We start from the raw sequence: 57,671 nt of genomic DNA, 5'->3' as shown, positions 1-57,671 counted from the left end.
GGCGCTGGCCGACAAGCAGCGCATCCACCGCGCGCTGCTCGCCAGCGGCGCCGGCATCCACGAGATGAACGCGCTGCGCAAGCACCTCTCGCGCATCAAGGGCGGGCGCCTGGCCGCCGCCTGCGGGCCGGCGCCCGTGGTCACGCTGGCCATCAGCGACGTGCCGGGCGACGACCTGTCGGTGATCGCCAGCGGCCCCACCGTGGCCGACGACACGCGCTGCGCCGACGCGCTGGCCATCGCGCGCCGCCACGGCATCGCCCTGCCGCCGGGCGTGGTGGCCGGCCTCGAAAGCGGCCGCCTGGAGACGCCCAAGCCCGGCGACGCGCTGTTCGCCCGGCACCGGGCGCACCTGATCGCCACGCCCGGGCAGTCGCTGGCCGCCGCGGCCGACGCCGCGCGCGCGGCGGGCCTGGCGGCGCACGTGCTCAGCGACCAGATCGAGGGCGAATCGCGCGAAATCGGCCGCATGCACGCCGCCCTGGCCCGCGCCGCCGCCGCCGGCACGGGCGCCTTCGCGCGGCCCTGCGTGATCCTGAGCGGCGGCGAGACCACCGTGACCCTCGGCCCGGCGGCCCACGGCGCCCGGCCCGGCCGCGGCGGCCGCGCGGGCGAGTTCTGCCTGGGGCTGGCGCGGGCGCTGCGCGGCCACCCCGCGGTGTGGGGCCTGGCGGCCGACACCGACGGCATCGACGGCGTCGAAGACAACGCCGGCGCCCTGGTGGCGCCGGACACCCTGGCGCGCGCGGCGGCCCTGGGGCTGGACCTGCCCGACCACCTGGCGCGCCACGACGCGCACGGCTTCTTCGAGGGCCTGGGCGACCTGGTCGTCACCGGGCCGACGCACACCAACGTCAACGACTTCCGCGCGCTGCTGGTGCTGTAGGCCAGGCCCGGCGGCGAAGTCCGCCGCGGTTGATGTGCATCAATGCCCGGCGCGGCCGGGCGCGGCACAGTGCCCCCATGCTGCCCTTCGCATCGCTCGACCGGACCGGCGACCCCCTCACCCTGCCCGTGGGCGCGGTGCTGCTGCGCCGCGCCTGCGCCGGCGATGCCGTCTACCACGTGGACCGGGGCCGCGTGGCCCTGGGCGTGCTGGGGCGCGAGGGCCTGACGCACCAGACCGGGCTGGTCGAAGGGCCGCTGTGGCTCGACGCCGGCGACGCCGTGCTGGGCCTGGCGCCCGTGGTCGATGCCGTGGCCGACACGCCGATCCAGGTGCGGCGCGTGCCGCTGGCGCAGTTCAAGGCCAGCCTGGAGGCCCTGCCCGCGCCCGCGCTGACGGTGCTGCGCGACGTGGCGCGGGCGCACCGCCAGCAGGCCGAGCTGGCCGTCAGCCGCCTGGCCAAGGACGCCGAGGCGCGCTGCGCCGAATGGCTGCTGCGCCACGCCGAGCCGGCGCACGACCCCGCCGCCGCGCGGGCCGTGCTGCTGCGCCAGCGCAAGCGCACCATCGCCGCGCAACTGGGCATCGCCCCCGAGACCTTGTCGCGCGTGCTGCGCCAATTGCGCGAGCGCCACCTCATCAGCGGCTCGGGCCGCGTGCTGAACCTGCTCGACCCCACCGGGCTGCGGGTACTGGCCGGCGCTTGATTCATTGACCCTGGAAACGGCAGTTGAACGCGCCCGCCAGTGCCGTGATTGGCGTGGCAGGCAAGGGTGAACGCCGCGGCTCCACAGGCGCCTGCGCGCCTGTGGACGGCGTGAACGGGGCCGGCCTCTGGACGGCCCGCGCCCTGCAAGGGAGACGACGCGGCGCACTGTTGTGCGCAAGGAGGAGCAACGCCGCATGGCGCGGCGAGCGCGGTGCTGGCGGGTGCGTAGCGCTCTCACCCGAAAGGTGAAGGTCATCGAAGCCGTCGAGGTCAATGCTCACGCGGCTTCCCCGAGGGTGGCAAGCGGTCAGCTGCCGTTTCCAGGTTGAATCAAATCAGCCTGCAGCCCGCGCCCTTATTGCGCAATCAGCTACGTTTTCAGTAGTCAAGGCCCAAGGCACGGCGCAGCCGGCGCGGGGACACGACAGCCGGATCGACGCCGTGGTGGACCAATTCGGCCGGCAGCGGCGCGCCCTCGATCAGGCTGGCCGCCAGCAGGCTCGCGCCGGCCGCGCTCTGGATGCCGTAGCCGCCCTGCCCCGCCAGCCAGAAGAAGCCGGGGCAGGCGCCGTCGAAGCCGACGACGATCTCGCCGTCGGGCGGCGGATGGCCAGCGTGGTGGCCTCCTCGATGCGGTGGATGCCCAGGGCGATGTCCAGCGCCTCCGGCTGCACGTCGTGCGGCGGCACCGGGTCGGCGTTGGCCGGCGAGCCCAGCAACTGGCCGGCGTCGGGCTTGAAGTACCAGCCCTCCTCCACGTCGGCCACCAGGGGCCAGCCGGACACGTCCACGCCCTCCGGCGGGCGGAAGGTGAAGGCGCCGCGGCGGCGCGGCTCGATGCCGATGGGCCGGGCGCCGAAGAGCGGCGCCACCTCGTCCACCCAGGCGCCAGCGGCGTTGACCACGGTGCGCGCGCGCAATTCGCCGCCGCCCGACAGGCGCACCGTCCAGCCCTCGGCGCCGTGCCCCGCCGCGCCGGCCTGCCGCGCGCCGCGCAGAAAGCCCTGCAGCAGCGCGTGGACGTCGATGTCATGACTGTGCTCGTCCAGCAGTGCGTTCTGAAACAAACCGGGCTTCAGCCCAGGCACCATCCGCGCGATGCGCTCTGAATCCAATAGCACCATGGCCGTGCCGCTGGCCGCCAGCCCGGCCCGCATCCGCGCCAGCGCGTCCTGCTGCGCGGCGGTGGCGACGAACAACGCGCCGCGCGGCCGCGGCAGCGGCGCGTCGGCAAAGCCCGGGGGCGGGTTCAGGTAGAAGGCGCGGCTGGCGCGGGTCAGCGCGCGCACGCCGGGCGGGCCGTAGCTCTCCATGAACATCGCGGCCGAGCGGCCGGTGCTGTGCATGCCGGGCTGCGCCTCGCGCTCCACCACCGCCACGCCCAGGCCGTCCCGGGCCAGCCGCCACGCCAGCGAGGCGCCCGCCATGCCGGCGCCGATGATGAGGACATCGTGGGCCTTCATGCGGCGATTCTTTCACGGGGGCTCCAGCCGATGCACTGCCGTGGGCACGACATGAAGAATGGTCCTCACGCTGCCCCGCTGCCCCCAGGGGGGGGTCATCTTTTCAGCTTGGCGCGATGACGGCCAGCCGCGCGGCCAGCAAGTCGGCCTGCTCGGCAAACTTCTTCGGATTGGTCTTGCGCAACTGCGCCAGATTCCGCAGCTTCCAGCGCACGCCCGGCAGATGTTCAAGATGGGCGATGCCCAGCCGCCCCCACTCGGGCGTGTCGGCGACCAGCGACAGCAGGAAGCGCCGTTCGTCCTCATCCAGCCCACGCTGGATCTCCTGCACCAGCCGCTCGCGCGCAGCAAGCAAAGCCTCCAGTGGCACCGGCTCGGCCGTCATGCCCTGGAAGTTGTGCTCGTAGTCGTGCCGGATGTCCCGCGGCGACGTGAACAGCACTTCGTGGATCGGCCGATTGCTGCTGGCCAGGTAGACCACGAAGGCACGCCGGATGCCGGGCGTGATGCCCTCGTGTGCAAAGAGCTGCATCACGTCGAACAGGTCACGCGGGTGCTGCCGATCCAGTGCCGCCACCAACTTGCCGCCGTACACGTCCTCCAGCGATACCACCGGAATCTCCAGATCAGCCATCAGCACGTCGCGGGCAGCCGGCGTCAGCGAAGCGCGGCGCGCCGGCTGCACGGTCCCGCGCATGACGAAGTTGACTTCGACCTTGACCTGAATCGAACCGCGACGCACCAGCAACTTGGTCTCCCCTGCCGCCACGGCAGGCGCGTGCGTCTGGAATCCTCGCTTCTTCAGCCGCTCGGCGGCCTGTCGGATGGCCTCGTCGATGCGCGCCAGCGCCTCGTCACGCGGCAGCGTGTGGTCGGGAAAGACCAGATCGAGATCCACCGACAAGCGCGGCATGTCGCGCACGAAGAGGTTGATCGCGGTGCCCCCCTTCAGCGCGAAGGTATCGTCCACGAACACCAGCGACGCCACCTGCGCCAGCAGGCGCGCGGTATCGAGATAGGTGGGGTTCATGGCTTGAGCACCAGCAGGCCATCGGCCGATCGGGACACCCAGGCCCGATCGCTGCCGGTCGGCAGCGCGGCCGGGTCGAGCTTGGCCGCCCAGGGCAGCGAGGCTTCGCGGCCGAGCTGAAGGCACAGCCGCACGGTCTTGACGCTCGTGCAGCGTTGAAGCAACTCGCGCAGCACGTCGGCGCGCAGGCTGTAGGCGCTCTCCACCAGTTCACGGGCCTCCTGCAAAGGCTGGCGCACGCCCACGTCGCTCAACACTTCCAGCAGCGCGCGCTCCGGGGCCGACACCCGCGGCGCGCCATCGCGCTTCTCGAAGGGGTCAACATGCAGCAAGGCCCCCGGCTGCTCGTCGAACAGGCGCTTGCGGTGGTATTCGGCCGGAAAACGCTCGGTGAACCACTCCGGCAAACGCCCGGCCGTCCAGCCGTACAGGTGCAGCACCGGCTGCCGCGCCACGTACTGCCGCACGCCATGCCAGTCCAGCGCCGACTTGCCACCGACGCGCAGCCCCTCCAACCGGCGCTGCAACAGCAGCAGGCTGGGATGAAGGGCCATGGTGTCGTTCGGGCGACCATACACCCCACGCGCCAGGCGCATGAGCCAGCCCGCCCGGACATAGTGAACGGCCAGGTCGGCGGAGATGTCCAGCGCCGCCAGGTCCTCCGAGGTCAACGGCATCCCCGGTGCGAGCCGGGTGTAGAGCGCGTTTAGTTTGCTTGCCCCAGTCGTAGTCATACTACGATTTATACATCTTTTCCAAAAGAAAGTGAATTTGAAAAAGCACGAATCATCGTAGCCAGGTTACGACAAACTCAATTTTTCAAAATTCCCCCGCTCTCTCGTCCGGCACTGAGGCGCCGGCAAGCGTGTGACGGCCAACGCCCGAACGAGCCCCCCAGGCGGCGCCGCCAGGGCATGGCACGTGAATATCAAAGTTAATACTTTAATACTCTACATGACACCCCACCACGTTCGGACAATATCGCCGAAACCACGCCATCCTGCATAAAACCCGTTCCGGCACAATTTTTCACGCTCCACGGGCCTTTACACCATTGGTGATTTGGAATTGATTTGATACCATGCGCGCGGCCCAAATACCAAGCGTGACAGCACCGTGACTGAAAAAAGGAGCGCAGCAATGCCCATATCCAGCAACTTGAATGATTCTCCGCCGCTCTACCCCAGCGGGGGGGGGGGTAGACCTCACGCCCGCCTCGCGGCGCCACGGCCCTTGCGGCGGTGGCTGGCGGCCGCCGCCGTTCTGATGGGCGCCAGCCTGCCAGCCCAGGCCGCCATCACCCAGCTCATTTTCGTCAACAGCTACGACGGCACCTCGGGCTGGGACGTGGCCGCCGGCCCTGGTTTTGACACGGATGCCCACAACGGCATCGTGCGCACCAACGACCAGTTCGAATACCTGGCGACCTTCAGCACCAGCGGCGGAGACAACAACCTGACCCTGGTCAGCACGCTCCCGCAGGGCAACGTGGCGCCGCGCGTGGGCCTGCCGGTGGCGCGCTGGACCAACGTGCCGGCCGACTGCACCGGGGCCGGGTCCACCATCTCGGTCGACGGCCAGACGCTGACCTGCAACCTGGGCAACGTCGCCAGTTCGGGCACGCGGTCGGTGTACCTCAACGCCACGGTGCTCAGCACCACGCCCAACGGCACCGCCCTGCCCGCGCCCAGCCTGACGGCCTCGTCCTCGGCCACCCCGTCGTTCACGCCCGGCCAGACGCCGGCCGCGCTGGCGGTCACCGCCGCGCCGTTCTACGACGTCGTGGTGCAGATGAGCCACCAGGGCAACCCGCGCGCCTACGGTTTCATGCCCGCCAACGGCCCTGCTGACGAGGACGGTTTCTTCCACAAGCCGCTGGTGGGCCTGGTGGCCAAGAACCCCAACGGCCACGGCAACAAGGGCGTGGAACAACTCAATCCCGCAGTGCCCGTGCACTACCAGATGGACGTTTCCGGCTATCCGGCCGGGGTACGGCTGGACGACTGGCACCCCGCCGCCGGGGGCACCTTCAGCAGCGGCTGCGGCAGCCCGCACCTCGGCTTGCCCGATGTCGAGTCCGGCGGCGGCTTCAACATGTACAACCTGGTCGCCGACACCGGCGGCACCAACAGCACATCTCCCAGCGCGGTGCCCAACGGCGGCGTCTGTGACCTGGCCGCACAGGTCGGAACCCTCATCGACTTCGACGTCAACAACATCGACACCACCCTGCAGCGCCGGCCCACCATCAACAACGTCACGGCGTCGCCCGTGCCGCCGGCGGAGTGGTGGGTGTCGAACAAGGGGCTGGTGCTGTGGACGCCGCTCACCTCGTACCCGTCGAACGTGCTGATCGGCCACCAGATCAGGCTGGGCAGCGTGACCGGCCAGTCGATCAGCGGCCAGCCGCTCACCGGCGACGACCCCAGCAACAACAGCGCCAGCTACCCAATGCAAAGGCTCGATACGGGCGCTGTGATGAAGAGGTTCCAGGAAGATCTCAGCCTGGACCCTCCCTTCGAAACGCGGTGCGACCCCGCCGTCGTCGTCGATTGCCATGTCAACGACATGACGCCGACGCAGTCCGTGAAGGCCAGCGTGCGCTACTACAACGACGGCACGGCCGCGCACACCGGCGTCTACCTGTGCGAGATCATCGACCGCACGGCGTTCGACATCGGTGACAACTTCTCGGTCACCACGACCTGGAGCGACGTCTCACCGACTCCGCCGACGCCGCCGATCCAGTACGGCACCAAGGCAGGCGGGCCGTACTTCGCGTCCACCGATACCGCAACCGATCCGTACAACGATGGGGCCGCCGGGGCTTCGGCGTACGCCACGGCGCGCTGCAACGACCCGGGCATCACCTGGCACACCAGCGAAGCCGCCGCCCAGGCCGCCGGCGGGCTCGTCTACGTGCGCGCCAATGTGGGCACCATGCCGGGCAGCTCCAGAATTGGCATGCAGGTCCGTGGCCTCATCCTGCGCAACACCTGGGCGGCCACGATCAGCGTGCTCTCGCCGGCTGCCGCCACCCGCACGGCCGGCCAGGCGATCCCGGAAGGCACCATCCTGCGCAACGAGGGTGACATCGGCACCTCGTTCACCTTTCTGGACGGCGCCAACATCCGCGACCACCTGCGCGTGACGCGGATCCGCACCACCTCGCGCGTCGGCAAGAGCATCGTCAACCCGGCCGATGGCGAGATCGCGCCCCAGCCCGTGGGCAGCACGCTGACCTACCGGCTGCAGCCGCGCTATTCCACGACCTTCCCGCCGCTGGCCGCCACCTACACGGTGACCGACGTGCTGCCGCCGAACCTGAACTACGTGTCCGGGTCCGCCACGGTGGGCGGCAACCCGATGGAGCCGGTGGTCTCCACCCCGGCCCCCGGCTACACGCAACTGACCTGGACGCTGCCCGGCCAGATGCCCATCCTGGGCGCGGACAACGCGGGCGCGAACCTGGCCCCGATCGAGTTCAGGGCAAGGGTCGCGCTGATCGCGCCGGACAGCGCGGTGCTGACCAACAGCGTGGCGGTGAGCGGCGGCCCGAACGACTACGAGGCGGACTGCGACTACGTGCCGGCCAGCCACAACTTCGGCACCTGCACCAAGGCCGCCTCGGCGAACGTGGCGGTGCAGACGCCGCCGGGGTTCCAGGTGCAGAAAAGCACGCTGACGCCGGTGATCGATGCTGGCGGGCGGTTCCGCTACAACGTGGACTACGTGTCCTTCGGCTCCGACGTGGTGGCGCCGGACGTGCCGCATTTCATCGACATCCTGCCGTTCGTGGGTGACGGCGCGGCCAATGCGAGCAACAGCTTCACGGCACGCACGCCGGCGTCGGCCTTCGATGCCGGCGCCTACCGGCTGAACGCGGTGACCGTTCCCGCCACCAGCGACCCCACCATGGCGGTGTACTACACCAACGCCGCGCCGAGCTCGATCAACAACGACCCGCGCCACGCGAGCAACGGCCCCCGGCGGCAGCACGCCGTGGTGCCTGGCCGGGCAGATCGGCATCACGCCGGGCTGCCCCGCGGAGGACGTGTTCAACAACGGCATCGGCGGGCGTTCGCCGGACGCCCGCAGCGCGCTGCTGTACGTGCATTCGGCCTCGTCGACGGCCGTGCGGGTGGGCGGCGCCAGCCTGGCGGGCACGGTGTTCCACGACGCTGACGACGACGGCAGCCAGGGTGGCGGCGAGCTGGGCATCGGCGGCGTGTCGATCGCGCTGCAGGGCTGCGTCGCCGGCCTCGATGGGGTGCTGGACACGGCCGCGCTGCCGATGGACGGCAACGCCGTGCCGACGTGCGCGGGCGACGACCAGTACGTGATCCGGACGGCGGTGACCGACGGCAACGGACAGTACGCCTTCAGCGGCCTGCCCGCTGGCCGCTACCGCGTGACCGAGGCGCAGCCGGCCGGCTACGTCGATGGCGCGCGCGCCGTGGGCACCAGCGGCGGCACCGCCAACGCGCGCGGTGTCGTGCCCAGCGTGGTCACGGACATCGTGCTGGTGACGGACGCCGTGGCCACGGGCTACGACTTCGGCGAGATCCGCCAGGCGGTGGTGACGGTGGCCAAGCGGGCCGAGGTGGCCAGCGGCGCCAAGGTGTCGGTCGGACAGACCCTGACCTACACCGTCGAGGTGACGGTGGCCGAGGCGCCGACGCGCGGCGTGGTCACGCTGACGGACACGCTGGGCCAGGGGCTGGAGCTGGTGCCGGGCTCGTTCACCACGCCGGCCGGCGGCACGTGCAACGCGGCGGGCCAGGTGGTGACCTGCGAGCTGGCGGCCGGCGCCGCGGAGGGCACGCATGCGTTCACCTACCAGGCCAAGGTGACGAGGGGCGCGACCACCAGTGTGAACAACCAGGTCGCGCCCGGCGGCACGGACGAGCCGCGCTGCACCAGCGCGCAATCGTGCCGCACCACCCACGTGGTGACCGGCGGCGGCATCACCCCGGTGCCGGTGAACGCGCCCTGGGCCCTGGCGGCGCTGTCGCTGCTGCTGGGCGGCCTGGCCTACAGGCGGCGCCAGCGCTGACGGCGCGGCGCGGGCCGGGAAACCCCCGGCCCGCGGCCATCGGAACCCGGGTTGCAAGGGGATCGAGCCAGCTATTGAATTTGTAGCAACCACCTGAACAACGGCCCCGGCGGGATACCCGCCGGGGCCGTTTTTTCATCGCCGGGCCGCCAAGGAGGTGCGGGCGGCTGTTCCAGGTCGCCGGTGCGGAAGTGGGCCCGCAGGGGGTGCTGGCTGGAAAGACGGCATGCGCCGGACTATAGTGACAGCCCGATACGCGGGACGCATTCCCTCAACCTGGGATGCTGGCCCCGAACATGGCCCACGGCCGGCAAATACCTGTATCTAGACTTTTCAGAGTCCCGCCCGACCTGTCGATGAATCATGAAAGACCTGTACATCCACCTGCCACGCCGCCCCCGCTTCATGGCCGTCCCGCTGGCCTGCGCGCTCCTTCTGGCCGGCTGCGGCGGCGGCTCGGACGAGCCAGAGCCCACCCATACCTCGCGCTATCCCACCCTGGCCGCGCACGCGTCCATGGACGAGGAGGACTTCGACCGCTACCTGCTGACCGCCGGCCGGGGCACCAACATCACGCCGGAGACGATCAAGTCGCTCTCGGTCGGCTCCAGCATCAACGCGGCCGCATCCACCTACAACCTGCGCCCCATCTTCGACCTGGGGCGGCTCAAGGAAGACGGCCGGCTGAACGTGGACACCACCCGCTCGCGGCAGACCACCGCGCTGCGCATCACCAGCAGCAAGGCCGCCAGCACGGCCAGCAGCCAGACGACCCTCGACGGATCGCTCTCCGGCTCCGCCGGCGGCTTCAAGGCCGCCGCCGCCTACCACCATGCCGAAGCCTTGCGCAACACCCAGTCCGACGGCACCGTCAGCGTGCAACTGGTGTCGGCCAACACCAACAACATCGTCTCCATCCTCGGCAGCGGCTTCAGCGGCAGCGAGAACTTCACCGGCTACCTCATCGGCACCAAGCTGGGCGACGAGCTGCTGCGCGGCTACGTCAGCACCACCCAAAGCCCGCCCACCGACCTCTGCGGCGGCAAGCCCTACACCACCCGCGTCACCGTCGGCCGCTACAAGCTGGCCGACGCCGAGCCCTACGCCAACATCCAGATCCTCTCGCGCATGGAAAGCGTCTTCGCCGACCTGAAGGCGCAGTACGCGCTGTGCGCCGACGCCGCCATCCAGACCGCGCTGGTGCGCCAGATGACCGCGCTGCGCGGCAAGATCGAGAGCGCCATCGCCGACTTCTACGCCGTCAACGGCGACGCCTTCGTCTCGCAGACCACCTCGATGAACCAGGCCATCGGCAGCGGCCAGCTCAGTTTCAGCAGCGCCGACGGCAACGCCGAGTCGCAAAACGGCGCCTCGCTGGCGGTCAAGTACCAGACGCTGACCGCCGGCGCGGGCGGCAGCGCCTCCGTGCAGTTCTACAAGCAAAACGGCTGGGCCAAGGCGCTGCAGAACGTGCAAGTCTCGGCCGAGGCCAAGCCCGCCGGCGTGGCCGACACCACGGCCTGGGTCGGCAGCATCCAGACCATGCTCAAGGACCAGGGCAGCTCCCTGGTGCCGCCCATGGGCAGCCTGCCCAAGGACCCCGGCGTGAAGCTGCCCGACCCGGTCGGCCCCCACTACGACGAGGAAGCCCCGCCAGACACGGCCTTTACCTCCTACGATCAGTGGAAGGCGTACCTGGCCGACAAGAAGAAAGCCGCCCAGGACGCGGAAGAACTGGCGCGCGCGAAAAAGCGGGTGGAAGAGCAGCCGCTGATCGTCAACGACGACAAGGCGATGCTGCAAGCCGGGCAGGGCGACGCCTACGAGCAGCTCATCGCCGAGCTGGACGAGCTCAAGGAGCGCGCCCGGCAGATTCAGACTCCGCCGCGGGCCGGGGCGGGCGACGGCAACCTGGTGCGCTTCGACAAGATGTTCGTCAGCGGCTTCGAGACGCTGCCCTACGACGCCGTCATCCCCCAGCTGCGCCCCGACCTGGACATTCCCGGCATGGACAAAGCCATTGGCAGCTTCCCCAACCTGATGGAAATCATGCTGGTGAGCGAAAAGCTCGGCCGGCTCGACGCGTACCTGGCCTTCCTCGCCAACATCTCGGTCAGCAACGTCACGCCCCAGATGAGCGAGCGCTACCACCAGTTCTTCCAGAAGGCATCGGCGCGCGCCTACGACCTGGTGAACCTGGCCCTCGGCCAGGGCGCCGACCTGACGCCCGCCGTGCTGGCCGGCTACAAGAAAGCCATGCTCGGCACCGCCGCCGACCAGGGGCACAGCGAGCTGTACAAAAGCCTGCAGGACATCGATTACTACAACTACGTGGTGGGCACCCTGCTCGACCCCGCCAGGGGCAAGGCGTGGACCGTGGCACCCGGCGGCTACATCCCCATGCGCTGGAACAAAGACGGCCAAGGCGGCGCGGAACTGGTCACCTGGACCGGGCTGGCGCATGTGAACCACGGAAAGCCCAACAAAGAAGGCGTGGCGGCGGTCGATTTCAGCAACCCCAACGCCGACCCGCTGGCGCTCTACCGCAACGGCATGAAGGCCCTGCAGACGCCCTGGTACCCGGTCTATGTCTTCAACCTGGGCCAGGCACCGGCGCTGGTGTTCGTGCAGCACTTCGGGTCCTACCAGGCCATCTACGGTTCCCGGTGGGTGACGCGGCCCTTCGACGGCGACACGCCCGTGACGCCGAGCCTCATCCCCAAGTGGCAGGACTACCAGCCGCTGGGCGGCAGTGACATGCGCACGGTCATGACGAACGCCAAGAACTCCTTTCTGGAGTTCATGAGCTGGGATTACTCGGTGTACTTCCCCAACTCCGGCAACGACCCCACACGCTTGCAAAAGTACAACGCGCTCCTGATCGATCTGCCTGCTGACTACCGGGACAGCGACGGACAGACCATCCGTTCGGCCGCGCACTCGGCGACCGTGCGCGATTTCATGATTAACGAATACGAGATCAACCACAGGACTGACGCCACCTACAACGCCTTCCGGCCGCCCTATCACGGCCGCATGCTGCGGCGCATGAGCGACGGCGCGGTGGTGGACATCACGACCACGCTGAGGCATGCGGACGGCCTGCACACGAACATCATGCTGCTGCCCCTGAACGCCACCACCACCGGCGAGAGCCTGACGCAGACGCTCAACTACGCGCCCGAGCGCGCGCCCATGGACGTCGTCACCCCCACCAGCCTCGACCTCGTCAACAAGCTGGCCGTGCTGCTGGAGTGAACCGGCGCGGAGCGCACGGTGCCTTCACTGGCCAGCCGATCGTCGAGGCAGGAACCGGGCTCACGGCCTTGTCGGCCCTTGTTCCCCGCGCCATGCCCCATGGCGTCCAAAAAAAAGCGCGGCTGTTGCCGCGCATTCTTTTCGGGGTCATCGCGCGAGAAAGCGCCAGCCCGCTGTGTTCGTTGAACCTAGAAACGGCAGTTGAACGCGCCCGCCAGTGCCGTGATCGGCGTGGCAGGCAAGGGTGAGCGCCGCGGCTCCAAAGGCGCCTGCGCGCCTTTGGACGGCGCGAACAGGCCCAGCCTCTGGCTGGGCCGCGCCCTGCAAGGGAGACGACGCGGCGCACTGTTGTGCGCAAGGAGGAGCAACGCCGCATGGCGCGGCGAGCGCGGTGCTGGCGGGCGCGTAGCGCGCTCACCCGAAAGGTGAGGTCATCGAAGCCGTCGAGGTCAATGCTCACGCGGCTTTCCCGAGGGTGGCAAGCGGTCAACTGCCGTTTCTAGGTTGGAGTTTCAAGCCACGCGCACGGCGCGCAGCTTCATCGAGAACTCGTGCAGCGCGGCGATGCCGCTGTCCTCGGCACGCTTGCACCAGGCCTGCAGGTCGGCCACCAGTTGCTCGCGCGAGCGGCCGGTGTTGAGCCAGAGCTGGCGCAGCTCCTCGCGCATGGTGACCATCTTGTCGAGCGCCGGATAGGCGGCGCGCGCCTCGGCCAGCTGGGGCACGGCGGCGGCGGGCACCTTGTCGGCGTCGCGGTGCAGCCAGCGGCGCGCCGAGCGGATGGCGCCGGCGCTGGCGGCGCCGGCCGAGGCGGTCTGCTGGTGCAGCACTTCGCGCATCTGGCGCGCGTAGCCGGCCATGACTTCGTAGCGGTGGGCGATCAGCGCCTCCAGCGTCTGGGCGTCGGCCACGGGGCGCACGTCGCCGTAGGCCAGGCGGGGCGGGGTTTTCTTGGCGCGCGCCAGGCCCACGCTGGACAGGACGGTGATGTAGACCCAGCCGATGTCGAACTCGTAGGGCTTGACCGAGAACTTGGCCGAGGTCGGGTAGGTGTGGTGGTTGTTGTGCAGCTCCTCGCCGCCGATGATGAGGCCCCAGGGGGTGAGGTTGGTGGAGGCGTCCTGCGCCTCGAAGTTGCGGTAGCCCCAGAAGTGGCCGACGCCGTTGACCACGCCGGCGGCCCAGAACGGGATCCACGCCATCTGCATGGCCCACAGCGCGGCGCCCAGGCCGCCGAACAGCAGCACGTCGATGATCAGCATCAGGCTGACGCCCAGCACGGAGTGGCGGTTGTAGACGTTGCGCTCAAGCCAGTCGTTGGGCGTGCCGTGGCCGTAGCGGGCCAGGGTGTCGTCGTTCTCGGCCTCGGCGCGGTACAGCTCGGCGCCCTGCCACATGACTTTTTTCAGGCCGTGGATTTGCGGGCTGTGCGGGTCTTCGGCCTGCTCGCACTTGGCGTGGTGCTTGCGGTGGATGGCGGTCCACGCCTTGGTGGTCATGCCGGTGGTCATCCACAGCCAGAAGCGGAAGAAGTGCCGCACGGCCGGATGCAGGTCGAGCGCGCGGTGGGCCGAGTGGCGGTGCAGGTACAGCGTGACGCTGACGATGGTGATGTGCGTCATCAGCAGGCCGAGCAGCAGCACCTGCCACCAGGCCCAGCCCAGCACGCCGTGGGCCAGCCAGTCCAGCATGGCGCTCAGCATGGGAGAGTCGAGAAACGTCGTCATGGAGTCTTTCAAGGGAGGGGGCCTGCCGGCCAGGGGGCCGGCATCCGTGCCTGTTTGGACGCGCGGCGGCGCCAATGGTTCTGATTGTAGGCGGGGTGTCTAAAAAAAGGGCACTTCCACGGCCAATCAAGGGCATGGACTCTAATTTGCGTCAGGTTTGAGCGACGTCAGCCGGCCCGATTTCAGCGCTTGCGCTGCCAGATGGCGGCAAAGAAGCCGTCGGTGGCGTGCCGGTGCGGCCACAGGCGCAGATGGGCGCCGCCGGGCGTGCAGAGGGTGTCGGCCTGGGGCACTTTCAGCGCCCGCAGCAGCTCGGCGGCGTTCAGCGGCGCGAAATCGGGGTGCGCGGCGCCGAAGGCCCGGGCCACGTCCTCGTTCTCGGCGGGCAGCAGGCTGCAGGTGGCGTACACCAGCCGCCCGCCGGGCTTGAGCAGGCGCGCGGCGCCAGCCAGGATGGCGCGCTGCGCGGCGGCCAGCGCCTGCACGGCCTCGGGCGACTGGCGCCACTTCAGGTCGGGGTTGCGGCGCAGCGTGCCAAGGCCGGAGCACGGCGCATCGACGAGCACGCGGTCGAGCTTGGCCGCCAGGCGCTGGAGGCGCTGGTCGCGCTCGTGCGCGATGGCCACGGGGTGGACGTTGGCCAGGCCGCTGCGCGCCAGCCGGGGCTGGAGCGCCTCCAGCCGGTGGGCGGACACGTCGAAGGCGTACAGCCGCCCGGTGCCGCGCATGGCGGCGCCGATGGCCAGGGTCTTGCCGCCGGCGCCGGCGCAGAAGTCGGCCACCATCTCGCCGCGCTGAGCCTGGAGCAGCAGCGCCAGCAGTTGCGAGCCCTCGTCCTGCACCTCGATGGCGCCGCGGGTGAAGGCGTCCAGCTTCCGCAGCGACGGCTTGGCCGCCAGGCGCAGGCCCCAGGGCGAGTACGGGGTGAGGGTCGATTCGATGCCCAGCCCGCGCAGATCCTTCGCTACCAGCTCTCTTTTTTGAAGCATGGTGTTGACGCGCAGGTCGAGCGGCGCGGGCGCCAGCAGCGCCTCGGCGAGGGCGTCGAACTGCTCGCCCCACTGGGTCTGAAGCGGCTCGGCCAGCCAGGCGGGCAGGTTGTGGCGGCAGGCGGGGGGCAGTTCGCCGGGCGCGACGGCGTCGCAGGCGGCGAGCCAGGCTTTCTCGGGTTCGATCAGGGCCGGCATGAGGACGTCGCGCGGCGCGGCGAAGCCCAGGATGGCCAGCCGGCGCTGGCGCGGGCCGCTGCCGGCGCGGGCGAGGTGCTCGTACAGCAGCTTGCGGCGCAGCACGGCGTAGACGGTCTCGGCCAGGGTGGCGCGCTCGCGCGGGCCGAGCTGGCGCTGCTCGCGGAAGAAGCGCGACACCACGGCGTCGGCCGGGTGGTCGAGGCGCAGCACGCGCGGCAGCAGGTCGCTGGCGGTGTCGAGCAGGGCTTGGGGATGCATGGCGCGGATTGTCCCATCGCGTGCCACGCCGGATGGATTTGGAGCCAAATCCGGCCCAATCCAGCGTGGATATTGAGCCAGAAGCTATTGTTTCTGCAGCAATTCGGCGACGGCGCGGGGATAGATCAGGTGCTCTTGCGTCAGCACCCGCGCCGCCAGCGTGTCGGCGGTGTCGTCGGGCAGCACGGGGACGGCCGCCTGGGCCAGGATTTCACCGTGGTCCAGCTCGGCCGTCACGCGGTGCACGGTGGCGCCGGCCAGCTTGCAGCCCTCGTCGAGCGCGCGCTGGTGCGTGTGCAGGCCCGGAAAGGCCGGCAGCAGGCTGGGGTGGATGTTGACGATGCGCCCCTCGTAGTGCGCCACGAAGCCGGGCGTGAGGATGCGCATGAAGCCGGCCAGCACCACCAGCGCGGGCTGGTGCGCGTCGATGGCCTGCATCAGGGCGGCGTCGAAGGTGTCGCGGCTGGCGTGGGCCTTGTGGTCCACCACGGCGGTGGCGATGCCGGCGGCTTGCGCCGTGTCCAGGCCCCTGGCGCCCGGCCGGTTGCTGACGACCGCCGCCACGCGCGCGCCCAGGCGCTCGGCCCAGCGCTGCTGCTCGGCCGCGCGCACGATGGCGGCCATGTTGGAGCCGGTGCCAGAGATCAGGATCACGATGTTCTTCATGCGGGGCGGATTATCCCCATGGCGGGCACGCGCCCCGCGGGTTGGGCACGAATGCGCGCGGCGGCCCGCTATGCTTGCGCGCATGACCACGACACCGCGCGCCCTCACCCCCGTCGAAGCCCGCGTGCTGGGCACGCTGATGGAAAAGGCCCGCACCGTGCCCGACACCTACCCGCTGTCGCTCAACCTGGTCGTCGCCGGCTGCAACCAGAAGACCAGCCGCGAGCCGGTGATGAACGTGACCGAGGCCGAGGCGCAGCGGGCGCTGGCGGACCTGCGGGCGCTCAGCCTGGTGATCGAGTCGCACGGCAGCCGCGTGGCCCGCTACGAGCACAACCTGCAGCGCTGCCTGGGCGTGCCCGAGCAGTCGGCCGCGCTGCTGGGCCTGCTGATGCTGCGCGGGCCTCAGACGGCGGGCGAGCTGCGGCTGAACGCCGAGCGCTGGCACCGCTTCGCCGACATCTCGTCGGTGGACGGCTTCCTGGACGAGCTGGCCGGGCGGCCCGAAGGCAAGGGCGGCCCGCTGGTGGTGCGCCTGCCGCGCGCGCCCGGCACGCGCGAGGACCGCTGGGCGCAGTTGCTGTGCGGGCCGGTCGAGGGCGCGCAGTATGCTCCTGATTCAATAGCTGATGGCGTAGACCCAGAGCGGGCCAGAAGCCAAAACGACCGGATTTCCGCGCTGGAGGCCGAGGTCGCCGCCCTGCGCGCCAGCGTGGCCCGGCTGTGCGCCGAGCTGGGTGTGTCGCCTGCCGGACCGACAGAAGTGAACGACCATGCTAAAAACAAGGGTTAACTGGAGAACCACGGACATGGAACTGGCATTCACCCCCGAAGAACAGCAATTCCGCGAGGAAGTCCGCGCCTGGGTCGCGGCGAACCTGCCCAAGGACCTGGCGCGGAAGGTGCATGACGATCTGGACCTGACCCGCGACGATCTGCAGGGCTGGGCCAGGATCCTGGGCAAGAAGGGCTGGCTGGCCTACGGCTGGCCGGTGGAGTTCGGCGGCCCCGGCTGGACGGCGGTGCAGCGGCACATCTTCGAGGAAGAGACCACGCGCGCCGGCGCGCCCGGCATCGTCCCCTTCGGCCCGGTGATGGTGGCGCCCGTCATCCAGGCCTTCGGCACGCCCGAGCAACACCAGCGCTTCCTGCCCGGCATCGCCAGCGGCGAGGTGTGGTGGAGCCAGGGCTACAGCGAGCCGGGCGCCGGCTCCGACCTGGCCTCGCTCAAGACCCGCGCCGAGCGCCAAGGCGACAAGTACATCATCAACGGCCAGAAGACCTGGACCACCCTGGGCCAGCACGGCGACTGGATGTTCAACCTGGTGCGCACCAGCAACGAGGGCAAGCCGCAGACTGGCATCAGCTTCATCGTGCTGGACATGAAGTCGCCCGGCGTCACCGTGCGCCCCATCAAGATGCTGGAAGGCGGCCACGAGGTCAACGACGTGTTCTTCGACAACGTCGAGGTGCCGGCCGAGAACCTGATCGGCGAGGAGAACAAGGGCTGGACCTACGCCAAGCACCTGCTCAGCCACGAGCGCACCAACATCGCCGGCGTGGCCCGGTCCAAGCGCGAGCTGGCGCGCCTCAAGCGCATCGCCAAGGCCGAGGGCGTGTGGGACGACCCGCGCTTCCGCGACCAGATCGCGCTGCTGGAGGTGGACGTCGTGGCGCTGGAAATGCTGGTGCTGCGCGTGCTCTCGGCCGAGAAGTCGGGCAAGAACTCGCTGGACATCGCCGGCCTGCTGAAGATCAAGGGCAGCGAGATCCAGCAGCGCTACGCCGAGTTGATGATGCTGGCCGCCGGCCCCTACAGCCTGCCCTTCATCGAGGAGGCCATGGCCGCCGGCTGGCAGGGCGACCAGGCCGTGGCCGCCGCGCTGCGGGGCTTCCCGGGCGGCAGCACGGGCAACGCCGTGCTGGCCCCCAGCTACTTCAACATGCGCAAGACCACCATCTACGGCGGCAGCAACGAGGTGCAGCGGACGATCGTCGCCCAAACCGTTCTCGGATAAGCCAACGCCTCGCTAGGAACACAAGATCATGGACTTCAATTTTTCGGACGACCAGCAGCAGTTGCGCGACGCCGTCGCCAAGTGGGTGGACAAGGGCTACGACTTCGAGCGCCGCAAGAAGATCGTGGCGGCCGGCGGCTTCGACCGCGCGGCCTACGACGAACTGGCCGACCTCGGCCTGGCCGGCCTGTACGTGAGCGAGGAGCACGGCGGCCTGGGGCTGGGCCCCATCGAGGCCATGGTGGTCATGGAAGAGCTGGGCCGCGGCATCGTGCTGGAGCCGCTGGCGCAGACCCTCGTCACCAGCGCCGCCATCGGCGCCTTCGGCACGCCCGAGGTGCAGGCCGCCTGGCTGCCGCGCATCGCCAGCGGCGAGGCCCTGGTGGTGCTGGCGCAGCAGGAGCGCAAGGCGCGCTACCGGCTGGACGTGTGCGCGGCCCAGGCCAGCGCCGCGCCGGGCGGCGCCTACGCCCTCACCGGCCTGAAGAACGTGGTGCCCGCCGGCGACCAGGCCGACGCCTTCGTCGTGCCCGCGCAGCTGGACGGCAAGCTGGCGCTGTTCCTGGTCGAGCGCGGCGCCGCCGGCGTGGCCACGCGCGGCTACCCGACGCAGGACGAATCGCGCGCCGCCGACGTGCAGTTCGACAGCGCGCCCGCCGCGCTCGTCACCACCGACGGCCTGGCCGCCCTCCGCTACGCGGTGGACGTGGGCATCGCCTGCGCCTGCGCCACGGGCACCGGCGCCATGGACAAGACCCTGGCGCTCACCACCGAGTACATGAACCAGCGCAAGCAGTTCGGCGTCACCATCGCCAGCTTCCAGGCGCTGCGCCACCGCGTCGCCGACATGAAGATGCAGCTCGAACTGGCGCGCAGCATGAGCTACTACGCCAGCCTCAAGCTGGGCACGCCCGAGGCCGAGCGCCGCCTGGCGCTGTCCAGCGCCAAGGTGCAGCTCGGCCAGTCGCTGCGCTACGTCGGCCAGCAGTCGGTGCAGTTGCACGGCGGCATCGGCGTGACGGACGAGTACGCCGGCAGCCACTACTTCAAGGTCCTCACGCAGTTGGAGATGACCTGGGGCGACACCCTGCACCACCTGGGCGAAGTGTCCGACCACATGCAGGACACGGCGGGCGTGTTCGTCTGACGGCGCCCCGCGTCCTGCCCGCGAGCCCCGGCCTGCCGGGGCTTTTTCTTTTTCCGCGCGTGCCGGTTACTTCGTTTTTGATAGCTGTTGGCGCAATATCCACGGGGGCTGCGGCCTGATTTCGCCATGAAACCGTCCATGCCGCCCCAGCCCGCCGCCATCGACGCCCTGCAGCACACGCTGCGCTCGCTGCTGCACGACGCGCGCCTGCTCGCCACCCCGCTGCCGGGCACCGACCTGCGGCTGTGGCTGCTGGACGCGGCCCGCATGCACCGCCCCTTCACGCCCGACGAGATCCGGCGGGTGATGGACGAGCCGCCTTACTGGTGCTTCTGCTGGGCCAGCGGCCTGGTGCTGGCGCGCTGGCTGGCCGAGCACCCGCAATGGGTGCGCGGCAAGACCGTGCTGGACTTCGGCGCCGGCTCCGGCGTGGCCGCCATCGCCGCCGCCAGGGCCGGCGCGGCCGAGGTGGTGGCCTGCGACCTGGACCCGCTGGCGCTGCAGGCCAGCCGGGCCAACGCCGCGCTCAACGGCGTCGCGCTGGAAGTCAGCGCGGACTTCTTCGCCGAGGCCGACCGCTTCGACGTGATCCTGGTGGCCGACGTGCTGTACGACCGCGCCAACCTGCCGCTGCTGGACGCGTTCCTCACGCGCGGCCGCCAGGTGCTGGTGGCCGACTCGCGCGTGCGCGACTTCAGCCACCCGCCCTACCGGCGCATCGCGGCGATGGAAGCCAGCACCTGGCCGGACCTCGATGAATCGCCGGAATTCCGGCGCGTGAGCCTGTACCACGCCCGGCGGCCGGCGCCTCACCCCATCGATGAGCCCGAATGACTTCGCCCTTGCAACGCCAACCCGTGCACCCCCGCGAAGTCGAACCGCTCCAGCAGGTCATGCAGCAGGGCAACGAACGGCGCATGGGCGGCCTCCTGGGCGTGGCGTTCGATCCAGCGCTCGATGTCGGTGAGGCGGCCATCGAGCGCCAGGCGGGCGAGTTCATCCAGGGCCTGATCCTCCGGCAGGGCATTCCGGGGCAAAACGGGCTCCGGTGACGGCCCGCCGGGTTCCGTCTCCCGTTGCAGGGCGACGGACCAGTCCGAACCGGACGCATCGATGATCGGCGCGGAAAGCACGAAGGAAAACGTCGTGCCCTGGCCGGGCCTGCTGGCCACGCTCAGCGACCCACCCATGGCCGTGACGATGCGCTGCGCGATGAACAGGCCCAACCCAGTGCCGCCGCTCGCCGCCTGTATGTGCCGGAAGGCGCCGAAAATATCCGTGCCCTGGTTCAGGTCGATCCCTATTCCCGTGTCGCTGACCTCGAAGCGCAGGGCGCAGGCCTCCCCCTCGGGCTTGGCCGTGACCGACAGCGTCACCACGCCGCCGCGCGTGAACTTGGCGGCGTTGGAGAGCAGGTTCAGCAGCACCTGCTGCAAGCGCTTGCCGTCCAGGCCGACCTGCCGCGGCATGCGTTCAGAGGGGTGATGGCGAAAGCGGTTGTTCTGCTGCGCGCACAGGACGATGGCGTATTCGGAAATGTCGTCCAGCAGGAGGCCGAGGTCGGTGGCGACGGGCTGGACAGCCAGGGGCTGCAGTTCGGCCTTGGCGTATTCCAGCAGTTCGTCGATCAGGCCGAGCTGGTATTTCACGCTGCGCTGGATGGTCAGCAGCCGCTTGTGCTGCTTTTCGTGCGCATCGGCCAGCAGGAGCGCCGAATACCCGCTGATCGTCGCCAGCGGCGCGCGCAAGTCATGGCCGATGTAGCCCAGGATTTCGACCTTCTGCCGGTCCTTTGCCTTGGCGTCGGTGAGCGCGGCGCTCAGCTCGGCATTCAGGGCGGATATTTGCATCGCCGCATGCCGTTCATCCTGGCGGCGCATGAGCATCTGCCCCACCACCTGGCTGGCGAACACGATCAGGGCCATGCCGAACAGCGCCACCAGCATGGCCGTCAGAAAGTGCTGCTGGCGCATGGGCGCCAACTGATCCAGCGAGGCCAGCGTGAGCAACTGGTATTGCGTATTGGTCAGCGCCTGGCGCCGCAGCAGATAGGGCCTGCCGTCGATGAGCCACTGACCGGCCTGCCCTTGACCGGCCATCGCATGGATGGCCATGGGCTCCCCCGGCTCTTCGTCACCGTCCGCGGGCCGTACCGAGCCTGGCGGGAGCAGCGCCCCCACGTTGCGCAGCATGAACGGCGCGGACGAGCTGGTGGTCACGCGCCCCTCGCTGTTCACGACCAGGGCGATATGCTCGCCCGTCAGGTAGAGCGCCATGTCTGGCGCGTCGAATTTCACCGTGACGGAGCCCAGCGGCACGTTGTCCGCGCCCTCGATGCGGCTGCTCACGAAGTACGAGGGACTTCTGTTCAGGCGCGCGATGCCGAACATATGGCTGCTGCCATGGCGCAATGCATCGGTCAGGTAGGCGCGGCCCGTGTAGATCATCCCCACGATGCTGCCGGGCTCGTCCCAGTTGCTGGCCGTCACCGTGTTGCTCGACAGATTGTTCATGTAGATGCGGGCATAGTTCAGATCGCTGCACAGCGCATCCATGAAATCGCCCACCTTGCGCACCAGCGGATCGCCCGTGAACTGCACCGCGCGCTGCTCCCGCGTCAACCCGGCGGCGCCGGGCGGATCGGTGCGGTAACGGGTGGCCAGCTCGATCACCGAAGCCTGGTGCGACACCATGTTGGCCACGCTGGCCATCTCGGCGAACAGCCGGTCCATGACACGCACGGTGGCCTGGGATTCGTATGCGGCGCTGGCCTCCACGCGGGCCAGCCACTCGGCCACGGTCCGCTGCGACATCCACCAACCCAGGCCAGCCACCAGCGCCAGCCAGGCCACGGCCACCCGCAACGTCACCCGGCGCACGAGCGGCGGCATCCGCCGCCGGCTGCGGCTGCCGTGTGGCGGCAGGCCGGCCGCACCGTTCTCACGGCTTCCTGGGGTGTCCACCGGGTGGTGCCGCATGCTCGGTCACTTGAATTTCGATGCAATGAGCTGTTGCAATGTCTCGGAATTCGACTGCGATTCGTTCCGCAGTTGCATTGGCGATTTTCCCCAGAATTTTCTGAACTCGGTTGAAAAGTTCGCCGGATTCGCATAGCCGACTTCCGTGGCGACATCCGCCACCGCCAATTCGCTTTGCCCGAGCATCAGTGCCGCCCTGCGCATGCGCTCCTGCCGGATGAATTCGAAGACCGACATGCCATCGCAGGCTTCGAATACGGCATTCAAGCGCCGCATCGGCACCTCCAGATTGGAGGCCACATCCGAACTCTTCAGGGAAGATTCATGGATATGATTCAGGATGAATTCCATCGCCACTCGCTTCAACATCAAATCGGCGGGCAGGGAATTCAACGGGGTGTTGCCACCGGAGGGTGGTGGATCACTGCCAGCGCCCGCCACGATGGGAAAGGTTTTTCCTTGAGAAAGCGCCAGATGGATGCGGGTCCGCTCCAGGACCTCATCGACATGGAAGGGCTTGTCGATATAGTCCACGGCACCAGCCCGCAGGCCGGCCAATCGCTCATGCTTGTCGGTCAGGGCGGAAATGATCAGAATCGGAATATGCTGGGTCGCGGGATTCGATTTCAGCAGGCGGGCGATCGTGATGCCGTTGCGCCCAGGCATGCGCACATCCAGAAAAATCAGGTCCGGCAGCAATACCGTCGCTCGTGCATAGCCTTGGTCACCATCGAGCGCCACGCTGACGCGATACGCTGCATTGCGCAGGGCAGCCACCAAGAGACGAAGCTGATCTGGATCGTCATCAATGATCAATACATGCGGAGACTGTATTTCACTGTTGATCATGTGGTCATGAGGCTTTCATCGCATGTCTGACGGTTGTGAATTTTCACACATCCGCGCCGTGGATTGTTTGTTTTTTCTTCTTTTTCTTTGTTTTTTCACTATCCATGGACGGGTCTCGGCCGGGCTGGGCAGCCTCTTGCCTGAGCGGGTCGAGTGTGTATGTTTTTGCATGAACACGCCTCGATTGTTTGTTGTTTTGCGTGCCTGCATCCTGGAGAGTTGAGGGCAATTTGTATAAATTCAAATGAACAAGCAAAAAACCAAATCATTTGGATTTACAAATTCTATATAACCCATCCTGGAAAATTTCCTTTCTTAGTTCTGCGCGCCGACTTGGGAGCAAGGTGGCGGGCCGGACCGCAACCCGAGGCTTTATATGGCAAATCTGTTCAAATTGAAGGCAAAGACCCATGGTCGTGGTACGCGCGGCCGCCAGGTCATCCGGAGGGCCGCGCCCTCCGCATTGCTGGCCTGGGCCTGCACCCTGGGGCTGGCGAACGCAGCCGTGTACGCACCCGACGACTTCGCCATTGGCGGCGGCACCAACCTCGAAACCATGGTCATGGTCAAGGACGGCAGCAACCGCCTGGTGGTCGGCGGCCTGTTCAACACCGTGGAAGGCCAGCTGGGCTACCAGGGCGTGGCACGCTACAACGCCGACGACTCGCACGACACGGCGTTCAAGGTCAAGACCGACGAATTCGTCAAGGCCATCGCCATTCAGCCGAACGGCAAGATCCTGATCGGTGGCCAGTTCCACTGGGTCACGCCGTCGAACAGCGCCACGGCCACCTCGATATGGGGCATTGCTCGTCTCAACGCCGATGGCACGCTGGACTCCGGCTTCATCAACGCGCCCGCCGGCAAGGTCAAGTCCAACCACAACGTGCGCGGCATCGCCGTGCAGCCCGCCGACGGCAAGATCGTCATCGGCGGCTACTTCACCTACATCGACGGCGTGGCCCGCAACCGCATCGCGCGGCTGAACGCCAACGGCACGCTGGACAACAGCTTCAACGTGGGCACGGGCGCCAACGGCAACATCGAAGACGTGAAGCTGCAAGCGGACGGCAAGATCCTGATCTCGGGCAGCTTCACCAACGTGCAGGGCACGGCCATCTATGGTGTGGCGCGCTTGAACGCCAATGGCTCGCTCGATACCAGCTTCGTCCCGAACGCCGGCAATCCGGCCGCCGTGAACGGCGCCTGGACAGGCACCTTCCCCGTCTATCAGATGGCGCTGCAAAGCGACGGAAAAATCCTGATCAACGGCGGCACCTTGCAATATGCCGGCAAATACCATGCAGGCGTGGCGCGCCTCAACAGCAACGGCACGCCAGACAACGACTTCAAGTCCTTCATCAACTGGTGGGGCTCGTCCGTGGCGCTGCAGCCCGACGGCAAGATCGTCGTGGGTGGCGATTTCGGCATGGTGGGAGAGCGCAACCCGGACACCAACGCCGTGATCGGCGCCGACGTCCCACGGCGGCGCATCGCGCGCTTCAACACCGACGGCACGCCGGACACCACGTTCGACACCTCCAACGGCGCCGACGCCTGGGTGTGGGCCGTGCTGCCCGATGGCAACGACAGGCTCTACATCGGCGGCAAGTTCAACCTGGTCGGCGGCATCGTGCGCCACGGCATCGCCCGCCTGGCGGAACTGGACCCGACCAAGCAAATCATCAACTTCCCGGTGCCCGATCCGGCTGTGTACAACGCGGGCGGCGCCTTCAACTGGACGGCGGGCGCCACCAGCAGCGCCGGCATCCCGGTGGCCTATACCAGCCTGAATACGGCGGTGTGCACGGTGGACGAGGCAACGGGTGTGGTGACACCGGCGAGCCCCGTCGTCACGGGCGAATGCACGATCGTGGCCAATGCACCCGCCGGAACACAGACCATCGATGGAACCCCCTACGACGTCGCTGCCGCGGCACCCGTACAGCAAACCATGCAGATCTATGCGGCGGGCGACCAGGCCATCACCTTCCCGCCGCAAACGCCCTCGCGCCTGCTGGGAGACGGTGGCTTCCCCATCGAGCCCGTGGCCACGGCCAGCTCCGGCCTGCCGGTGACCTACACCAGCCTGACGCCCGACAAATGCACGGTAGGCGGCACCCCGGTCATGGTCACACCGCTGGCGGCGGGCCCCTGCATCATCGCGGCCGACCAGTCTGGCGGCACGAATAACCAAGGAACCTTCACCGCCGCGGCGCAGGTGACGCGCACTGTGAACGTGACTGATCCGCAGCCGCCCGTGGCAACGCCGGTTCAGCCCGTGCCCACGCTGGAAGCCGCCGGCCTGGGCCTGCTGAGCCTGCTGAGCGCGGGCCTGGGCGGCCTGGCACTGCGCCGCCGCCAGCGCGCCAAGTAAGGGCATGAAAAACCCGCCCCCCTGGGATTTTTCCCAGGGGGGCGGTTTCTTTCAGTCATACGGGACATCGCGGGAAACAGGGTCGGATGAAATTTCCCGCCATACATCCGTGATGTGATTGGTTTTTTGCTTATTCATTTGTTTTTCTACATCCAGGTCAAGCCGTAGAGGCAGGGGTTTCGGCGGCCCTGTTGTTTCTTGCCTGTGCAGGTCAGGCCTGCCCGTCCTGGCAAGAACATCGCTGGACTGTTTGTTGTTTTTGCGCACCCCTTGCTTGGAAATTTGGTCGCGATAGAAAGAAGTTCAAATGAATTGAAGAAAAACCAAAAGATAAGATTTGCAACTTCTGCCTAAATCATTCAGTCAGGCAGATGGACCGTCTACCACTCACGCGGACAACCTGGCCGCGTGAGATGGCATGAGACGCAATCATCACCATCGCTGTGGCGTTCTGGAGCGCACCACAGGCAGGGCCAGGCATCCAGCACGCTGTTCGTGCATTGGCCTGCGTGACGGCAAAGACATGCAAGGCATCTCTGTAACTTTGTTTTTTGAAGGATATTGAACATGAGTACATTCAACAGGCACAAGCTGTCGCTGCTGGCCGCGGCCGTCGCGGGCCTCGGCGCCATGAGCGGCGCGCAGGCGGCAACGCTGACCTGCGGCCCCAATGCCCCCGGAGTGCGCATCAACACCGCCAACAAGGCTGACTGGTCCACCGATGCACGCTATGTCGCGGCTCCGAACGGCATTGCCACCATCGTCGACGACTACCGGTGGGGGGGCACTACATGGTTTAACCCTGCGGACCAAACGCATGGCGCCGGCGCCGGCAGCCTGGCGACTACGCTCCTCCAGGGCAAGTGGCTGTCGTTCGGCGCGACCGCGGACGAAACCACCCCCGGCCAATATCCGGCCGTGAACACCGTCGGCGTGGTTGCCGATGGCGCCTGGGTGGCCGGCCGCGCCACCTTCATTTACAACGAGCCCATCACCATCGGCACCGACGTCGATCTGTCCACCATCAAGATCAGGGGCACGGGCGGATTCGACAATGGTGCACTGCTGGCCGTCAAACCCACCATCCTGCCCGGGGGCGTTGCCAACAACGCGCCCTGGATCAAGAGCACCACGATCTCGGGAGGCTCCTGGACGTCGCCAGCGGCCATCAGCCTGGATGGCACCAGCGGTCTGGGCTTTTATTACGGTGCCAACACCATCGGGCTGGCTCTCGACAGCGAAAACACCACTGCAACCTGGCCCGTTGGGGTGGTGGCGGATTTCGAAATCACCGCCGACTGCCTGACGCCTGTGGCCGAGCAGCCCACCACCCCCCTCCTCTGCCCCATGGGCAACAGGGCCGGCGACACGATCAGGATTGGCCCGTTCACGACGAATGCCCGCGACTGGAAGTGGACGTGGCGCACCAACAGCAGCACGGCGCCCCAGGCGCTCGAGAACGTCGAGCAGCCCTTGTTCGACGACTTCATCTGGCACGGCTACTTCAAGCCGGCCGCCTTGCCCTCCGGAGAGGAAACCGCCGCCCGCTGGATCAGCCCCGGCACGACGGATCCCTCAGGCGCCGACATTCCCGGCGTGCCCTATCCGCTGGCGACCGGGCAGAGCAAGTCGGGCTTCAACGCCGCCATATTCGCGCTGAACCAGCCCATCACGGTGGGCAACAACGTCGATCTGGCCACCATCAAGCTCGATGGCCGGTTCGGGTTCGATGACTACGGCAACTCCGTGTTCGTGCAGCCCGCAGGCGCCGTAGAGAGCACCGATCTGTATTTGCCCAATGGTTTTGGCGCATTCACGCCAGCGGTCACGCCAAACATTCCCGGTTTCAGGCGTGGGCAGAACACCATTGGCTTGAGGCTGGATGGCGGGCAATTCAGGAACGATTGCACTGGTGGCGCATGCGCATTGGGCGCCATCGCCGATTTCTACGTGACGGCCACCTGCACGGGCGTGCCGCCCATTTTGCCTCCGCCTCCGCCCGGCCCCGCCGTCACCCCTGTTCCGACGCTGGATGTCGCCGGCTTGGGCCTGCTGGGCTTGCTGAGTGCCGGTGCCGGCGCCCTGGCCCTGCGTCGCCGCAAGCGCGCGCAGCAACCGTAAAGCATGCGCCGCATGCCGGCTGCTGGCCGGCGTGCGGTCTCGTGCACAGGAAAACCGCCTCGGGTGTACCGGGCGGTTTTTCGTCATCTGGGCCGCTCCGCTTTGCGGGTCTCCAGTGATGCGTCGGCATCCGCACCTCCTGGTGTCCAGCAGACGCTCGCCGGATGCCGCCCGTTGCGCCCACGCTTGCATCGATCCGTCAAGCCAGGATGTGATCGACCGGTTTGATCATCGCTCTCAACAACAAGGACAAGAAGCCGTGAAACTGTCGAAATCTCGAGTGGCCTTGGCACTCATCTTTCTGGCGCATTCTGGCCATGGCATGGCTGCGAATTGCATCAGCGGCGTCAACGCGGCGGGCACATGCACGGTGCCAACGGGCGTCACCCGCATCACGATTGAAGTTTGGGGCGGTGGCGGCGGCGGCGGCTTTGGCGGCGGCTCTTTCAGCGGCGGCGGCGGCGGTGGCGGCGGGTATTGCAAGGCCACCGTGGCTGTCGCAGCCGGGGCTTCGCTGGTCGTGCACGCAGGGGCGGCCGGAGCGGCTGCCACGGGGGCTGCTTCCGCCGGCGGCGGCGGCATCTCGTCGGTCACGGGGCTCGGCCTGTCGGGAATCACCGCCAATGGTGGCGGTGGCGGTGGCAACGCCGGCGGGGGTGGAGCAGGCGGCGTCGGCATGGGCGCGAGTGCCACGCACGGTGGCGTTGGCGGAGCGGGTGGCGCGGGTGCGAACGGCACCGCGGGAACGAACGGTGCTCAAGGTGCAACCGGGCCGCTCGCCACCAATGACCCGAACAACCCATCGCGCGGTGGCACGGGGGAACCTGGAGGCAACGGGGGAACGGGTGGCGCTGGCGCCCTGGGCGGCGCCGGGGGCAGCGGCATCACGGGGGGCACGGGCGGTGCTGGTGGTGCGGGCGGTATAGGCACCAACGGCGCGGCGGGCGGGCCGGGAGGCGCGATGGGAGGGGGAGATCCGCCAACGTTGATCTATCGGACCGGTGGAGATGGCGGCGGTGGCGGCGGAGGTGGCAATGGCGGCTTCGGGGGCAATGGAGGCCCGGGCGGAAGCGGCGTGACGGCCGGTTTGGGGGGTGCGGGAGGGATGGGTGGTCTCAGCGGAAAAGCTGGTGCAAGTGGCGCGGCGGGCGAAACGGGCAACCCTGGCAACGCAAGGGAGCCCCAGGCTGGCGAGGGGGGTGGAAAGGATGGTTTGCCGGGTGGGCGTGGTAAAGCCGGCGACCCTGGGGCCGTGCTCACGGACCTGGTGGCTTGTGCGGGCGGTGCCAGCGGCAGCAACGGCAACGGCGCCAGCGGTGGCGCCGCGGGCGGTCCGCCGGTTGGCGCGGGCGGTGGTGGTGCGGCCGGCGGGCCCGGCTTGCCCGGTGAGGTGCGCATGAGCTTTACCGTGCCGGCGCCGTCGATCGCCCCCGTTCCCACGCTTGGCGAATGGGCGCTGATGCTGCTTTCCGTCGCGCTGGCAGGCCTTGCCGGAAAGGGCTTGCGCCGTACTCGCGTGAGTTGACGAGGCGTGGAAGACAGGATCATCGGGACATGGAGCCGGATGAAGATTTCCCCATGAGAGATCCCGCGCACCAAGTTGCGCGGCTGGTTCACCGGGTGGCTAGCAGCGCAGCAGGTTGACCAAGGGGCGGCCGCGCGCGTCGCGGTAGACGCCCGAGTCGGCATCGATGCTGAGGATGCGGCGCAGGCCCAGGCGCTCGGCGGCCTCGGCGATGGAGGCGTCGGCCAGGTCCAGCGGCAGGTCGGCAAAGCGCTGCGCGATGCGGCGCATCCGCGCCAGGCTGGCCTCGGCGGGCGCGTCGACGTGCAGCGCGCCGCGCTCCACCCACAGCAGGAAGTCCAGCGCCGCCTGGTTGTGCACGCGCCGCGCCAGCAGGGCGCAGACCTCGGTCAGCACGGGCCAGGTGCTGACCAGGGCGACGTCGGGGTGCGTCTTGAGCCAGGCCGCGACCGGAGCGTGCCAGCCGTCGGCGGCGTTGAACAGGGCCAGCAGCGGGCCGCTGTCCACCAGCACCTGGCCGCGCGGCGCGACGACCCAGCGCGCGGGCGGCTCGGCCACGTGCGGCGGCGGGGTGGCGGGGCCTTCGCTCATGAAGCGGAGCGGCGCGCGTGCTTCCGCGCCCAAGCGTCACCCGCGTGGCCGCGGCGCGCGGCGGCCAGGTCGGCCGGGCCGGCATGGCGGCCGAACAGGTCGGCCCCCAGCGACCAGGCCGAGGCGGGCGCGGCCGGCGTGCTGGCCAGGTAGGCGGCCAGCGCATCGCGCATGACTTCGCTGATGCCACGGCCGGCGGCGGCGCAGTGCTGGCGCAGCGATTGCTCCAGCTCGGGCGGAAGTTTGACGGTGGTGGTCATGGCTCGGACCGGGCTTTGCAAGTACAGGGAAAACAGGGAGGACACCGAGCCGGATGAAGATTTCCCCAACCCGGCACCGAGTCACCGGGCCGGCCGGTGAAGCGCGACACCCGTCAGCCAGCCGCTGGCATCAGCCCGTCCACCAGGCGGTCGAAGTCCCCGTCCGCGGGCGCGGTGTTGTCGAACAGCAGCAGCTCGGGGTAGTCGGCCGCCGTGGGCAGGAACAGGCGGGTGCGGTAGTCGTCCCAGTGCGCCAGCTTCCAGGCGTCGTTGGGGTTGCCGCGCGCCTGGATGCGGCGGCGCGCCTCGGCCTCGTCCAGGTGCACCCAGACGATGCGCACCCGCACGCCGTCCTCCACGCCCAGCCAGGCGCGGTCGGCCAGGCGGTGGTCGCGCACCTCGCGCGACAGGGGGCCGACGACGATGGCGCCGACGCCCAGGGACAGGTTCTCGCGCGCGGTCTTCAGCAGGCCGCCGTACTCGGGGTCGCGCAGGTGCCGCAGGTACAGCGGGCTGTCGCGGTCGTTGGGGTCGCCGGTGAGCACGCCCATGACGGCGGCGCTGTAGTCGCCGTACAGGGTGTCCTTGTCCAGCAGGCAGGGCGCGTCGGCGCCGCGCGCGCGCAGGGCGGCCAGCGCGCGCTTCGCCAGGGTGGTCTTGCCGGTGCCGGCGTGGCCGCAGAAGAAGATCAGGGAAGGCATGGGCATCAGCGGGGCGCCTTGCGATCCCGCGGCTCGGCCTCGGCTTCGGGCACCGAGGCCAGCGCGGCATCGAAGCGCGCGCGGCTGCCACGCGCGGCGCGCTGCTCCAGATAGTCCACGGCGGCCAGTGCCGACAGCTTCTCGGCCAGCGCGGTGCTGATGAGCTGGTTGACAGAGATGCCTTCCTGGCTCGCATACACCTTGGCGTTCTTGTGCAGCGACTCGGGCAAGCGGATGGACAGGGTGCTCATGGCGTTTCCTCCAGGGGCGAGTTCAGGAAAGTGGGCGGATCGACGACCGCGATCCCGAGCGTGGACGCCGCCGCCGCGAAATCCCGCACGTTCCAGGTGACGATGAACTGGCATTGGCCGTTCACGGCGGCTTCCAGCACCATGTCGTCCCTCACGTCGGCCAGTCGCGGGCGCCACAGGAAATGCACGGGCTGGCGCAGGGCCGTGGCGCACAGGTAGTCCAGCACGTCGTGCACGGCCGATGCCGAAACCCGCACCATGCCGGGCCGCGACAGCACGTCTTCGTATTCCATGGCCAGCGGCACCGTGACCACGTGCTGGAAGCGCCCCTGATCGAGCAGCGACAACAACTCGAACGACCAGCCTGAACGCGAGCGCAGCGCGGCCACCACCACGTTGGTGTCGATGACGATGCGTGGCAGCGCTGGCATGGTATTGCCGATGATACCCAACAACCCGTCGCAAGGACATACCCGAATTCATTTCAGTTGCTCCACCGCGCTGCGCGCCGCCCGCAGTCGATGAAACGGTGCAGGCATTGCCCCCTCTCCCCTCGCGGGAGAGGGCTGGGGAGAGGGGGGCAACGCTTGCTTTCAGCGCAGTGCCGATCGCCCGCGCCCCCTCTCCCGCGAGGAGGAAGAGGCTGCCAGCGTGTGGCGCGTGGCCGGTGGTTTCATCTCAGGCCGCGCGGGGCCGAGTGCAAGGGCGCGATGCCCTTCAGCCATGCAGGCGCGAAGACCTGGGCAGGTGCGCCATCAAAAACTCCATCTGGTCCGCCAGGATGCGGCGGTTGCGCAGGATGAAGTCCTCCCACAGGCTGGGCACGTAGGGGGCGTACAGCAGGGGCATGCGCGCCTGTTCGGGGGTGCGGTTGCTCTTGCGGTGGTTGCAGGCGCGGCAGGCGGTGACGACGTTCATCCAGGCGTCGCGCCCGTTCTGGGCCAGGGGCACGATGTGCTCGCGCGTCAGGTCGGGCTCGTGGAAATGGCCGCCGCAGTAGGCGCAGACGTTGCGGTCGCGGGCGAACAGCTTGGCGTTGGTGAGGCCGGGGCGCAGGTCGAACGGGTTGATGCCGGGCACGCCGCGCGTGCCGATGATGCTGTTGACGGTGATGATGGACTGCGCGCCGGTGACGGCGTTGTGCCCGCCGCGGAAGACCGCGACCTGGCCGCCGGCCTCCCACCGCACCTCTTCGGCGGCGTAGTGGATCACCGCCTGCTCCAGCGAGATCCACGATTGCGGCAGCCCTTGGGCCGACAGCTTGAGCACCTTCACAAAACGACTCCTTTTGCAGGACACCATCCGTGTTGAGGGCCGGCGTTGCCAGTGCCGGTGACACCAACGCAATATACTCGCTTTTCGTGACACTTTCGCGGCTGGGCCGCGATCTGGCTTGCGCCTGGCGCTATCAAAAACATACTCCATGAAGATCTTCCGCGGCCTGCGCCACCCTGGCATCGCGCCCGGCTGCGCCCTCACCATCGGCAATTTCGACGGCGTGCACCGCGGCCACCAGGCCATGCTGGCGCTGCTGCGCGCCGAGGCCGCGCACCGCGGCGTGCCGAGCTGCGTGATGACCTTCGAGCCGCACCCGCGCGACTACTTCGCCGCCGTGCTGGGCAAGCCCGAGCTGGCGCCGGCGCGCATCGCCACGCTGCGCGACAAGCTGGGCGAGCTGGCGCGCTGCGGCATCGACCAGGCGCTGGTGCTGCCCTTCAACGCCCGCCTCGCCAGCCAGCCGCCCGAGGCCTTCATCGACGACATGCTGGTGCGCGGCCTGGGGGTGCGCTACGTGCTGGTGGGCGACGACTTCCGCTTCGGCGCCAAACGCGCGGGCGACTACGCCATGCTCGACGCCGCCGGGCAGCGGCACGGCTTCGACGTGGCGCGCATGCAGTCCTACCGCATTGACGACCCCGGTGCCACGCTGCACGGCCAGCGCGTGTCGTCGTCGGCCGTGCGCGAGGCGCTGGCCGCGGCCGCATGGACGAGGCGGCGGCGCTGCTGGGCCGGCCCTATGCCATCAGCGGCCACGTGGTGCACGGGCGCAAGCTGGGCCGCGCGCTGGCCGAATCCCACGCCGGCGCGGGCGATGGCTTTCGCACGCTCAACCTGCGCTTTTCGCGCCGCGCGCACTGGAAGCCGGCCGCCAGCGGCATCTTCGTGGTGCGGGTGCACGGCCTGGCCGACCAGCCCCTGCCCGGCGTGGCCAACCTGGGCGTGCGGCCGTCGCTGGACCCGCACGACGTCAACGGCGGCCGCGTGCTGCTGGAGACGCACTGCCTGCAATGGCCCGCGCACCTGGGCGCCGAGGGGGCTACGGTAAAATCATCCGCGTGGAACTGCTGCACAAACTGCACGACGAGCTGCGCTATCACAGCCTGGCGGCGCTGACCGAGGGCATCGCGCGCGACTGCCTCGATGCGCGCGCCTGGTTCGCGGCCCCGCGAAACCCGCCGGGCGGCCACGCGCGACCGAATTCCGACGGCGTTCGGCCCGCACCCTGCCCCCCTCCTGTTTCCATAGCTCCCGGCGCAAGCTGGGCCCCGCCGGCACGCTTTCATTCAAATTTCAGCCCCTCAGCGACATGAGCACCGACACCAAGACCGACTACCGCAGCACGCTCAACCTGCCCGACACGCCCTTCCCCATGCGCGGCGACCTGCCCAAGCGCGAGCCGGGCTGGGCCAAGGCGTGGAACGACGAGGGCCTGTACAAGCGCCTGCGCGACGCCCGCGCCGGCCGGCCCAAGTTCATCCTGCACGACGGCCCGCCGTATGCCAACGGCCAGATCCACATGGGCCACGCGGTGAACAAGATCCTCAAGGACATGATCACCAAGGCGCGCCAGCTGGAGGGCTTCGACGCGCTGTACGTGCCCGGCTGGGACTGCCACGGCCTGCCGATCGAGAACGCGATCGAGAAGAAGCACGGCCGCAACCTCGGCCGCGACGACATGCAGGCCAAAAGCCGCGCCTACGCCACCGGGCAGATCGCCCAGCAGATGGCCGACTTCCAGCGCCTGGGCGTGCTGGGCGAGTGGACGCACCCCTACAAGACGATGGACTTCGCCAACGAGGCGGGCGAGATCCGCGCGTTCAAGAAGGTGATCGAGCGCGGCTTCGTCTACCGGGGCCTGAAGCCGGTGTACTGGTGCTTCGACTGCGGCTCGTCGCTGGCCGAGTTCGAGATCGAGTACCAGGACAAGAAGAGCCAGACGCTGGACGTGGCCTTCAGGGCGCACGCGCCGGACCGGGTGGCGGCCGCCTTCGGCCTGCCCGCGCCGGCCAGGGACATCTTCGCCGTCATCTGGACCACCACCGCCTGGACCATCCCGGCCAACCAGGCGCTCAACCTCAACCCCGAGCTGGTGTACGCGCTGGTCGATACCGGGCGCGGCCTGCTGATCGTGGCCGAGTCGCTGGTGGAAAGCTGCCTGGGGCGCTGGGGCCTGCAGGGCCGGGTGCTCGCCACGGCCCGGGCGAGAAGCTGGGCGGCCTCGAATTCGAACACCCGCTGTACGGCGTGGACGCGGGCTACCGGCGCCTCTCGCCCGTGTACCTGGCCGACTACGCCACCGCCACCGACGGCACCGGCGTGGTCCACTCCTCGCCCGCCTACGGCCTGGACGACTTCAACTCCTGCGTGGCGCACGGGCTGGCCTACGACGACATCCTCAACCCGGTGCAGGGCAACGGCAGCTACGCCGCCGACTTCCCCCTGTTCGGCGGCCAGAACATCTGGAAGGCCGTGCCGGTCATCATCGACGCGCTGCGGGCGGCCGGCCGGCTGCTGGCCACGTCCGCCCTCGGCCACAGCTACCCGCACTGCTGGCGCCACAAGACGCCGGTGATCTACCGCGCCGCGGCGCAGTGGTTCATCCGCATGGACGAGGGCGAGGGCGTGTTCACCCAGCCGGGCGAGAAGCCCGCCAAGACGCTGCGCCAGACCGCGCTGGAGGCCATCGAGCACACCCACTTCTACCCCCAGAACGGCCAGGCGCGCCTGCGCGACATGATCGCGGGCCGGCCCGACTGGTGCATCTCGCGCCAGCGCAGCTGGGGCGTGCCGATCCCCTTCTTCCTGCACAAGGACACGGGCGAGCTGCACCCGCGCACGATGGAGATCCTGGACCAGGCCGCCGACATCGTCGAGAAGGGTGGCATCGAGGCCTGGAGCCGCGTGACGGCCGAGGAGATCCTCGGCGCCGAGGACGCGCCGCACTACACCAAGAGCAGCGACATCCTGGAGGTGTGGTTCGACTCCGGCTCCACCTTCTTCCACGTGCTGCGCGGCACGCACCCCGACAACCACCACGACAGCGGCCCCGAGGCCGACCTGTACCTGGAAGGCCACGACCAGCACCGCGGCTGGTTCCACAGCTCGCTGCTGCTGGCCTGCGCGCTGGAAGGCCGCGCACCCTACCGGGGCCTGCTGACGCACGGCTTCACGGTGGACAGCCAGGGCCGCAAGATGAGCAAGTCGCTGGGCAACGGCATCGATCCTCAAGAGATCAACAAGAAGCTGGGCGCCGAGATCATCCGCCTGTGGGTGGCCGCCAGCGACTACTCGGGCGACATCGCCGGCGACGACAAGATCCTGGCGCGCGTGGTCGACGCCTACCGCCGCATCCGCAACACGCTGCGCTTCCTGCTGGCCAACACCAGCGACTTCGACATCGCGAAGGACGCGGTGCCGCTCGCGGAGCTGTTCGAGATCGACCGCTGGGCGCTGTCGCGCGCGGCCGAGTTCCAGCAGGAGGTGCTGGCGCACTACAAGGTCTACGAGTTCCACCCGGTGGTGGCCAAGCTGCAGGTCTTCTGCTCCGAGGATCTGGGCGCCTTCTACCTGGACGTGCTGAAGGACCGGCTCTACACCACGGCGCCCGGCTCGCGCGCGCGACGCAGCGCGCAGACCGCGCTGTGGCAGATCACCCAGGCCATGCTGCGCTGGATGGCGCCCTTCCTCAGCTTCACGGCCGAGGAGGCGTGGAAGCTGGCCGGCCGGTCCGAGTCGATCTTCATGGAGACCTTCAGCGACCTGGGGACGCCCGACGAGGGGCTGCTGGCCAAGTGGGCGCGCATCGGCGAGATCCGCGATGCGGTGAACAAGGAGATCGAGGCGGTGCGCGCGCAAGGCGCCGTGGGCTCGTCGCTGCAGGCCAGCGTGCGCCTCACCGTGGCGCCGGAGGACCACGCGCTGCTGGCCTCGCTGGGCGACGACCTGAAGTTCGTGTTCATCACGTCCGCTATCGAACTGATCGCTGAAGGCGCTTTGTCCGTGCAGGCCGAAGCCTCGAAAGACCCCAAATGCGAGCGCTGCTGGCACTACCGCGCCGACGTCGGCGCCGAGCCCGCGCACCCCACCCTCTGCGGACGCTGCGTCAGCAACCTGCACGGCCCGGGCGAGCCGAGGACGGTCGCCTGATGCCCCGCTCCAACGCCTCGGGCGCGCGTCTGGGCCTGTGGCTGGCGCTGGCCGCGCTGGTGGTGGTGCTGGACCAGTTCACCAAGTGGCTGATCCTGGGCCACTACCGGCTGGGCGACGCGACCCATGTCACCGGCTTCTTCAACATCGTGCGCGCCCACAACACCGGCGCGGCGTTCTCGTTCCTGGCCGGCGCCGGCGGCTGGCAGCGCTGGTTCTTCGTCGCCCTGGCGGCGGCGGCCTCGGGCTTCATCGTCTGGCTGCTGCGCTCGCATCCGGGGCAGAAGCTGTTCGCCTTCTCGCTCAGCATGATCCTGGGCGGCGCGGTGGGCAACGTGCTCGACCGGCTGATGCACGGCTACGTGGTGGACTTCCTGGACTTCCACTGGTCCTTTCTGAGCCCGCTGTTCTACCGCGGCCACTTCCCCGCCTTCAACCTGGCCGACGCCGCCATCACCGCCGGCGCCATCGGCCTGATCCTGGACGAGCTGCGCCGCGTGCGGCGCGGCAAGTAGTACGCTTTCAGCCCGCGCCAGTCCAGCGCGAACAGCTATCAAATAGATAGTTACCGCGCACCGTCCGTCAGATAGAGCAGCGCCAGCCGCGCGCGCTCGGGCGCGCCCACGCCCAGCTCGCGCGCGAGGTAGGCATCGACGCCGCCGAAGTCCTCGTCCACCGCGTGCAGCGCGGCGTCGAGAAACTCCTCCTGCACGCGCCAGAGCACGTTCATCACCTCGGCCGGGGCGTACCCGCCGTCCGCCGCCGGCATGCGGAAGAGGTCGTTGGTCAGCAGGTAGTCCTGCATCACCACGCCGCGCGGCACGCCCAGGGCCAGCAGGATCATGGCGGCGGCGAAGCCGGTGCGGTCCTTGCCGGCGGTGCAATGGAAGACCAGCGGCGCGTCGCTGGCCAGCAGGTGCGCGAACAGCTCGCCGAAGCGCGGCGCGTTGTGGTGCACGAAGTTGCGGTAGGTCTGCTGCATCAGGACCACGGTGCGCTCGGCGGTGAGCGTCTCGCCGGCCTCGACGAGGCTGCGCAGGCCCTGCACCACCGTGGGTTCGATGGGCAGCGGGTGCTGTGCCACGCCGGGCAGGTCGTAGGGCACGGCGGCGCGCTCGGACACGCCGCGGAAGTCGAACACGCGCGCCACGCCCAGCGACTGCAGCGCCTCGCCGTCCTGGGGGGTGAGCGCCGCCAGGTGGTCGGAGCGGAACAGGCGCCGCCAGCGCACCGGGCGCCCGCCCAGGCCGGCGTAGCCGCCGAGGTCGCGGAAGTTGCTGGCGCCGGACAGGCGCAGGGATCGGTCGGGAGGCAAGGTCATGGCGGCGATCGGGTCAACACGAAAAACCGTTCATTGTCCGGCAAACGCCTCGACCGGCACCCGCCCGCGCAGCGAATGCGGCAGCGCCTGCGTCACCTGCACATCGATCATGCGGCCCACCAGCCGCTGCGACAGCGGCCCGCCGTCGAAGTTGACGATGCGGTTGCATTCGGTGCGGCCCATCAGCTCGCTCGGGTCCTTGCGCGACGGCCCCTCGACCAGGATGCGCTGCACCGTGCCGACGCGGCTGGCGCCGATGGCGCGCACGTTCCGCTCGATGGCGGCCTGGAGCCGCTGCAGGCGCCCCAGCTTGACGCCGTGCGGCGTGTCGTCGTGCAGGTTGGCGGCCGGCGTGCCGGGGCGCGGACTGAAGATGAAGCTGAAGGAGGCGTCGTAGCCCACGTCGTCGATCAGCTTCATCATCTTGGCGAAGTCGTCCTCGGTCTCGCCCGGAAAGCCGACGATGAAGTCGCTCGACAGGCTGATGCCGGGGCGCACGGCGCGCAGGCGGCGGATGATGCTCTTGTATTCCATGGCGGTGTAGCCGCGCTTCATCGCCATCAGGATGCGGTCGCTGCCGTGCTGCACGGGCAGGTGCAGGTGGCTGGCCAGCTTGTCCACCTTGCCGTACACCTCGATCAGGGCGGGCGTGAACTCGTTGGGGTGGCTGGTGGTGTAGCGGATGCGCTCGATGCCGGGGATCTCGGCGACGTACTCGATCAGCGTGGCGAAGTCGGCGATCTCGCCGGAATCGCCCATCGGACCGCGGTAGGCGTTGACGTTTTGGCCCAGCAGCGTCACTTCCTTCACGCCCTGGTCGGCCAGGCCGGCGACTTCGGTCAGCACGTCCTCGAAGGGGCGGCTGAACTCCTCGCCGCGCGTGTAGGGCACGACGCAGTAGCTGCAGTACTTGGAGCAGCCTTCCATGATCGAGACGAAGGCGCTGGCGCCCTCGACCCGCGCCGGCGGCAGGTGGTCGAACTTCTCGATCTCGGGAAAACGGATGTCCACCTGCGGCGCGTCGAGCCGCCGCCGCTCGGCCAGCAGCTCGGGCAGGCGGTGCAGGGTCTGCGGGCCGAACACCACGTCCACGTAGGGGGCGCGGGCGATGATGGCCTCGCCCTCCTGGCTGGCCACGCAGCCGCCCACGCCGATCAGCACGCCCTTCTTCTTGAGATGCTTGACGCGGCCCAGGTCGCTGAACACCTTCTCCTGCGCCTTCTCGCGCACCGAGCAGGTGTTGAACAGGATCAGGTCGGCGGCCTCGGGGTCGTCGGTGGGCTCGTAGCCCTCGGCGGCGGCCATCACGTCGGCCATCTTGTCCGAGTCGTACTCGTTCATCTGGCAGCCGAAGGTCTTGATGAATACTTTGCGGGACATGGCGGTCCTCAGGGGTGGGCAAAAAAAGAGGGGATGCGCCGGCGCGCGGCCGGCCGCGCGCTCAGTGGACGTACCGCGGCGTGGCGCGCTCGGTCGGCGCGCCGGCGACGGCGGGGTCGCGCAGCGCTTCCTCGGGCGTCAGGATCCACACCTCGCGGATCGCGCCGGCCGCATCGCGCAGGTAGTTGACGACGAAGGTCTTGCCGCGCAGCGCGCCCGACAGCGCCACCATGTTGCGCGCGTCGCGCACGCGCACGCCGGGGCCCAGGCGCTCGGGCCGGCCGTCCAGCAGCACCCGAGGCGGCGCGGTGAAGGTGAGGCTGCCGCGCTGCGTCTTGTGCGGGAACAGGTGCTGCGTCCGTGCCTCGGATTTCGAATGAAAAAGCGTTCCAGCCAGCGCCAATATTTCGGAGATAGCTATGAAAAACGCAGCATTCAAGGGTTTCGAGCAGCGGTTCATGGTGTCTGTCCAGAGGCTGTTGAAAGCGGGGGCGAAGCCGGTGATTCTAAGGCGACACCCCCTGGCCGGGCGCGGGCGCCGCGCTTAGACTGGGCCCACGCCCTTCCACGCCGCCACCGCCATGACCATCAGCGCGCTCGACCTGTTCAAGATCGGCATCGGCCCCTCCAGCTCGCACACCGTGGGGCCGATGCGGGCGGCGTGCCTGTTCGCGCGCCACCTGCGGGATGGCGCCGGGCTCGGCGCCGTGCGGCGGGTCGAGGCCCGGCTCTACGGCTCGCTCGCCGCCACCGGCATCGGCCACGGCACCGACCGCGCGGTCGTCGCCGGCCTGATGGGCAGCGAGCCGGACCGCGTCGAGCCCGACGCCATGGCCCGGGCCGTGGACGCGGTGCGGCTGGATGGCCGCCTGCCGCTGGCGGGCACGCACGACATCCCCTTCGACTGGCCGCGCGACCTGCGCCTGCTGCCCGTCGCCCTGCCCCGCCACCCCAACGCCCTGCGGCTGGCGGCGCACGGCGCGGGCGGCGTGCTGCACGAGGCCACCTACTACTCCATCGGCGGCGGCTTCGTCGTGGACGAGGCCCAGGCCGCCGCGGGCGAGACCGGCGCGCCCGCGGTGGCCGTGCCCCTGCCCTACGCCAGCGCCGAGGAGCTGCTGGCCCTGTGCCGGCGCCACGGCCTGCGCGTGGCCGACCTGGTGCTGCGCAACGAGGCCGCCTGGCGCCCCGAGGCCGACACGCGCGCGGCCCTGCTGGCCGTGTGGCAGGCCATGAAAGGCTGCGTGGCGCGCGGCCTGCGGCACGAGGGCGTGCTGCCCGGCGGGCTGGACGTGGTGCGGCGCGCGCCGGCCATGCACCGCCGGCTGAACGCGCGGGACGGTCAGCCCAACCTGATCACCCAGACCTTCGCCGCCATGGACTGGGTCAACCTGTACGCCCTGGCCGTGAACGAGGAGAACGCCGCCGGCGGCCGCGTGGTGACCGCGCCCACCAACGGCGCGGCCGGCGTGGTGCCGGCGGTGCTGCACTACTTCATGGACTTCCAGCGCGGCGCGGGCGACGCCGACGTGGTGGACTTCCTGCTGGCGGCCGCGGCCGTCGGCGGCTGATCAAGACCAACGCCTCCATCTCCGGCGCCGAGGTCGGCTGCCAGGGCGAGGTCGGCTCCGCCTGCGCCATGGCGGCGGCCGGGCTGGCGCAGGTGCTGGGCGGCACGCCAGCGCAGGTGGAGAACGCCGCCGAGATCGGCCTGGAGCACAACCTGGGCCTGACCTGCGACCCCGTGGGCGGCCTGGTGCAGGTGCCGTGCATCGAGCGCAACGCCATGGCGGCGGTCAAGGCCATCAACGCCGCGCAGCTGGCCCTGGGCGGCGACGGCACGCACAAGGTCAGCCTGGACGCCGCCATCCGAACCCTGCGCGACACCGGCCGCGACATGCACGACAAGTACAAGGAAACCTCGCGCGGCGGGCTGGCGGTGGCCTACACCGAGTGCTGACGGCGTTTTATTGATGAAAACTCCGTTAATCCAGCGCCGGTATTACATCACGAGCTATATATTCAGTAGCAAACGAAGGCACGTGGACGGCGTGCGCGGCACCGCCCTTTGACCTGCGGCAAGACCCTGGCGGCGGCGTGCCGATAGGCTGGGCGGGGTTCATTTCCACCGCCACAGCGCCCGACCATGCCGACCACGCCCGCTTCCATTTCCCCATCCCGCACGCCCGAATCCCTGCATGAATTGATGCAGGCCTCCGGCCTGGCCCCGCTGGTGCTGCGCGGCCGCCATCTGCTGCCCGTGGTGCAGGGCGGCATGGGCGTGGGCGTCTCGGCCGGCGGCCTGGCCGGCGCGGTGGCGCGGCTGGGCGCGCTGGGCACGCTGTCGTCGGTGGACCTGCGCCGCCTGCACCCCGACCTGATGGCCGCCACCGCCCGCCTGGACCACAAGACGCCCGACGCCGCCGCGCGCATCAACGCCGCCAACCTGCGGGCGCTGCGGCGCGAGGTGCGGCGCGCGCGCGAACTGGCCCAGGGCCGCGGCGCCATCGCCGTCAACGTGATGAAGGCGCTGAGCGAATACGAAGCCTACGTGCGCTGCGCGCTGGAGGCCGGCGTGGACGCGGTGGTCGTCGGCGCCGGCCTGCCGCTGGACCTGCCCGACCTGGCGCGGGACCACCCGGCGGTGGCGCTGATCCCCATCCTGTCGGACGCGCGCGGCGTGCAGCTCGTGGTGCGCAAGTGGGAGAAGAAGGGGCGCCTGCCGGACGCCATCGTCATCGAGCACCCGCGCTTGGCCGGCGGGCACCTGGGCGCGGCGCGGCTGGGCGACCTGAACGATGCGCGCTTCGACTTCGAGAACGTGGTGCCGCAGGTGCTGGCGTTCTTCAAGGCCGCGGGGATCGAGCGCGACATCCCGCTGATCTGCGCCGGCGGCATCGAAAGCCGCGACGACATCCAGCGCCTGCAGGCCCTGGGCGCGGCGGCCGTGCAGCTGGGCACGGCCTTCGCCGTCACGCGGGAATGCGACGCCGCGCCCGAGTTCAAGCGCATCCTGGCCGAGGCCCGGCCCGAGGACATCGTCGAGTTCATCAGCGTCGCCGGCCTGCCGGCGCGCGGCGTGCGCACGCACTGGCTCGACAAGTACCTGCGCGTGGAGCCCAGGCTGAAGGCCGTGGCCCACGCCAAGAAGGCGTGCAACATGGCCTTCGACTGCCTGGCGCGCTGCGGCCTGCGCGACGGCCACGCGGACATGGGCCAGTTCTGCATCGACCAGCAGCTGGGCCATGCCCACGCAGGCGAAACGGACAAGGGCCTGTTCTTCAGGGGGGCCGGGCGCCTGCCTTTCGGATCGCGGATCGCGCCGGTGCAAGAATTGATGGTTTGGCTGCTGGGTGCGATCATGCCGGCAGCCCAGCCCCTGGAGTTGTCCCCATGAAAAGCGATCCGCGGCCGAGCCCGCAGGCCCGGCTGGCCCCCCAGTCCATCAGCGACGACGTGCTGGCCGAGAAGTACTACAAGACCGGCGAAACCTCGCCGGACCAGCTCCATGGCCGCGTGGCCCGCGCGCTGGCCTCGGCCGAGAAGCCCGGGCTGCGCGCCGAATGGGAGGGCAGGTTCCTCGACAACCTGCGGGCGGGCGCCATCGGCGCCGGGCGCATCATGAGCGCGGCCGGCACGGACATCCAGGCCACGCTGATCAACTGCTTCGTGCAGCCCGTGGGCGACGCCATCCAGGGCCGCGACGACGACGGCTACCCGGGCATCTACGAGGCCCTGCGCGAGGCCGCCGAGACCATGCGCCGCGGCGGCGGCGTGGGCTACGACTTCAGCCGCATCCGGCCCAAGGGCGCGCGCGTCAAGGCCACGGCCAGCATGGCCTCGGGGCCGTGCAGCTACATGAACGTGTTCGACCAGTCGTGCGCCACCGTCGAGAGCGCGGGCGCGCGCCGCGGCGCGCAGATGGGCGTGCTGCGCATCGACCACCCGGACGTGCTGGAGTTCATCACCGCCAAGCGCACGCCGGGGCGCTGGAACAACTTCAACGTCTCGGTGGCCGTGTCCGATGCCTTCATGCAGGCCGTCATCGACGGCGCCGACTGGGCGCTGGTGCACAAGGCCGAACCCGGCCCCAAGCTCAGGCAGGCCGGCGCCCACCAGCGCGCCGACGGCCTGTGGGTGTACCGCACGCTGCCCGCGCGCGAGCTGTGGGACACCATCATGAAGTCCGCCTACGACTTCGCCGAGCCGGGCATCCTGTTCCTCGACCAGATCGGCCGCGACAACAACCTGCACTACGCGGAGAAGATCGAGGCGACGAACCCGTGCGGCGAGCAACCATTGCCACCCTACGGCTGCTGCGACCTGGGCCCCATCATCCTGACCCGCTTCGTGCGCCACCCCTTCGGCGTGGGCGGCGAGGCGGCGTTCGACTGGGACGCCTTCGAGCAGGTCGTCGCCACCCAGGTGCGCGCGCTGGACAACGTGCTGGACGTCACCTTCTGGCCGCTGCCGCAGCAGCGCGAGGAAAGCGCGGCCAAGCGGCGCATCGGCGTGGGCTTCACCGGGCTGGGCAACACGCTGACGATGCTCAAGCTGCGCTACGACCGGGCCGAGGGCCGCGACATGGCCGCGCGGATCGCCCGCCGCATGCGCGACGCGGCCTACCGCGCGTCGGTCGAGCTGGCCCGGGAGAAAGGAGCCTTCCCCAAGTTCAAGGCCCAGGACTACCTGGCCCCCGGCACCTTCGCCAGCCGCCTGCCGGACGACCTGCAGGACGCCATCCGCCAGCATGGCATCCGCAACAGCCACCTGCTGTCCATCGCGCCGACGGGCACCGTGAGCCTGGCCTTCGCCGACAACGCCAGCAACGGCATCGAGCCCGCCTTCAGCTGGAGCTACCGGCGCCACAAGCGCGAGGCCGACGGCACGCGCAGCGAGTACACCGTGGAAGACCACGCCTTCCGCCTGTATCGCTCCTTGTTCCATAGCGACAAGCCCAATATCGGCGCCGGCGATCTGCCCGAATACTTCGTGAACGCGCTGCAGATGAGCGCCCAGGAGCACGTGGCGATGATGCAGGCGGTGCAGCCGTACGTGGACACCAGCATCAGCAAGACCGTCAACATCCCCGAGGACTACCCCTACGAGGACTTCAAGACCCTGTACCGCCAGGCCTGGGAAGCCGGCCTGAAGGGCCTGGCCACCTACCGGCCCAACAGCATCCTGGGCGCCGTGCTGGAGACCGCGCCGGCCAGCAAGGACAAGGCTGCCGCGTCGCCCGCGCCGCCGGCCTACGACCCGCTGCGCACGGTGATCGAGAAACGCCCACCCGGCGGCCTGCCCGCCGTGGCCGAGAAGATCGAGTACTGGACCAGCGAGGGACAGCAGCGCCTGTACCTCATCGTCACCTTCCTGCCCGTGCCCACCGCGGACGGCAAGGGCACGGTCGAGCGCGCGATCGAGTTCTTCATGCCCGTGGGGCAAAGCGGCGAGTCGCAGCAGTGGATCACCGCCACCATGCGCATGCTGAGCCTGGCCGCGCGCGGCGGCTTCCTGGACCGCGCGCTGTCCGACATGCGCAAGGTGACGTGGGACCGCGGCCCGGTGCGGCTGGGCACGCACGAGAAGGCCGACGGCACGCACGTCCCCCGCTGGCACGACAGCGAGGTGGCCGCCATCGCCTACGCCATCCAGAACCTCATCGCCCAGCGCCAGCAGGCCGCCCAGGGCTCGCTCTTCGACCCCGAGGAACTGCCCGCCCTGCCCTCGCCCGAGGTCGCGCCGATGGCCGTGCCGCCCAACGTCATGGCCGGCAAGAAATGCCCCGACTGCGGCGCCCACGCGATGATCCGCAAGGACGGATGCGATTACTGCACGCAGTGCGGGTACGTGGGGAGTTGCGGATAGGGCGCTGGTCCCGCCACGCCGAGGAGCGTTTCTCGTCGTGCCTAAGCTGCCTGCGCGGCAGCGAACCAGGCGCTCTTCCTCGGTGTAGTAGTGCTGCATTTCTAAGCTGCCTGCGCGGCAGCGAACTGTCGGGTTCGCGCTGCTCGGGCGGGTCGGTTTTTCTAAGCTGCCTGCGCGGCAGCGAACCAGGAGGTCTGGGGCCTCCGGGCCGCCATCGCTTTCTAAGCTGCCTGCGCGGCAGCGAACCGTTTCTCCGGCGTCTGGCCCTGGCGGGGCATTTTCTAAGCTGCCTGCGCGGCAGCGAACAGCACGATGTAGTGCAGGTGCTTCATGTCCGTTTTCTAAGCTGCCTGCGCGGCAGCGAACGCGCGGCTGGCGGGCAAGGGGCGGCGCGCCGATTTCTAAGCTGCCTGCGCGGCAGCGAACGAGTCACCGTCCTGGTCTCGCTCGACCAGGGCTTTCTAAGCTGCCTGCGCGGCAGCGAACCGTTTCTCCGGCGGCTGGCCCTGGCCGGGCATTTTCTAAGCTGCCTGCGCGGCAGCGAACGGCCGTCCGCTTGCAGCCCGCGCTCGTGCACGTTTCTAAGCTGCCTGCGCGGCAGCGAACGTCTGGCTCAATGGCCAGCCCTGCCTGGGGTCTTTCTAAGCTGCCTGCGCGGCAGCGAACGTCCGGCTCGCCGTCGCTAATGACGAGGACCCTTTCTAAGCTGCCTGCGCGGCAGCGAACGATCCACTCGCAGGACAAGGCGGCCCTCGATTTTTCTAAGCTGCCTGCGCGGCAGCGAACGCCTTGTGTTTGGCGTTGCCCTCGGCATCGCTTTTCTAAGCTGCCTGCGCGGCAGCGAACCGCTTCACGCTGCGCGTTGGCCTGTTCGAGCGTTTCTAAGCTGCCTGCGCGGCAGCGAACCCACCGCAATACCTGCACCTCGTACCCAGTCATTTCTAAGCTGCCTGCGCGGCAGCGAACGTGGCGCGCCGCCTCGCCCCGACCATAGGGCATTTCTAAGCTGCCTGCGCGGCAGCGAACACAGTACCCGCGCCGCCCTTGATGGGCGGGCGTTTCTAAGCTGCCTGCTCGGCAGCGAACGGGCGGGGGAGCAAGCCGCCTGATGGCGCATATTTCTAAGCTGCCTGCGCGGCAGCGAACCCCCCCTGCGCGCCTGCGCCCTGTGCGTGCACTTTCTAAGCTGCCTGCGCGGCAGCGAACTCGGTATCAGGGCAGCGACATTGCGCGTGCCGTTTCTAAGCTGCCTGCGCGGCAGCGAACTCAGGCGGCTGGTGGCGTGCCGGCGAGCTGCTTTTCTAAGCTGCCTGCGCGGCAGCGAACGGGTCTAGGTCTCCACTACAGGGCGGCGGCGTTTTCTAAGCTGCCTGCGCGGCAGCGAACTGCAGTTAGGCGCGGCAAATACCGAATTAAAAATTTCTAAGCTGCCTGCGCGGCAGCGAACGGGTGCGGGACCGGCTGGAGAACTGGGCGCGGTTTTCTAAGCTGCCTGCGCGGCAGCGAACGGCGAGCCCGACGACGAAGCCGCCGCGCTAGCTTTCTAAGCTGCCTGCGCGGCAGCGAACGACTGGGCCGTGTTTCACTTCCTGGAAGGACTTTTCTAAGCTGCCTGCGCGGCAGCGAACCGGTCACGCAGCGCGGCCACAGTGATGATCGTTTTCTAAGCTGCCTGCGCGGCAGCGAACGTGTGGCCGCCCGAGGTGCCCGACGACGAGGATTTCTAAGCTGCCTGCGCGGCAGCGAACGGGCTGCCTGGGCACCAACCTGATGTTCGACGTTTCTAAGCTGCCTGCGCGGCAGCGAACACCAGCCAGCGGCGGTTCTGGCCGGCGTGGGTTTTCTAAGCTGCCTGCGCGGCAGCGAACCTTCGGCCGAAGCCGTGGCTCAATCGGGCTATTTTCTAAGCTGCCTGCGCGGCAGCGAACTCACATTGCCAGCGCCGAGCTGGCTAGGCGCATTTTCTAAGCTGCCTGCGCGGCAGCGAACACGTCCCCTTCGCCATCGCGAGCGCCTTCATATTTCTAAGCTGCCTGCGCGGCAGCGAACCCGACGCCGCCCTGGTCGAGCGAGACCAGGACTTTCTAAGCTGCCTGCGCGGCAGCGAACTGGACTCTAGATCCAGTAACTCCTTGACTATCAATGGATAGTAAGCGCTGGGCACGAGATATCCCAATTGCTGGAACACTCGCTAACCCATTGATTCAACAGGGCATCTGGCAATCGCCGGAAAAAGGGTCAAAACCAGGGAACGCTGGCGCCCTGACTCAAGCCGTAGGTGCTAAAGCCGCCTTGCAGAGCAGTGGCTTGCGTTGGACCGTGCGCCACGAACAGGCAGAACGATTGCCCAGTGCTGGCACTGCGCAGTTGCACAAAGGGCAATTCGGGACGACGTTCCACGCTGTCGGGGATGGCGGCGGCAGCCTGCTCCAGGGTTTCACCCTTGCGCTGCATGCGGCGGCGGCGCAGGCGCTCGGCGCTGGTTTTGAATTGGCGCCGGACTACCTGCCGATGCGGCGCGCTGGGCGGCACCGGTGCCAGATCGGCAATCTGCACATGGTCGCGCATGCCTTGCAGCCAGGGCTGGGCGATCAGGCGCTGCAGGGCGGCTTCGCTGCCATGCAGGCGCAGCACGGCGCCCAGCGTGCGCGGACGCAGGCTGTGGCGTGGAAAGCTGATTCCGATATCGCTCGACTGCAACTGCGCCAGAGCGCGATGCAGCTTGGAAACCAGCGCGCCCAGCAGGTGGGCGTGGCTGAACTCCGGGTCGGGCAGCAGCGTGATGTCGATGTAATGCGTGGTCATGGTCATCAACCCGCATCGCCAAACACGCCGCCGCGGATCAGCACGGCCATCACGAAGTGCTGTTGCTCCACCGCAGGCACCTTGTCCTTGAGCAGCCAGTCGTCGAGCAATGTGTAGAAGTCCAATTTCTGCTTGGGCTGGCGGTAGGCCTTGCCCTGCGTGGTAACCGATCCGTAGGGCTCCACGGCGATGGGGCCCAGGTCTTGCGCGCCTTCGTACCAGGTGTCGATGGTGCGTAGGGCGTTGCCGATTTTCTGGGAGTGGATGGCGGCGACTTCCTGGCCTCTCTCGCCGATGTGATAAAGCGTCTTGCTCTTGTCGCCGCGCCCGCGATCCAGGATCAGCTCTTGCGAGGGGAAGACTTCCTGGCCCGCGCCCACACGGGCAAATGCGGTGATCTGCAGCAGCACATGGGCCCGGCCCTCCAAGCCTTCGGCGATCACGGCGCCCAGCGATTGCACTTCATCATTGATGGCATCCAGCGCGCGCAGGTTGTGCGCCAGCGCGTCAAAAGTCCATTCCCTGGCGGCCGCGCCAGCCTGCAGCCGCGCCACGTGCACTTGCACGCTTTCCGCGCCCACGCGGTTGCGCCACAGAAAGCGGCCGCTGGCCAGGTTGGCGGCGTAGCGACTGGCCAGTTCAGCAAAGCCATGGGTGGCTACATAGGTCTGCACGGTCTGCGTCAGCTTCGCCTGGTAGTCGGCACTGTTGCAAGCCGATGGCGTGCCCGCGCCAGCCAGCACACGCAACGTGAATTGCACCTTGAGCGTGTCGGCATCGGCGGGCAACGCGGCCACGTCCACGGTTTGCAGGTTGGGATTTTCAATGGCGGCGTCGAGCTTGGCGGGGTCTTGATCCTTGGCCTTGAGGCGGTTGGAGATGGTGCCGCGCACGGATTTTTCGCGTAGCTTCACGGGCGCCCATGCGGCGGCGTTGTTGCGCTCGTCCCAGCGGCCTGCGTGGAAGATGGCGTCGGACGGGTCGAGCTTGCGTTCGAAGGCGAGGACGGAGGCGGTCTTGAGGTTGTTCGACATGGTGATTCAATCCTTTGGCAATGCGTTGGCGTGGCACGGAATATCAAAAATGAGAGCATTCAGCGCTTTATCCACGCTGGCTACAAGCCAATTTGGCTTGAAATGAGCGGCATCAGGTATAGGCATAGGTGTCTTCGTCGTCATCCCATTCCTCGTCCAGTGCAGCGTCAGTCGCGGGCTGGTAACCATTGCGGCAGCGGTACAGGCCCTTGGCTTCATCGGCCTCGGCCTGCCACAGCAACTGTTCCAGATGCGTGAGGCGATGCGGACTGATCCATTCGCCCATGGAGTAGATCGATTCCACAAAGCGCAGCGGCGCGGCGGCATCGCGGGCATTGAGAACACTGCCCGCCGCGTGCCGGGCAGATAGCGCCGCATAGCCGACAGGAATCGGTACGAGCCAGCCACTGCCACGCTTGCGCAATGGGTCTTCCCAAAGCACCTTGCCATCGGCGGGCTGCGCCTTGCCCTCCTCCGGCTTGACGGGTTGATGGTTGAAGCGCGCGGCATGCAGCCAGGCATCGAGCAGCGTGGCTTGGCGGTCGGTGGCTTGCAGCGTGCGCAGGCGCTCGGCCAGCAGATCGTCGCGTCCCACCAGCGCAAAGCCGGGCAGCCATTGGCGGCGCCATGCGCGGAAATGCTCGGCGCGCTTTTGTGCATCGTCTGGCAGCAGCTCCATCCACGGCCGCACACGCCGGCCAGGCCCCGCGCGCGAGGGAAGCAGGCTGCCGCCCGCCACACGCATCTGCGAGAGCACGCGGCCCGCCGCGTCGGCCCATTGCTGCCTATGCTCCTGGGCGCCTTGCACCAGCGTGGGCGCGACGCCAGTGGCAGATTTTTCCGAGACAGTGAAGACCAGCGTGATTTCCAGATGGATGCGGCCTTCTTCCACGATGGCGGCTGTGCTGCCGTCCTTGTCCACCGGATTGCGAGTGAGGTTGAAACTGCGCACATAGCCCTGCGTGACCTGTTCCTGGTGGTGGTGGCAGACCACGCCCACCGCGTGCAGGTGCAGCGGAACATCGGCCTGCGCCAGCTTGCGCTCCAGCGCCCACATCAACCCGGTAAAGGCAGTGACGGACGGAAAGCCGTGCGTGAGAGGGCTGGAGATGGCATTGGCGTTCTGCACACGCAGGCGGGGAAGGACGAGGAGAGCCTGGGGGATGTTGGCATGGCTCATGGCATGCCCCCCTCACGGACGGCGATGTAGCGTGGCGCGTCCAGTTGTTTGCGCTGTTCGCTCAATTGCTGCGCGAATCCATCTTCATCGGTGAGCAAGGCTTTTTTCCATTCGCGGGCCTCGACATCGCCCACAGGCAGCTTGCCTTTGAGCTGCGCATTCAGCCAGTTGGCGAAGCGTTGGCCAATCTCGGCGGGCCAGTCCATCCATAGCCATTCCCGCGCGAAGTCGGCCTCTTGAGGCAGCTCGGCGCGCAAAGGGTCAAGCCACAACTGCTCGGCACGCGCCAGCTTCTGGAAACGCTTTTCCTCGTCCGTGCTGGCGCACGTCCAACCGGCGGGCATGACTTGCTGCAACTCGCCGGACAGGGTTACCAGCTCATCGAGCAGCGTGTCGATATAGGCCTCGCGGCGCTGGCGTGTTTCCAGATTCGGCTCGGGGTCGGACTCCAGGAATTGGCGCAGGCTGCGCACCGCCCGGCGCACTTCGGGGCGGGCGATGAACAGCTTGTCGAACACTGAATGGGCATCAACGGGCAAGCGTGCCGGGCTGACCGTCCACACGGGCGGCAGCGAAGCCAGCAGATAGTTCACGCCGCCGCGCTCGCTATTAAGCTGCGAAATGTTTTGAGGTTTGGTACCACCCATTCGCTGCACGGCCAGACCAGGGTAGTCATGGAACACACCGTCATGCGCCTTGCGCTCGCGCCGCGCCGCACGGGCTGCCTTGTTGACGTCGCCAAAGCGGTCTTCCTGAATCTGCGCATGTACCGCATGGGACAGCGATGTGGCAAACAGCGGCGCCAGCAGTTCATAGTCGCCATCGGCACAGGGGTCACTGCCCGTCAGCCAATACAACTGCTTGGCCCGCGTGTGCGAACTGGAACCGCCCGCACGCGGCTGCATGAGGCCCACCAAGGCATCGCGCCAGGCTTTGGCCTGCTCGGGGTCGTCATGCAGGGCCTGCACGGCCGCTTCATCGTCCGCCAGCAATGCGGCCAGCAGGCTGACTCCATCCACTTCCAGCTTCAAAAACTTGTAGACATCGAGCGCGGCGGCACTGCCCACGACATCGCCAGCAAAGGTCTGGCCCAAAGCATGGCTGCCCAGTTCATTGAGAGACGGCAGGCGGCCCGGCTCCACATAGAGATTGGTGCCGCGCGCGTCGGGGTGGATGGGTTTGAGGGAGTGGGTGACGGCCTGGATTTGAGTCACGCGCCGGGCGGCATCTTCAATCCACACGCCATGCTGGTGCTGCGCCAGCAATTCCTCGCGCCTGGCCTCGCGCTTTGGGTCGTCATCCTTGAGCTTGTCGAGCTTGGCGTGCAGGCGCTCTTGGATGAATGCGATGAACGTCTCATGCCAACGTACTTTGCGTTGCTGGGATATTGGCATTGCTCCTCCTTGGCTATGAGGAAAATACAATACCATGATATGCGTAGCATGCTGAAAAGCAGTTCAGAAAATGATGTGCGTGGCCGTTCTCGCATCTCACCCCTTCTCTGCCGCACAGGCAGCATACCGAATATCGGTAAACGGTATAGAATTGAATCCATCGTATGGCGATCCTCTCCTTCAAGTGCCCGGAAACGCAGCGCCTGTTCACCAGCGGCAAGACTCGCCGCTTCGCCAACATCCAGAGCGTGGCGGAACGCAAGCTGGCGCAACTGGACGCGGCGCAAACGCTGGAGTTCTTGCGCAGTCCACCGGGCAACCGGCTGGAGATGCTGAGCGGGGATCGCCAGGGCCAGCACAGCATCCGCATCAACGACCAGTGGCGCGTGTGCTTTGTCTGGACGGAGAAAGGGGTGGCCGACGTGGAAATCGTGGATTACCACTGATGCCGAACAGCATTCATCGCTGCCGCATAGACAGCTTAAAAACCGGCGCCTCCCGGCAATGAGGGGCACAGGAGAAAACATGTTCAAGGACGGCATGCGCCCTGTCCACCCGGGCGAAGTTCTGCGCGAGGACTACCTCAAGCCCACGGACATGAGCGCCAACGCGCTGGCGAAGCAATTGCATGTGCCAGCTTCACGCATCAATGACATCGTTCTGGAGCGGCGTGGCGTGACTGCCGACACCGCCCTGCGACTGAGCCGCTTTTTTGGTGGCGATGCGCAGTCTTGGCTGAACCTGCAAACCGCCTACGACCTGCGCACGGCGGAGCTGGACGAGGAGTTGCAGGCGGCGGTGATGGCGGTGCATCCCATGCAGTTGCATCCCGCATGACACCCTCACCTGCGGGCCGTGAACCCCAGCCACTCATGAAACCGCCACCCCTGCTGGCGATCCGGCAGGCTGGCGGTGGCGTATCGCGCCGCGCACGCGGACAGTGACAGCCCCTTGTCCTGCGCCAGCGCGGCCAGTTGCTCCAATAGATCGACCTGCGCCCACGGCGTCACACCAGCCTTCGCATCGGGCGCCAATGGCAAGCGGTGCAGCAGGCTTTCTTCCACCGGCACATAGAGCTTGTCGCCGCGCCGCTCGCCGTCGGCCACGCGGTGCAGGCGCAGGTGCTCGTCTTCATCGTCAGGCAAAAAGGCCACATCCACGCGCGGCACCGGATCGTGGCGAAAGCGCTGGAACTGGGGCAGCAGGCCGATGAGCCACAGGTGTTCGCCGCTGGCCCAATGCAGGCTGGCGGCGCGGGCCACGGGTGTGGTGTCGGCGCTGGCGGCATCGCGCGGCAGCATGGTGTCGTGCATGCGGGCGTGTTCCAGATCGACGAGGTGCTTGGCCGGCTGAAAGTTCGCCTTGGCGACCGCGATGCGCGCCCGCGCATCCACAGGCCAGACGGGCGCGCCTTCCGTGTGCTTGGCCAGCAGGGTCTGCAATTGATGTGAGCGCAGATGAAAGTGCCGCGCCGCATCGGTCGTGCCCTGCCCCTTGTCCACCTCAAAACCCGGCTTGCAAAATGCCGCCTCGCCCGAATGCTCGAAAGCGCGCAGATTGCTGTCCAGCACCAGCAGGTTCTCCCCGTCCACGGCACCCGGCCGATGGCGGCGCACGCGGCCGGCCAGTTGGATCAGCGAACGCATGGATGAAGGCTCGACCACGGCCCAGTCATAGTCGTGATCCCGGCCCACTTCGGTGACGGGGCTGCCGAGCACGATGAACAGTTGATCCTGCTCCGGGCTGGCGTCGATCAGTGCACGGATCGCGGGCTGCTGGAACACCGGGTCGGCACCATCGGCCGCCGGGCGCCGGTTGAGCACGGTGTCCAGTTGCCGCTCGATGGCCGAGCGCGCCAGCAGTGGAAACTGCGAGTGGTAAACGCACAAATGCACGCGCACGCCGGGCGCGGGAGCCCCTTGTCGAACCATGGCCAGCGCCACATCGAACAGCGGGTCGATGTTCGCCATGCGGATCAGGCCCAGGCTCACGCGCTTGCCGCTGACGGGGTCGATGCCATGGTTTTGCGGCTGCTGATGCAGGTCCCATGCGCGCTCCAGCACGAAACGGGCGAAATCGCTGCGGCGCTCGGCCGTGTCCATACCGCTCCATGTTTCGGGCAAGGGCGCAATCCGGGCGCGGCGGCGCACTTCGGCCTTGGCGAGCTGGGCCGCGCGCTTGTGCACATAGCTTTCATGGCTGGCGCGAAAAGCCGCCCCATCGGGGCAATCCAGCGCGACCTGGTGGAATTCGTCGATCCACAGGCAACAGATATGGGCCGGCTCGCCAGGCCGCTCGCCGCGGTGGCGCTGATACACCACGCGCCCCGCACGATAGGCCAGGAACAGCCCCTCCACCAAGGCGGGCGGCAAGGTGGCCGACGACAGCAGCACGCGCGAGCCCAGCAACCCGGCCCAGTGCACCAGCCGCGTGAGCGCGGGCAGGTCGGCCATGTCGAAATCGTCGGGCTCGTCGAGCACCAGATCGCCCGTCATAAGGCGCAGCATGGGCGCGATCTGGCGACCGCCGCGCAGGCTTTCCGTCGCGGGGGTGAGGTGATCCACGGTGCAGGCCAGCAACGGCGCGGCGATCAGCGCGCGCACGCGTGCATCGTCGGTCAGGCGCTGCAGCAGCGGGTGCTGGTCGTTGCCCTCGAACAGCACTTGGCCGCCCTCGTCGAACAGCGCCTGACTGGAAGCCGAACCGCTGGCCTCGGCCTGCTGCTCCCAGTATTCGAACAGTGCACGGCTGGCCGCGCCGCCGACCTGGATGGCCAATTGGTCGTCGCCCAGGCCCAGATCGTGCTGGAACACGCGCCCCGTCTGCAGCGTGAGCGTGCGCAGGCCAATGGCAAAGGCGCAGCGCAAGCCCACCGCCGGATCGGCCAGCGCGTTCATGATGCGGGCGTTGCCCAGCGTCTTGCCGCAGCCGGTGGAGGCCATGTTGACGATGAATGCGCCTTGGCTGGACGCGCGGTGGCGCACGCTGGCGGCGAGGTCGGCCGCCTTGTCCTGCCATTGAAAGCGTGCGTTGCTGTTGCGCTTCTTGAGGCCCTTGTGGTTTTGCAGCGCGGGCAGGCTGCGCGCCAGCGTGGGCAGCGAGCGCGCCACCAACGTGGCATGGGCCTGGACGCCAAGCAGGTGTTCGTCCAGGGTTTGATTGAAAATCGGCCGTTTCCCCGCGTCCGTATTGCGCAAGTAGCTATCATTTTTGATGGTATTGGCACCCAGCGGATAGCCGTCGTTGAGATAAGGCTGGCGGCGTGCCTCATCCGTGATGCTGGAGTAATGGTGGTCGGCCAGCATCAGGCACAGGCGCGAGACGTGCATGGCGAACGGGTCGTGCAGCGCGAGGCCGTTGGCGGGTTGGGCCGCCGACTCCAGCAGCTTGCGCGCATAGCGGGCGGCCTGTTTGCGCCAAAGCGGCTGCGTGACGGGCAAGCCATGCGGAAACGCCCAATGCGCGCGCACCGTGGCGGCAGGGGTGACTTCGCGGGGTTCATTCCAGTCGGCGCTGATGCGCTGCAGCAGCCCTTGCAGATCGGCCGCGTTCACAAAGCTGGGGTGGGCGCCAAAACGGCACCAGCGATATTGCGGCTGGTCGATGTCGTCGTCGCTGCTGCCGTCCTTTTGCCGTACCGGCATGCAGGGCAGGCGGTGGTGGGTCAACACCAGCCAGGCCACGGCTTGCGCCAGCGGCGGCATGGCGGCGAATGGCAGAAGGTTCTGCGCCTGCGGTTCATCCATGCCGTCACGCAGCAAGCGCCCCAGCCAGTGCGCCTCGAACGCCTTGGCATCCAAACCGTCATCGGCCAGCCGTCGCAGCCAGCCCGCATCGTCATCGCCGCCCACGAACGCCTGAAACAGCCGCACCGACACCCATTCATGCCGATAGTGGTTGCGCTCGCGCAGGCCGGGGTTTTTCAGGCGATCCTGGAACGCCTGCGTGGCCTTGCCCAGGTCATGCATCAGGGCGGCGAGCGCGGTCAGCGCCGTCATCAGCGGCAGGTGATGCCAGGCGCTTTCGTCCTCGGCGCGCAGCACATTGCTGGTTGTCGTGTTGGTCGGCACCGCGCCTTCGGCATTGAACTGTCGCCCATCGCCCACCACCCACAGCAGTTCGCTGTGGTCGCGCCCGCGAATCCAGTGGCAAGCCACGGCGGTGTTCTTGCGTGCGCTCTGGCGCAGCAGCTTGCGCACGGTATCGAGGCCCGCCTGGGTGATGGGCGTTTGCCAGGTGCGGTCGCCGCGCCGCTCGGCAAACTGGTCGAGGATGCGGCGCGTCTCGGTCAGCGCGCGCTTGGTGCATTGGGAGACGAACAGCACGTTCATGCGTTCACCATGCGCGCCGTATCGGCGGCCATGCGCTTGAGCGTGTCGATGATGAAGTCCAGCGATTCGCTGCGTGTGAGCGCCTCGATGCACTGGCGGCGGAACTGCTGTTCGTCATCGCCGCGCATCGCCGACAGAAAGGCTTGCGGCAGGATGGCCGCGTCCTTGACCAGATCGGCCGCGTCGAACACCAGGCCGCCGCGCCGCGTCTTGCCGTGCAATACCGCCAAGCCATGCGGCAGGCCCAGCACCCAGGTGGCCGTGGCGCCCAGGCCGTAGGCCAGGTAGTTGCCATGGTCCAGAAAGCGGTTGGCCGCGTCGGTGCCGGTGCCGCGCTTGGCCCGCGTGAACTCGCCATAGCCCACGGCATCCACGGCCAGCTTGAAAAGGGCCTTGGTCAGGCGCGCCTCATCGGTCAGCAGCGCCGTCACGTCGGGCGCGTTGGCGATCAACGGCGTGAACTGCTGCACCAGTGCCTTCAGCCGCTGGATATCGACCGCAAAGCCCGCTTCACGCAGAGCGCGGGTGTTCCATTCAGCAAGTAGCCGCTGCAAGCGCCAAGTCTGCAATTGCTTGGCCGCATGCAGGCGCAGTTCGTCGTCAAACCAGAACTTCACCCACGCCTGCAGGTATTCGGTGGGCCGGTATTCGCTTTGCGGCGTCAACCACGCCACTTCCACGTCCACCTCGTTGGCGTTGAACAGCGGCGTGCCACCGCCGCCGCAAAAACCCACCAGCACGCCGGCCTTGGCCAGCTCGCGCATCGCGGCCTGGGTGATCGAGGTGCCCGTGCCCAGCAGAATGCTGGTGGTGTTGGCGATGGGAATGTTCCAGTACAGGCTTTTCTTGCCCGCGTCGGTCACGTATTCGACGCGGCCGCCGTTGACGAGTACGCGGCAATGCTCCAGGTAGTAGATGTTGGCCCGCTGGGAATGCAAGATGGTTTTGAGATCCCGCCCGCGAATCTCTTCCATTGCTTCCTCGCCGTGTTTTGGTGTTGGCTGAAAGTAGAACATGATTTGCAGCATGTACTTACACAACGACCAATGTGGATTCGGGCAGGAGGGCTGATGCCACTTCTGACCTCGCCAAGCAGCGCAAACGATCCACGGAACACCATTCGAGATCAGCAAACAAAAAACCGCCGTAAGGCGGTTTAAGTTTCAAATCAGCGAACTGGCTTGGGGTCGCTGGCGGAGACGGAGGGATTCGAACCCTCGATGAGGCTCTACACCCCATACTCCCTTAGCAGGGGAGCACCTTCGGCCACTCGGTCACGTCTCCTGGCACGAAGCTTGGATTATGCCACCTTCAGGCAGCTGCGGCGGGCTGGTCCAGGTCGAAGGCGCGGTGCAGCGCGCGCACGGCCAGCTCCATGTACTTCTCGTCGATGACGACCGAGGTCTTGATCTCGCTGGTGGAGATCATCTGGATGTTGATGCCCTCCTCGCTCAGCACCCGGAACATCTTGCTGGCCACGCCCACGTGGCTGCGCATGCCGATGCCGACGATGCTGACCTTGCAGATGCGCGGGTCGCCCACCACCTCGGCGGCGCCCAGTTGCGGCACCACCTTGTCCTTCAGCAGGTCCACGGTCTTGGCGTAGTCGTTGTGGTGGACGGTGAAGCTGAAGTCGGTCTTGCCGTCCTTGCTGACGTTCTGGATGATGACGTCCACCTCGACGTTGGCGTCGGCCACGGCGCCCAGGATCTGGTAGGCGATGCCCGGCTTGTCGGGCACGCCCAGCACGGAGATCTTGGCTTCGTCACGGTTGAAGGCAATGCCGGATACGATGGCCTGTTCCATTTGTTCGTTTTCCTCGAAAGTGATCAACGTGCCGGACTGGGCCTCTTCGATCAGGTCGATGTCC

40 protein-coding genes, 1 tRNA gene, 5 pseudogenes and 1 CRISPR repeat array (2 of these 47 running past the window's edge) are annotated in these 57,671 nt (G+C 68.2%); of the genes and pseudogenes, 20 read left to right on the top strand and 26 right to left on the bottom strand.

Translation table 11 applies throughout. The annotated features are described in order from the left end of the window. Positions 1-886, top strand: the 3' portion of a protein-coding gene (locus IPG65_RS02545) for a glycerate kinase (protein WP_293187713.1). It extends 440 nt beyond the left edge of the window; 886 of the gene's 1,326 nt are visible here — the last part of the coding sequence; its start codon lies off the left edge, out of view; it ends in the stop codon at positions 884-886. Positions 887-963: 77 nt separating this feature from the next. Further along, positions 964-1,593 (top strand): Crp/Fnr family transcriptional regulator, encoded by a 630-nt coding sequence (locus IPG65_RS02540; RefSeq protein WP_293187712.1) that lies wholly within the window; start codon positions 964-966, stop codon positions 1,591-1,593. Positions 1,594-1,973: 380 nt separating this feature from the next. Here the strand turns inward: IPG65_RS02540 and IPG65_RS02535 are convergent. The 3 genes and pseudogenes from IPG65_RS02535 to IPG65_RS02525 all read right to left on the bottom strand — a co-directional run bounded on the left by IPG65_RS02535 (position 1,974) and on the right by IPG65_RS02525 (position 4,822). Next, positions 1,974-3,058, bottom strand: a pseudogene (locus IPG65_RS02535) (FAD-binding oxidoreductase). Positions 3,059-3,161: 103 nt separating this feature from the next. Continuing rightward, positions 3,162-4,088 carry a nucleotidyl transferase AbiEii/AbiGii toxin family protein gene (locus IPG65_RS02530; protein WP_293187711.1) on the bottom strand — a complete coding sequence of 309 codons (927 nt, stop codon included), beginning with the start codon at positions 4,086-4,088 and terminating at the stop codon, positions 3,162-3,164. Beyond that, positions 4,085-4,822, bottom strand: a complete 738-nt coding sequence (locus IPG65_RS02525) for a type IV toxin-antitoxin system AbiEi family antitoxin (protein WP_293187710.1) — start codon at positions 4,820-4,822, stop codon at positions 4,085-4,087. The genes IPG65_RS02530 and IPG65_RS02525 overlap by 4 nt, the downstream gene beginning before the upstream one ends. Positions 4,823-5,354: 532 nt before the next feature. Between IPG65_RS02525 and IPG65_RS02520 the strand changes: the two genes are divergently transcribed. From IPG65_RS02520 to IPG65_RS02510, 3 genes are all read left to right on the top strand, one after another. Further along, positions 5,355-8,273 carry a hypothetical protein gene (locus tag IPG65_RS02520; RefSeq protein ID WP_293187709.1) on the top strand — a complete coding sequence of 973 codons (2,919 nt, stop codon included), beginning with the start codon at positions 5,355-5,357 and terminating at the stop codon, positions 8,271-8,273. Next, complete coding sequence (locus IPG65_RS02515; protein WP_366932117.1) at positions 8,200-9,144, top strand: SdrD B-like domain-containing protein; 945 nt, start codon at positions 8,200-8,202, stop codon at positions 9,142-9,144. Before IPG65_RS02520 ends, IPG65_RS02515 begins: the two co-directional genes overlap by 74 nt. A gap of 363 nt (positions 9,145-9,507) precedes the next feature. Then, positions 9,508-12,402 carry a hypothetical protein gene (locus IPG65_RS02510; RefSeq protein WP_293187708.1) on the top strand — a complete coding sequence of 965 codons (2,895 nt, stop codon included), beginning with the start codon at positions 9,508-9,510 and terminating at the stop codon, positions 12,400-12,402. 512 nt (positions 12,403-12,914) lie between these two features. On the opposite strand, the gene IPG65_RS02505 is transcribed toward IPG65_RS02510, so the two are convergent. The 3 genes from IPG65_RS02505 to purN form a co-directional block, all read right to left on the bottom strand. Continuing rightward, positions 12,915-14,129: a fatty acid desaturase gene (locus IPG65_RS02505; protein WP_293187707.1), complete on the bottom strand. Its 1,215-nt coding sequence runs from the start codon at positions 14,127-14,129 to the stop codon at positions 12,915-12,917. A gap of 182 nt (positions 14,130-14,311) precedes the next feature. After that, entirely contained in the window at positions 14,312-15,577 is a 1,266-nt protein-coding gene (locus tag IPG65_RS02500; protein WP_293187706.1) for an RsmB/NOP family class I SAM-dependent RNA methyltransferase, read from the bottom strand. A gap of 84 nt (positions 15,578-15,661) precedes the next feature. Further along, a complete protein-coding gene (purN, locus tag IPG65_RS02495) occupies positions 15,662-16,243 on the bottom strand; it encodes a phosphoribosylglycinamide formyltransferase (RefSeq protein ID WP_293187705.1) in 582 nt (193 codons plus the stop codon). A gap of 82 nt (positions 16,244-16,325) precedes the next feature. Here purN and IPG65_RS02490 point away from each other — a divergent pair, with 82 nt between their 5' ends. From IPG65_RS02490 to IPG65_RS02475, 4 genes are all read left to right on the top strand, one after another. Then, a complete protein-coding gene (locus tag IPG65_RS02490; protein WP_293187704.1) occupies positions 16,326-17,036 on the top strand; it encodes a YceH family protein in 711 nt (236 codons plus the stop codon). 16 nt (positions 17,037-17,052) lie between these two features. Continuing rightward, positions 17,053-18,261, top strand: a complete 1,209-nt coding sequence (locus IPG65_RS02485; RefSeq protein ID WP_293187703.1) for an acyl-CoA dehydrogenase family protein — start codon at positions 17,053-17,055, stop codon at positions 18,259-18,261. A 28-nt stretch (positions 18,262-18,289) separates the two neighbouring features. Beyond that, positions 18,290-19,408 carry an acyl-CoA dehydrogenase family protein gene (locus tag IPG65_RS02480; protein WP_293187702.1) on the top strand — a complete coding sequence of 373 codons (1,119 nt, stop codon included), beginning with the start codon at positions 18,290-18,292 and terminating at the stop codon, positions 19,406-19,408. A gap of 126 nt (positions 19,409-19,534) precedes the next feature. Then, positions 19,535-20,242, top strand: coding sequence for a methyltransferase (locus IPG65_RS02475; RefSeq protein WP_293187701.1), 708 nt, complete (start codon positions 19,535-19,537; stop codon positions 20,240-20,242). On the opposite strand, the gene IPG65_RS02470 is transcribed toward IPG65_RS02475, so the two are convergent. From IPG65_RS02470 to IPG65_RS02460, 3 genes and pseudogenes are all read right to left on the bottom strand, one after another. Then, entirely contained in the window at positions 20,218-20,994 is a 777-nt protein-coding gene (locus IPG65_RS02470) for an ATP-binding protein (protein ID WP_366932116.1), read from the bottom strand. The two genes, IPG65_RS02475 and IPG65_RS02470, sit on opposite strands and share 25 nt — an antisense overlap. A gap of 21 nt (positions 20,995-21,015) precedes the next feature. Then, positions 21,016-22,299 (bottom strand): annotated as a pseudogene (locus IPG65_RS02465) (histidine kinase dimerization/phospho-acceptor domain-containing protein); the annotation flags it as partial. Between the two features lie 93 nt (positions 22,300-22,392). Further along, the gene (locus IPG65_RS02460) at positions 22,393-23,235 is read right to left on the bottom strand and encodes a response regulator (protein WP_293187700.1); all 843 of its coding nucleotides are present in this window, start codon (positions 23,233-23,235) and stop codon (positions 22,393-22,395) included. 376 nt (positions 23,236-23,611) lie between these two features. Between IPG65_RS02460 and IPG65_RS02455 the strand changes: the two genes are divergently transcribed. The 3 genes from IPG65_RS02455 to IPG65_RS02445 all read left to right on the top strand — a co-directional run bounded on the left by IPG65_RS02455 (position 23,612) and on the right by IPG65_RS02445 (position 29,258). Next, positions 23,612-25,612: a hypothetical protein gene (locus IPG65_RS02455; protein ID WP_293187699.1), complete on the top strand. Its 2,001-nt coding sequence runs from the start codon at positions 23,612-23,614 to the stop codon at positions 25,610-25,612. A 567-nt stretch (positions 25,613-26,179) separates the two neighbouring features. Then, positions 26,180-27,733, top strand: a complete 1,554-nt coding sequence (locus tag IPG65_RS02450) for a hypothetical protein (protein WP_293187698.1) — start codon at positions 26,180-26,182, stop codon at positions 27,731-27,733. Positions 27,734-28,985: 1,252 nt separating this feature from the next. Then, entirely contained in the window at positions 28,986-29,258 is a 273-nt protein-coding gene (locus tag IPG65_RS02445; RefSeq protein WP_293187697.1) for an IPTL-CTERM sorting domain-containing protein, read from the top strand. Positions 29,259-29,357: 99 nt separating this feature from the next. Here IPG65_RS02445 and IPG65_RS02440 read toward each other — a convergent pair whose 3' ends face one another. From IPG65_RS02440 to IPG65_RS02415, 6 genes are all read right to left on the bottom strand, one after another. Next, entirely contained in the window at positions 29,358-29,849 is a 492-nt protein-coding gene (locus tag IPG65_RS02440; protein WP_293187696.1) for a PIN domain-containing protein, read from the bottom strand. Next, the gene (locus tag IPG65_RS02435; protein ID WP_293187695.1) at positions 29,846-30,109 is read right to left on the bottom strand and encodes a ribbon-helix-helix domain-containing protein; all 264 of its coding nucleotides are present in this window, start codon (positions 30,107-30,109) and stop codon (positions 29,846-29,848) included. The genes IPG65_RS02440 and IPG65_RS02435 overlap by 4 nt, the downstream gene beginning before the upstream one ends. A 113-nt stretch (positions 30,110-30,222) precedes the next feature. Beyond that, a complete protein-coding gene (locus IPG65_RS02430; RefSeq protein ID WP_293187938.1) occupies positions 30,223-30,810 on the bottom strand; it encodes an ATP-binding protein in 588 nt (195 codons plus the stop codon). A 5-nt stretch (positions 30,811-30,815) separates the two neighbouring features. Next, positions 30,816-31,061 (bottom strand): DUF6290 family protein, encoded by a 246-nt coding sequence (locus IPG65_RS02425; protein WP_293187694.1) that lies wholly within the window; start codon positions 31,059-31,061, stop codon positions 30,816-30,818. Then, the gene (locus IPG65_RS02420; protein WP_293187693.1) at positions 31,058-31,492 is read right to left on the bottom strand and encodes a putative toxin-antitoxin system toxin component, PIN family; all 435 of its coding nucleotides are present in this window, start codon (positions 31,490-31,492) and stop codon (positions 31,058-31,060) included. The genes IPG65_RS02425 and IPG65_RS02420 overlap by 4 nt, the downstream gene beginning before the upstream one ends. 286 nt (positions 31,493-31,778) lie before the next feature. Next, positions 31,779-32,336: an HNH endonuclease gene (locus IPG65_RS02415; protein ID WP_293187692.1), complete on the bottom strand. Its 558-nt coding sequence runs from the start codon at positions 32,334-32,336 to the stop codon at positions 31,779-31,781. 148 nt (positions 32,337-32,484) lie between these two features. Between IPG65_RS02415 and IPG65_RS02410 the strand changes: the two are divergent. The 3 genes and pseudogenes from IPG65_RS02410 to lspA all read left to right on the top strand — a co-directional run bounded on the left by IPG65_RS02410 (position 32,485) and on the right by lspA (position 37,003). Next, positions 32,485-33,587 (top strand): annotated as a pseudogene (locus tag IPG65_RS02410) (bifunctional riboflavin kinase/FAD synthetase). 61 nt (positions 33,588-33,648) lie between these two features. Then, positions 33,649-36,488 (top strand): annotated as a pseudogene (gene ileS / locus IPG65_RS02405) (isoleucine--tRNA ligase). Continuing rightward, a complete protein-coding gene (gene lspA, locus IPG65_RS02400) occupies positions 36,488-37,003 on the top strand; it encodes a signal peptidase II (RefSeq protein WP_293187691.1) in 516 nt (171 codons plus the stop codon). The pseudogene ileS and the gene lspA overlap by 1 nt, the downstream one beginning before the upstream one ends. Positions 37,004-37,053: 50 nt before the next feature. Here the strand turns inward: lspA and IPG65_RS02395 are convergent, their stop codons facing one another. The 3 genes from IPG65_RS02395 to IPG65_RS02385 all read right to left on the bottom strand — a co-directional run bounded on the left by IPG65_RS02395 (position 37,054) and on the right by IPG65_RS02385 (position 39,649). Next, positions 37,054-37,809 (bottom strand): tyrosine-protein phosphatase, encoded by a 756-nt coding sequence (locus IPG65_RS02395; RefSeq protein WP_293187690.1) that lies wholly within the window; start codon positions 37,807-37,809, stop codon positions 37,054-37,056. A gap of 30 nt (positions 37,810-37,839) precedes the next feature. Next, complete coding sequence (gene miaB, locus IPG65_RS02390; RefSeq protein ID WP_293187689.1) at positions 37,840-39,189, bottom strand: tRNA (N6-isopentenyl adenosine(37)-C2)-methylthiotransferase MiaB; 1,350 nt, start codon at positions 39,187-39,189, stop codon at positions 37,840-37,842. 61 nt (positions 39,190-39,250) lie between these two features. Beyond that, positions 39,251-39,649 carry a hypothetical protein gene (locus IPG65_RS02385; RefSeq protein ID WP_293187688.1) on the bottom strand — a complete coding sequence of 133 codons (399 nt, stop codon included), beginning with the start codon at positions 39,647-39,649 and terminating at the stop codon, positions 39,251-39,253. Between the two features lie 121 nt (positions 39,650-39,770). Between IPG65_RS02385 and IPG65_RS02380 the strand changes: the two are divergent. The 3 genes and pseudogenes from IPG65_RS02380 (at position 39,771) to IPG65_RS02370 (ending at position 45,057) form a co-directional block, all read left to right on the top strand. Beyond that, a pseudogene (locus tag IPG65_RS02380) lies at positions 39,771-41,149 on the top strand (L-serine ammonia-lyase). 246 nt (positions 41,150-41,395) lie between these two features. After that, positions 41,396-42,586 (top strand): nitronate monooxygenase family protein, encoded by a 1,191-nt coding sequence (locus tag IPG65_RS02375; protein ID WP_293187937.1) that lies wholly within the window; start codon positions 41,396-41,398, stop codon positions 42,584-42,586. Next, entirely contained in the window at positions 42,583-45,057 is a 2,475-nt protein-coding gene (locus IPG65_RS02370) for an adenosylcobalamin-dependent ribonucleoside-diphosphate reductase (RefSeq protein WP_293187687.1), read from the top strand. The genes IPG65_RS02375 and IPG65_RS02370 overlap by 4 nt, the downstream gene beginning before the upstream one ends. A gap of 38 nt (positions 45,058-45,095) precedes the next feature. Next, positions 45,096-47,166: a CRISPR direct-repeat array (repeat unit 28 nt; unit sequence TTTCTAAGCTGCCTGCGCGGCAGCGAAC). Between the two features lie 129 nt (positions 47,167-47,295). Here the strand turns inward: IPG65_RS02370 and cas6f are convergent. The 4 genes from cas6f to csy1 form a co-directional block, all read right to left on the bottom strand. After that, a complete protein-coding gene (gene cas6f, locus IPG65_RS02365; protein WP_293187686.1) occupies positions 47,296-47,862 on the bottom strand; it encodes a type I-F CRISPR-associated endoribonuclease Cas6/Csy4 in 567 nt (188 codons plus the stop codon). 5 nt (positions 47,863-47,867) lie between these two features. Continuing rightward, a complete protein-coding gene (csy3, locus tag IPG65_RS02360; RefSeq protein ID WP_293187685.1) occupies positions 47,868-48,896 on the bottom strand; it encodes a type I-F CRISPR-associated protein Csy3 in 1,029 nt (342 codons plus the stop codon). 112 nt (positions 48,897-49,008) lie between these two features. Next, positions 49,009-50,076, bottom strand: a complete 1,068-nt coding sequence (csy2, locus tag IPG65_RS02355) for a type I-F CRISPR-associated protein Csy2 (protein ID WP_293187684.1) — start codon at positions 50,074-50,076, stop codon at positions 49,009-49,011. After that, complete coding sequence (csy1, locus tag IPG65_RS02350) at positions 50,073-51,470, bottom strand: type I-F CRISPR-associated protein Csy1 (RefSeq protein ID WP_293187683.1); 1,398 nt, start codon at positions 51,468-51,470, stop codon at positions 50,073-50,075. The genes csy2 and csy1 overlap by 4 nt, the downstream gene beginning before the upstream one ends. A gap of 164 nt (positions 51,471-51,634) precedes the next feature. Between csy1 and IPG65_RS02345 the strand changes: the two genes are divergently transcribed. Both IPG65_RS02345 and IPG65_RS02340 read left to right on the top strand, forming a co-directional pair. Beyond that, complete coding sequence (locus IPG65_RS02345; protein WP_293187682.1) at positions 51,635-51,916, top strand: type II toxin-antitoxin system RelE/ParE family toxin; 282 nt, start codon at positions 51,635-51,637, stop codon at positions 51,914-51,916. Positions 51,917-51,995: 79 nt separating this feature from the next. Then, positions 51,996-52,307, top strand: coding sequence for a HigA family addiction module antitoxin (locus IPG65_RS02340; RefSeq protein ID WP_293187681.1), 312 nt, complete (start codon positions 51,996-51,998; stop codon positions 52,305-52,307). A gap of 5 nt (positions 52,308-52,312) precedes the next feature. Here IPG65_RS02340 and cas3f read toward each other — a convergent pair whose 3' ends face one another. The 4 genes from cas3f to IPG65_RS02320 all read right to left on the bottom strand — a co-directional run. Next, the gene (gene cas3f, locus IPG65_RS02335; RefSeq protein ID WP_293187680.1) at positions 52,313-55,801 is read right to left on the bottom strand and encodes a type I-F CRISPR-associated helicase Cas3f; all 3,489 of its coding nucleotides are present in this window, start codon (positions 55,799-55,801) and stop codon (positions 52,313-52,315) included. After that, positions 55,798-56,775 carry a type I-F CRISPR-associated endonuclease Cas1f gene (gene cas1f, locus IPG65_RS02330; RefSeq protein ID WP_293187679.1) on the bottom strand — a complete coding sequence of 326 codons (978 nt, stop codon included), beginning with the start codon at positions 56,773-56,775 and terminating at the stop codon, positions 55,798-55,800. Before cas1f ends, cas3f begins: the two co-directional genes overlap by 4 nt. A 217-nt stretch (positions 56,776-56,992) precedes the next feature. Continuing rightward, positions 56,993-57,085 (bottom strand) — tRNA-Ser (locus IPG65_RS02325). 27 nt (positions 57,086-57,112) lie between these two features. Beyond that, positions 57,113-57,671 carry the 3' portion of an aspartate kinase gene (locus tag IPG65_RS02320; RefSeq protein WP_293187678.1) on the bottom strand. Its footprint extends 716 nt past the window's final position, so the window shows 559 of its 1,275 coding nt (coding positions 717-1,275); its start codon lies beyond the right edge, outside the window — the gene reads right to left on this strand; its stop codon occupies positions 57,113-57,115.

The sequence above is a fragment of the Ottowia sp. genome (assembly GCF_016703145.1).
Taxonomy (GTDB): Bacteria; Pseudomonadota; Gammaproteobacteria; order Burkholderiales; family Burkholderiaceae_C; genus Ottowia.
This window is presented reverse-complemented; position numbering and strand designations above follow the sequence as displayed.

Coding starts and splice junctions, on each gene's coding strand:
- IPG65_RS02395 (WP_293187690.1), bottom strand. CDS start 37,809: ATGACCTTGCCTCCCGACCGATCCCTGCGCCTGTCCGGCGCCAGCAAC.
- IPG65_RS02500 (WP_293187706.1), bottom strand. CDS start 15,577: ATGCATCCCCAAGCCCTGCTCGACACCGCCAGCGACCTGCTGCCGCGC.
- IPG65_RS02505 (WP_293187707.1), bottom strand. CDS start 14,129: ATGACGACGTTTCTCGACTCTCCCATGCTGAGCGCCATGCTGGACTGG.
- IPG65_RS02485 (WP_293187703.1), top strand. CDS start 17,053: ATGGAACTGGCATTCACCCCCGAAGAACAGCAATTCCGCGAGGAAGTC.
- cas3f (WP_293187680.1), bottom strand. CDS start 55,801: ATGAACGTGCTGTTCGTCTCCCAATGCACCAAGCGCGCGCTGACCGAG.
- IPG65_RS02420 (WP_293187693.1), bottom strand. CDS start 31,492: ATGCCAGCGCTGCCACGCATCGTCATCGACACCAACGTGGTGGTGGCC.
- IPG65_RS02530 (WP_293187711.1), bottom strand. CDS start 4,088: ATGAACCCCACCTATCTCGATACCGCGCGCCTGCTGGCGCAGGTGGCG.
- IPG65_RS02425 (WP_293187694.1), bottom strand. CDS start 31,061: ATGAGCACCCTGTCCATCCGCTTGCCCGAGTCGCTGCACAAGAACGCC.
- miaB (WP_293187689.1), bottom strand. CDS start 39,189: ATGTCCCGCAAAGTATTCATCAAGACCTTCGGCTGCCAGATGAACGAG.
- IPG65_RS02340 (WP_293187681.1), top strand. CDS start 51,996: ATGTTCAAGGACGGCATGCGCCCTGTCCACCCGGGCGAAGTTCTGCGC.
- csy2 (WP_293187684.1), bottom strand. CDS start 50,076: ATGAGCCATGCCAACATCCCCCAGGCTCTCCTCGTCCTTCCCCGCCTG.
- IPG65_RS02520 (WP_293187709.1), top strand. CDS start 5,355: ATGGGCGCCAGCCTGCCAGCCCAGGCCGCCATCACCCAGCTCATTTTC.
- IPG65_RS02385 (WP_293187688.1), bottom strand. CDS start 39,649: ATGAACCGCTGCTCGAAACCCTTGAATGCTGCGTTTTTCATAGCTATC.
- lspA (WP_293187691.1), top strand. CDS start 36,488: ATGCCCCGCTCCAACGCCTCGGGCGCGCGTCTGGGCCTGTGGCTGGCG.
- IPG65_RS02510 (WP_293187708.1), top strand. CDS start 9,508: ATGAAAGACCTGTACATCCACCTGCCACGCCGCCCCCGCTTCATGGCC.
- IPG65_RS02490 (WP_293187704.1), top strand. CDS start 16,326: ATGACCACGACACCGCGCGCCCTCACCCCCGTCGAAGCCCGCGTGCTG.
- IPG65_RS02460 (WP_293187700.1), bottom strand. CDS start 23,235: ATGATCAACAGTGAAATACAGTCTCCGCATGTATTGATCATTGATGAC.
- csy1 (WP_293187683.1), bottom strand. CDS start 51,470: ATGCCAATATCCCAGCAACGCAAAGTACGTTGGCATGAGACGTTCATC.
- IPG65_RS02430 (WP_293187938.1), bottom strand. CDS start 30,810: ATGCCTTCCCTGATCTTCTTCTGCGGCCACGCCGGCACCGGCAAGACC.
- IPG65_RS02475 (WP_293187701.1), top strand. CDS start 19,535: ATGAAACCGTCCATGCCGCCCCAGCCCGCCGCCATCGACGCCCTGCAG.
- csy3 (WP_293187685.1), bottom strand. CDS start 48,896: ATGTCGAACAACCTCAAGACCGCCTCCGTCCTCGCCTTCGAACGCAAG.
- IPG65_RS02345 (WP_293187682.1), top strand. CDS start 51,635: ATGGCGATCCTCTCCTTCAAGTGCCCGGAAACGCAGCGCCTGTTCACC.
- cas1f (WP_293187679.1), bottom strand. CDS start 56,775: ATGGAAGAGATTCGCGGGCGGGATCTCAAAACCATCTTGCATTCCCAG.
- purN (WP_293187705.1), bottom strand. CDS start 16,243: ATGAAGAACATCGTGATCCTGATCTCTGGCACCGGCTCCAACATGGCC.
- IPG65_RS02435 (WP_293187695.1), bottom strand. CDS start 30,109: ATGACCACCACCGTCAAACTTCCGCCCGAGCTGGAGCAATCGCTGCGC.
- IPG65_RS02480 (WP_293187702.1), top strand. CDS start 18,290: ATGGACTTCAATTTTTCGGACGACCAGCAGCAGTTGCGCGACGCCGTC.
- IPG65_RS02450 (WP_293187698.1), top strand. CDS start 26,180: ATGAGTACATTCAACAGGCACAAGCTGTCGCTGCTGGCCGCGGCCGTC.
- IPG65_RS02375 (WP_293187937.1), top strand. CDS start 41,396: ATGCAGGCCTCCGGCCTGGCCCCGCTGGTGCTGCGCGGCCGCCATCTG.
- IPG65_RS02455 (WP_293187699.1), top strand. CDS start 23,612: ATGGCAAATCTGTTCAAATTGAAGGCAAAGACCCATGGTCGTGGTACG.
- cas6f (WP_293187686.1), bottom strand. CDS start 47,862: ATGACCACGCATTACATCGACATCACGCTGCTGCCCGACCCGGAGTTC.
- IPG65_RS02540 (WP_293187712.1), top strand. CDS start 964: ATGCTGCCCTTCGCATCGCTCGACCGGACCGGCGACCCCCTCACCCTG.
- IPG65_RS02440 (WP_293187696.1), bottom strand. CDS start 29,849: ATGAGCGAAGGCCCCGCCACCCCGCCGCCGCACGTGGCCGAGCCGCCC.
- IPG65_RS02370 (WP_293187687.1), top strand. CDS start 42,583: ATGAAAAGCGATCCGCGGCCGAGCCCGCAGGCCCGGCTGGCCCCCCAG.
- IPG65_RS02525 (WP_293187710.1), bottom strand. CDS start 4,822: ATGACTACGACTGGGGCAAGCAAACTAAACGCGCTCTACACCCGGCTC.